Below are 55,917 nucleotides of genomic sequence, written 5' to 3'. Positions count from 1 at the left end.
AGCGGACGGGCATCATCCAGGTCGTCGGGGCGAAAATCGCTACCGTCACCCGCGAGAGCGAACTCAAGCAGTTGGGCGCGACTATCGGATTCGTCGGCCCCATCTCGGGGTTCATAAACAACACGGCGGCGGTGGCGATTCTCCTCCCGATGGTCACCGACCTCGCCCACGAAGGCAAGACGTCGCCGTCGAAACTCCTCCTCCCGCTCTCGTACGCGTCGATGTTCGGCGGGATGTTGACCGTCATCGGGACCTCGACCAACATCCTCGCCTCGGAGATATCCGGCCGACTCATCGGCCAGTCGTTCTCGATGTTCGAGTTCACCGCACTCGGGGCCATCGTCACGGTGGTCGGGTCGGCGTACCTCCTGACGGTCGGTCGGTGGCTGACGCCGCCGCGCATCAAACCCGAGTCGGACCTGACCGAAGAGTTCGAGATGGGCGAGTACCTGACGGAGGTTGCCGTCCGCGAGGATTCGTCCGTCGTCGGCCAGACCGTCCGGGAGACGCTCGCAACGACGGACTTCGACGTGGATATCGTCCAGTTGATTCGGGACGACGAGGTGTTCCTCGAACCGCTCGGCGCGAAGGCGATTCGGGCGGGCGATGTCCTCGCGCTTCGGACCGACCGGGACACCCTCGTCGAACTGAGTGACCTCGACGGGTTCGACCTCATGCCCGACGTGACCGTCGACGACGAGACGCTCGAAGCGGCCAACGAACGCCAGAATCTCGTGGAAATCGTCGTCGCACCTGGGGCGACTATCGCCGGCAAGACGCTCGATGGTCCGGACTTCCGACAGCGTTTCGACGCGTCCGTCCTCGCGTTCCGCCGGGGCGACGAGGTCATCCGCGAGCGCATGGACCGCCTGCGTCTACGGGTAGGTGACACGCTCCTCGTGCAGGCGACACCCGAGACCATCGACCGCCTCTATCAGGACCGCAACTTCATCGTCGCCGGGGAAGTCGACCGCCCCGACTTCCGGACCTCGAAGGTTCCCGTGGCACTCGGCATCGTCGTCGGTGTCGTCGGTCTCGCGGCAGTCGACGTGTTGCCCATCGTCACGTCCGCGCTCGCCGGCGCGCTGGCGATGGTCCTGACGGGGTGTCTCAAGCCGACGGAAGTGTACGAGTCCGTCCAGTGGGACGTCATCTTCCTGCTCGCGGGTGTCATTCCGCTCGGCATCGCCATGGAGCGAACCGGCGGGGCCGACCTCATCGCCGACGCCATCGTCTCCACCGCGACGACGCTCCCGCCCATCGCAGTCCTCGGGTTGATGTACGTCGTCACGGCCACCCTGACCAACGTCATCAGCAACAACGCCAGCGTGGTGTTGATGATACCAGTCGCCGTGACCACCGCACAGGACCTCGGCGCGAACGCATTCGCGTTCGTCCTCGCGGTGACCTTCGCCGCCTCGACTGCCTTCATGACGCCCGTCGGCTACCAGACCAACCTCTTCGTCTACGGGCCTGGTGGGTACCGCTTCACCGACTACATCCGCGTCGGTGGGCCGCTACAGGTCCTCTTCGCCGTCGTCACGACGCTCGGCATCGCGTTCTTCTGGGGACTGTAGACGAAACGCTTACTTCCCACCGTCTGAGAGATGTGAGTGCGGGACCGTGGGTTAGCCTGGTATACTTCGGGCCTTGGGTGCCCGTGACCCCGGTTCAAATCCGGGCGGTCCCATTCCTCTTATAGATAGTGCGAGGCGAAAACCCACGGCTTTAGCCGTGGGATGAAGCCGATAACAGGGAATCAAATCACGCGACAGTGGCAGGCTGACCCCCAGTATTTAAGAAATGTCTGACTTGCGTATAATATATCGAGGTGCGGCGCACCGTCCCCGTCGCACTCGACGTGGACAGTGACGACGCCGCACTCCTCGACGACACCGTCGATACGTTCCGCTGGTCGGCGCAGTACGTTGTTGACCACGCGTTCCAAGGCGAGTATGTCACCACCAGCAAAACACGGTTGGACGACGAAACGTACGACGACGTGCGCGAGAAAACAGACGGGTTCAACGGTGGACTCGTGCAAGCCGCCCGCAACAAGGCGGCCGAAGCCTGCAAGAGCGTCGTCGCCCGCTGGCAGAACGGGAAGAAAGCGTCCAAACCCACGTTCACCAGCCCGCACATCGTCTACGACAAACGTACCGCGACGTTCCACGAGGACTGCGTGAGCCTCGCCACCACAGACGGTCGGGTGGAAGCCGAGTACGTGTTGCCCGACGAGGACAGCAACACTCCCCACTCCGAGTACCTGTTTTCAGACGAGTACGAGACGACGGGTGCGGAACTACACTATCGTGACGGTGACTGGATGCTTCACATCCACTGCAAGACGGACGTGGAGTCTGACACGTCGGCACGGGCGACACCTGAGAACGGCACGGTTCTCGGGGTTGACCTCGGCGTGAACAACCTCGCCGTCACCTCGACTGGCACGTTTTGGACGGGCGACGAGTTCGAGCACTGGCAGCATGAATACGAGAACCGCCGTGGATCGCTCCAGCAGTGCGGGACGCGCTGGGCGCACCAGAACATCCAATCCGTTGGACGGAAAGAGGACGGACGGTTCAAGCTGATGCTTCACCGCATTAGCAACGAACTCGTCGCCGAAGCCCGTGAGAACGGGTGTTCAGTCATCGCGTTTGAGGAGTTGACCGACATTCGTGAGCGGACTGGTGCGTCGTGGGGGCACAAATGGGCGTTCGACCGCCTGTACGAGTACGTCGAGTACAAGGCTACAGAACACGGAATAGTGGTCGAGCAGGTTGACCCTGGGAATACCAGTCGGCGTTGCTCGCACTGTGGATTCACGCACCCAGACAACCGTACCGGTGAACGGTTTGAGTGTCTAAAGTGCGGGTACGGGAACCACGCGGACTACAACGCCGCGAAGAACATCGGTTTGCGGTATCTCCGTCGCAACCAAACTGGGGGCGATGGAGGCGTACCCTTGGGCGTGCGCTTGAACAGCGGGACGCTGAACGTGAACGGAGGCTATTCTCCTGCCTCGTCAGAGGCCAGAACGTGAGTCCACGCTGAATCCCACGACTTCAGTCGTGGGTAGCTCAACCGTTCAAGATCTGCACTACAGCGGTGCGTCCCAACTACACAAGGTTACGGTCCAGACTCGAAATTCCAACCACGGTACGGTCGCACCCCCTCGCCGTCTCGGGTCTTGGAGTACACACCAGCCTGTAGCACAGTACGTCTATGTGCCTACAGACGGTCCCGTTAGGAGACTTCGCTTCTCGGCCCGGGAGAGCCGCCTGGAGCGATTCCTCTCTTATCAGGGTATTTTTGCGGATCACGCCATTTACCGAGTTCGATCGCTACGCAGTCTGTTGATTTGCTAGCCTCATACGTCGTTTTCCCGTCGTGTCGTTGGCCGGAGACTCCCCCGACGGCTGGAAGGTCGAAGTCGCCGGGATTCGGCTCGTGAACCCCGAGGATGAACTCGAACAAAAGCGGGATGCGAATACCGAAAATGCGGTTTTCACCTATCGGGATGCGGCTTTTCTTGTTGTTGATATCGACCCGGACCGCAGGCGGTCTGTGGCTGGGAGGGGACTCAGCCGGCTGAGTGTTCGTCAGCCTGTCCCGTGCTGTCGACGGGTAAAGCGCGGACGATACGGCCGGTTAGTATTCGTGGAACACCCGACCACACTGAGTACACTTGACCCGCGCGGAGCGGAACCACGGGTTACGTTTGACTACCGGACCGTGACAGTCGGGACACACCCCAGTACCGTCGCCGTCCGCCACGCGCGCTGAGAGGTCCAGCAGCATATCCTCGAGTTCGTCGATCTGCTGAGCCTGTTCCTCGATCGTCCCACGCAGTTCTTCGATGCGTTGTTCACGCTCTTCGACTGATTCGATATCCAAGACGGCTTCTGATACCGTCTCGGTGGCACCATCCTCGGCCGTCATCTCGGCCTCGCTGGCTTCGGACGACTGCTCGCTCTCGGCCGCAGCCTCTTCTCCGTCCGCTGAGCCGTTGTCCGTCATATCCTGTTATGTGTGCTGTTCTCGAATCAATCTACTGGATAATTCAACGAGATTAGTGCCCGGCTACTGTCCGACGGTGAGAGAAGCCCAACCAGTCAGGCACTCCTATTTTTATGATAGAACCCAACATTTGGCTGTATGCTAGCACCACTACAAGCGGGCAGTTTGGGAGTTGAGGGCGAGGGCATTTGGCTGGCCCTCGGAACGGTACTGATGCTTCTCGGGATGGTGTACTTCATCGTGCGAGGATGGGGTGTCCAGGACCCCCGACAGAAGGAGTTCTACATCATCACCATCCTGATTCCCGGCATCGCAGCCGCATCGTATCTATCGATGTTCTTCGGGTTCGGCTTGACAGAGGTGCCGGTCGGCGAGGCGTACAACTCATTCGCGGCAGCGAACGGCGGTGTGCTCGAGGTCTACTGGGCCCGGTACGCAGATTGGCTGTTTACCACACCGCTGCTGTTGCTCGACATCGGGTTGCTTGCGGGAGCCAGCAACCGTGACATCGGCTCCCTCGTCGGCCTCGACGCGTTCATGATCGTCACCGGCCTCGGCGCGACGTTGATGCGTAACGGCGTCGCCCGGTACGCCTTCTGGACCATCAGCACCATCGCGATGGTGCTCCTGCTGTACTTCCTGTTCGCAGTGTTCACCGAGGCGGCGTCCGACCTCGACGAAGACGCTCGGGGAACGTTCAACATTCTCCGGAACCTGATACTGGTGACGTGGGCAATCTACCCCATCCTCTGGCTGATCGGGACGGAGGGTGCCGGTGTCGTGAACCTCTACGTCGAGACGCTAGGCTTCATGATCCTCGACGTGACCGCGAAGGTCGGGTTCGGTTTCATCCTGCTCCGCAGCCGCGGCATCATGGGCGACGAGTCAGCACCGACCCCGTCCGCTGAGGAAGCTGCCGCCGACTGACAGCGCGTCGACCGAATCGGCGACTGAAAACATTTTTTAACCGACGAACGACGGGATGAGATAGATGGACGAAGAAGACGAGGTGGAAGTCGAACAATTGAATACCCGTGCAGCCGCTGGACTCGTCGTTTCCGTCGTAGTCGGCATCGTCGGACTGTTTCTCCTCCCGTCGTTGCGGTCGCTCGGGGTGAGTTTCGGAGTCGCGTTTTGGTCGTTGCTCGCCTTGGAGTTCGCCGCATTCCTCGGTGTCTTCGCATCGGTTCGGCGACTTCACCAGCCGTTGGAGTGACCGCGTTAGCGTTCGAGCGACCCGTCGTAGGTCCGGTCCCCCGCCGAAAGTGATGGCTCGACTACTTCGAGCGCGCGCTCGAAATGTCGTCTCAGGAGGAGTGCTTCGCGGTCCCGGTCGGAACCGGACGAGTTCTCGACGTGTTCTTCGAGCGCGAGCAGTCCAGCCTCCCTGACGACAGCCGCGATGTCGCTTCCGGTGTACCCCTCCGTTCGGGCCGCAAGTGCCTCACAGTCCGGGTTCTCGACCGGCCGGTCGCGCGTGTGGACTCTGAATATCTCGGCCCGCTCGGTCTCATCAGGGACCGGAACCTCGACGAGACGGTCGAAACGGCCCGGTCGCAGGAGCGCGTCGTCGAGCTTGTCGGGTCGGTTCGTCGCGCCGATGACCGTCACGTCGTCGTTGCCCCGGATGCCGTCCATTTCCGTGAGAAGTTGTGAGACGACCCGCTCGGGTGCCGACCCGTCTCCATCTGTCGAGCGTGCCGACCCGAGACTGTCTACCTCGTCGAAAAACACCACCGTCGGAGCACTAGCCCGTGCCTGCTCGAAGACCAGCCGGACCGCTCGCTCGCTCTCCCCGACGTACTTGTTCATCAGTTCCGGACCACTCACCGAAATGAAGTTCGCTTCGGTCGTCGAAGCGACTGCCCGTGCGAGCGTCGTCTTTCCGGTTCCCGGAGGACCGTACAGCAGCACACCGCCGACCGGATCGATGCCAAGCCGTTCAAACGACGCCGAGAATCGGATTGGCCACTCGACCGCCCGCCTGAGCTCCCGCTTTGCCGTCTCAAGGCCGCCGATGTCGTCGAACGAGGTCGATGGCACCTGCTGACGAGTCCCGGCCATCTGCTGTGGTTCCGTTTCCTCCAGTGCCGTCCGGAAGTCCGTCTCACTGACCACCGGCTGTTGTTCGTCCGACCGGTCAATCGCAGTTTCGACCGCCCGGGACCGTAACGACAGCAGATCCGCAGCGACGTAGCCGAACGCGCTCCGACCGATGGCATCCACATCGACAGACGGATCGACTGGCGTGTTCCGCATCAGCACCGAGAGTATGTCGCCCCGGTCGTCGTCGGTTGGCCGGTCGACCCTAACTGTTCGGGCGAGGAGCTCCCCGCGTAGGAACGACGGTGGCAGGTCGTCGAACTCACGAGCCTCTCCGACGACAACCGTACTCGACTCTTTGGCGTACTGCCGAAGCCACTCACGGAAGCAGGTGGCTCCCGGGCTGTCGTCCGAATCCGCGAGGAAGTCGTCCAGCCCATCGACGTGGACGATTCCGGGACCGGGTCCGGAGACGGCTGCACCAGCCTCGCGGAGTCGGTCACGTACGGCGTCGGGGTCCTGCGGCGAGAACGTCCGCGCGTCCACGGAGTGGACCGTCGCGTTTGCCCGCCAGACTGCGTGCCCGAGCAGGTGTGTCTTGCCGACACCGCTGGGACCAACGAGCAAGACGCCAGCCCGGGCTGTGCCGTCGAGCGCGTCTGCCCGTTCCCGGTCGACAAGCGGGCCGACCACCGCCAGATTGAGTTCCCGGATCGTTTCATCGTATCCACCGACCAGCTCCCCTGCAACCGGCTGAACCCGCCGGCCCGACGCGGCCGGTGCCGGTCCGTCTGACAGGTCCAGCTGTGTGTTCTCGTCGACAACCACCAGTCCGGAGGGGCGCGTCTCAGTCACTCGGAGCGGAGCGGAGATCGACCCTTCGAAAAACGACACCTTGAGCTCATCGCCGGGCGATATCGGACGCTGGCCGATGGCTTGGCGGACTGCGGCCTCGCCCCCCGCGAGCGAGAGTGCCGGGACCGGTGCCAGTTCGACCGCCCTTGCAGCAACCGGAGTGGCAGACTCTATGAGCACTACGTTGCCGCTTCCGGCTTCCAGTTGGTCTGCGAGACCGACGCCCAAACGGGCCGTGCCCGGCTCGAGAGAGGGCTCTATCTCGGCCCGCCGTACCGTCGAACCGCCGGTGCCATCGAGCACGCGGACTGCGTCACCGGCACTGGCCCCGATCGACGACGAAACGTCGGGTGCGAGTCCGACCGGCCGCTCAGCATCTGCGACTGTCACCACTGCACGCGTTCGGTAGGACATACTGTTATGAATCCTGCAAGGCTTCCGGAAACGGGTTGCCATGAAGCACGTACCTAGTGCCACAGAAGGCGAGGATCGCGAACGGCACGAACAAGATACTCAGATACACCACCCACTCGTTCAGGTAGCTCACAGTGTTGCCAGCGACCAGCACGAGCGAGGCGGCAACCAGTGGTAGCCAGTCTTCGGACGGAATGCCTATCATGTGTTGTCGTTCAATCGTGCGTCGGTCAGTAGTATCGGTGCGATTATCGGCGGGCCGCGATCCGGGCGGCGGACCGACCGAGGATGAGTATCAGTACTCCGACACCGAGGACGGGAACCGCCCCCACCCCGGCACCCTCGAGCAGACCGACCGTGCCGAGACCGAACGCGCCGACTGCGGCGATGGCGTGCGCGAGAAACACCCACGGGTGGATGTCGTGGCGCTTGAACCAGCCCCGAACTCCGGAATTGTTCTCGATGCGTTCGTTTCCGGACACACCGATAGTGTAGGAACGCATCCTAAAGAAGATAGCGTCCAGCGGTTGCGAGGAGAACCGGTCAACCAGCTGGTTCGCTCGGCTACGGGCCTCCGTTGCAAGGGGCACGGTTGTCCGTGACCTGTCCCGGGCCGTGGAGAAGCGTTTCGCGGTCGCTATCGACCTGCGCCGAGCACGAACGGTCCAACAGCACCGCTGTCTACGTCTGCCGGAGGAGGGCAAGCATTCTGAACGTTGCTAGCGGCTCCGGCAGCACTCCAAGGGACGATCGAGGCCACCGACACGGTGTCGTCGGTCCCTACAGACGGCCGCTGGACGAGCGGGGTCGCGTCCGCGTTGCGGGCAGTCGCCGGTGGAGTCCGGTCGCCATCGCGACCCCACCGAGAACGGCGAGCGTACTGACGAGGACGCCAACGGCGAACTCGGCGGTCGGGGTGAGGAACGCGGTGAAGGCACCGAGCGCGCCGACGCCGACGAGACAGGCGGCCGCCACGACCGCCGTCGCGACGACTGGGAGCGGCCGCTCGCGAATCCGCGCACGACTCGCTCGAATCGCCTCGGGAATCGTGTGGCCAGTGCGTACGACGTCGACGAACACGAGCGGGAGGTACACCAGACAGACGACACCGGGGACGAGGAGGAGGAGTGACCCGAGGAGAACCGCGACGGTTCCGCCGAGCAACACGACACCGGCACGCAGGAGCCGACGAACCGTCCGACTATCCGCATCGGGCCGGTTCGGCTTCGATTCGTCGGTGCCACCGAGGAAGACGACGAACGCCGCGAGCGACCCGACTGCCAGCCCGAACGCGACGACCAGCAGCGTGACGGCCCCCAACGTGGTCAGCGGGAGCGAGACGGCGTACTCGAACCGAAACGACGCCGGGAGTGTGGCCCGGTGGAGTTCGGCCAGCCGATTCACGGCGACGTTTACGAGCCCTATCGCCACGCCGAACGCGGCGACGGCCAGCAACTGACTGTACGACTCTGAAAGGCCCGCGTGTGAACCAGCGGTGTCCATCTGGGAGGGCATCCTACCGGAACGACGGCCGCGGCGATATATATGAATTTTCAAAAATATCTTACAATTAACTCCCGGTATATCTGTGAAAGCATGAGAGAATCGCTCTGAACGCGCTTTGCGTCAGACGAGCGTCAGACAAAGACTGTACCTTTATTGGTACGAAGCTCACGGCGTGATACATGAAGCGACGCGCCCTCCTGGCAGCCCTGACCCCGCTCGTGGCGGGGTGTTTCAGTGGGACAGACCCGGAATCGGGACAGACCGAACGGCCGACGGCGGAGCCGACGAGTACCCCGACTACGGAACAACCGACCGAGACGCCGGAACCGACACCGACGACGACCGAAACGACGCAGACACCGACCGGTGACCAGACTGCCGCAGCAGAGAAGATACGGATTGCGCAGAACAACCTCAGAGAGGCCGTCTACACCTACACCGGTGGGACGACGGACGACCTGCTGAACGTCTCTGCGGAGACCGAGGAGTTCGACGCCCGCACCGTGTTGCTGAAACTGGACGCGGTCCAGACGGCGACCAACGACGCGGAGGACCTCGCTGCGACCGACGAACAGGAACAGCTCGTCGCCTCGCTGATGGAGATGGAACGGTTCCTGACGTACGCGGCCGACCTCCAAGCCCGACTGATTCTCGGCCACGACACGACCTCCGAGGCGCGCGCGGCACTCGAAGCCGACGACAGGGACGAGGACACCATCGAATCGACCCTCGACACCCTCAGCGATGTCGTCGACAACACGGAACAACCGCTTACCGAGGTGCGTGACAACGTCGACGCCGCGAGCACCGACGCGACGAGTACAATCAGTAGCGACGAGTACGACCGGAAAATCACGCAGTTCGAGCACGAACGGAGCGTGCTGGTCGACCTCAACGACGCGCTGCTGAGCATTTACGCTGCTGTCGAAGACATCGAGGAGGCGCGAGAAGAGGCCGACTACGGCAACGAGGACGACGCCGAAGAGATGGCGGATATGGCGGCCGAGACGCTCGACGACGTGGTGGATGACCTCGACAACCTCGAAGACGACCTGCCGTCACGCGCCGACGCCTTCGAGGATTCGGTTGCGGATACGCTCGACATGGCCGAAGAGTACCTCCGGGAGGCCGAGGACTTCGAGGTTTCGTACAACTGACCGCGGCGGCTGCACACTACGCCCGCAGGAGTACATTGGTAGCATTCAGGTCGCGGACGCGCTCGCTGGCATCCCGGAGGTGTTCCTGTCCCGCCTCGACGGCGTCGCGGGACGGGCGGACGCCGCGGGCACCGTCGGCGGCGGCGGTCCTGAATTCCTCGGCGGTGGCCGAGAGCGAGGCGGCGTCGGCGACGAGGTTCTCGACGGTGTCGGCGATAGCAGCCGGACTGTCGAGCGACCGGAGGGTATCCTCGCCGGTACCGAGGCTGTCGATGACTGTCCCGAACTCGTCGCGTGCAGTGGTGTAGCTGTCGTCGACGTACGCGTCGGCGGCGCGGGCGATGGCATCGAAGCCCGTTCGGAACTCCGACAGCGTGTCCGGGAGAGAACCGAATGCGGTGACTTCCCGACGGAGTTGCTCGACCTTCGCGGTGTAGGTGTCGCTGTCGAGGCGGTCGAAGGCGTCGGTGTCCTCGGGGTCACTCTCGGCTTCGAGGGTATCGAGGTGGTCGCGGGCGGTGCTGTGGAACGACCGCAAGTCGACGATGGCACTCGGGATGGCACCGGTCCGCTCGGCGTAGAGGCGGCCGGTGATGTAGTCGAGTTCGTCGTCGGCGTCTTTGAGTGCCGACTGACAGCGTGCCCCAGACGCGAGGAAGGCACCCACGGCGCGCAACTGCGTTGCGGTCGCTCGCTGGGCGTCGGTCGCCTCGCGTGGGAGGTCCGTGAGTTCCTGTCGTGCCGCGCTGACGGGGTTCGTGATGCGAGTGAAGGTGATGGCCGTCTCGGCAGTCACGTCGAGCAGCGTCGCGTCGTCGGCCTCCGCGGCCGCGGCGTACTGGTCGAGCGCGTCGCCGAGGTTCGACCGCGCGTCGTCGAGGTGCCGTGCTGTCCGTGGGTGCGGTGGTTCGGTTCGTGGCTGTGCCGTCTCGTCCGGTTCGTCCGTGCGTTCGGTCTCACGCTCGGTCGGTGTCTCACCCGGCGGAGCCGTCTCGGATGGAGGGGTGCCGTCGGTCGTTTCCGACGCTTCGGTCGTCCCGTCGTCCGTCTCCGTCTGCTGGGGTTCCGGGAGTATCTCCGAACATCCGGCCGAGAGGAAGACGCCGGCGGTTGCGAGGATAGTGCGGCGGCGCATCGTCCCAGACATGTATTAACAACCTGTTAACTCTGTCCGTTGGGTCCCCCTCTCGCTGGGGATGGCGAACCTTCTTGAGTGAGTGGGAACAACCACTGCAAGACCACATGGCTCGCGCGGAGGACACGGAGGTTATCGACCTGTTTGAGGAGTTCTACCGCAACTACTACCGCAACGAAATCGGTGACCTCGCACAGAAGTATCCCAACGAGAAGAAGTCACTCTACGTCGATTGGCAGAAACTCTACCGGTTCGACCCCGACCTCGCCGACGACTACCGCAACCACCCCGAGCAGTTCCAAGACTACGCCGAGGAGGCCCTCCGCCTGTACGACCTGCCGGTGGACGTGAAACTCGGGCAGGCCCACGTTCGCGTCCAGAACATCCCCGAGACGACCGAAATCCGGGAGATTCGCGCCGACCACCGCGGCATGCTCATCAGCGTGCAAGGCATCGTCCGCAAGGCCACCGACGTGCGTCCCAAAGTCACGACGGCGGCCTTCGAGTGCCAACGCTGTGGCACGCTCACCCGCATCCCGCAGGCCGCCGGCGACTTTCAGGAACCACACGAGTGTCAGGGCTGTGAGCGGCAGGGCCCGTTCCGCATCAACTACGACCAGTCGGAGTTCGTCGACGCCCAGAAACTCCGGGTGCAGGAGAGTCCCGAAGGCCTGCGCGGCGGTGAGACCCCCCAGAACATCGACGTGAACGTCGAGGACGACATCACGGGCGAGGTGACGGCGGGTGACCACGTCCGCGTCACGGGCGTCCTCAACCTCGACCAGCGCGAGACGCGCGGCGAGAAATCGCCCATGTTCGACGTGTACATGGACGGCGTCACCGTCGAAATCGAGGACGAACAGTTCGAGGACATGGACATCACCGACGAGGACAAGAAGGAAATCGTCGCCCTCTCCGAACAGGAGGACATCTACGAACAGATGGTCGACTCCATCGCACCCTCCATCTACGGCTACCGCCAGGCCAAACTGGCGATGATTCTCCAACTGTTCTCCGGCGTCACCAAGCACCTCCCCGACGAGTCCCGCATCCGCGGTGACCTGCACATGCTCCTCATCGGGGACCCGGGTACGGGGAAGTGCATCCGCGGCGACACTCCCGTGACGCTCGCCGACGGGACGGAACAGCCGATTCGGGAACTCGTCGAATCGAACTTGGACGACCCGAAACCGGTAGACGACGGCGTGTACGACCACGTCGATTTCGACGTTCCGTCGCTCCGGGACGACGGCACGCTCGGTTCGAGTCGAGCGACCAAAGTCTGGAAGCGGGAGGCACCGGAGCGGATGTGTCGCATCCGGACGGCGAGTGGAACCGAACTCGAAGTGACACCGTCACACCCGCTGTTCGTCCCGGACGCCGACGGGTTCCGGGCAGTGAAAGCCGCGAACCTGTCCGAAGGTGATTCCGTTGCGACACCGCGGGAAATCTCAACGAGCGGCGACGGCGGACTCCACTCTGATGTCGCCTCTGACGGTGGTATCACGAACGTGGCTGAGGGGGAGACATTCTACCGAACCGATCGAAAAGATTCGGGTGCGGGCGACATTCGTATACGCCAGGGCCCTACAAGTGACAACCTTCGCTGGGACCCCATCGAATCCATCGAGCGCGTCGAACCGGAGTACGACTGGGTCTACGACCTCGAAGTAGCGGAGACGCACAACTACCTCTCGAACGGTATCGTCTCGCACAATTCGGCCATGCTCCAGTACATCAGAAATATCGCGCCACGGTCAGTGTACACGTCGGGGAAGGGGTCGTCCTCGGCGGGCCTGACGGCGGCCGCCGTCCGCGACGACTTCGGCGACGGCCAACAGTGGACGTTGGAGGCTGGCGCGCTCGTGCTGGCGGACCAGGGTATCGCGGCAGTCGACGAGTTGGACAAAATGCGCTGTGTGACTGGCGACACGCTAGTTCACCTCGGGAACGGCCGAATTTGCCGTATCGGGGAAGTGGCGAACGAAGCGTCCGAAAGCGGGCAGATAGAACAACTCCCCCGCGGTCGGACCATCAGAGACCTCGACATCGAGGCGTGGACGATGACGGACGACGGGCAGTTGGTCCGCCGACCGGTGACGGCGATTCACGAGTACGACGCGCCCGAGGAACTGACGCGGGTGACGCTCCAGAGCGGCGAGCGACTGACCGCGACTGAGGACCATCCGTTCTTCGTCCTCGAAGGTGGAGAGCGACTCGAGAAACCAGCGGGAGAACTCGAACCCGACGACTGGGTCTACGTGCCACGTCAGCTGTCCGAACCAGCGGCTGACGGTGGCGTCGCGACGGCATCAGAGCCAGCCGTTCGGAACTCGAAAATTTCCACGTCACTGGCTGCCGTCCTCGGATACCTCTCCGGTGACGGGAACGTATACTACGACCGGAGCGAGGGAGTCTACGGGATTCGGTTTACGAACGCCGACGAAGAACTGCTGGCGGACTTCGAACGAGCGTGCCGCGATGCTTTCGACACGCAACCGGTTCGACCGGCAAGCGAGCAGCGTGAGGACGGGGTCGAGACAGTTCGTGTGCCCGGAAAGGAGTACGCCGACGCGGTACTCGATGCCGGTATGAACCTCGAAACGTACGACGGCAAGCGTCTCCCCGACGCCGTTTCCACGGCTGGGAGGGCCGCGAAGGCCGCCTTCGTACGTGCGCTCGCCGATAGCGAGGGAACAGTCGACCGCAGGAACGTGAAGCTGCACTCGGCCAGTTACGAACTCCTTCTGGGGACGAAACACCTTCTCTTAGAGTTCGGCATCTCCAGCCAGATACAGACGCGTGAGCGGGACGACCGCCGAAACCTCTACGTGTTGGTGATTACTGACGCCGAGTCGTTGGCTGCGTTCGATCGGTACGTCGGCTTCACGCTCGACAGGAAACAACGGGCACTCGACGACGTAATCGAGGCTGCTTCCGGTGACCGGACGGTTCTCGATGTGGTTCCGGATATCGGAACGACGCTCCGAGAGAAACGAGAATCGCTTCGTCTCTACCAGTCGGAATGCGGGCTTGCCGATGCGACCTACTGCAACTTCGAGAACGGGGATGCCAACATTTCCTTCCGTGCAGCCCGGACGGTACTGGAGGCATTCAGAGAACGCAAGCGGCAGGCACAGACCGACAGGGCGGACATCGAAAACGCCGACTGGGCACAGCTATCGGAGCTACGAGAACGATACCACGTCTCACAGAGACAGCTCGCGGACAGTACTGCGTACAGCCAGCAACAGGTATCGCGTCTGTGGGGGACCGACGAGCCACTCCGAGAACGCGTCCGCGAGCGTCTCTCGGCGTTCGTCACTGCCGTCGCGGAGACCGATTTGAGTGGACTGCAATCCTTGGTTTACCGCGACGTGAAGTGGCGAAAAGTTCAATCGATCGAGACAGTGTCGTCCACGAAAGCTAACGAGGACCAGATCGCCCTTCAGAAACAGCGGCTCGCAGATCTGCTGGGCTGTGACACCGGCACTGCTGAACCGCGTGCTCGTCAGCTACTGTCCGCCGAGCCGGCTACTGACACGTGGGACGACATAGATTCGACACTCGATACGTACGGCATTTCGTATCAGGATATCGCACACGATGTCGGTGTCGCTGGCTCGACCGTCTCCCGCTGGTTCAATGGGCTCGTCGAAACGGATCGGTTCGACGACGTACGCACGGTCACGGAAGAACGAGTTGCCGACATTCGCGATGACGCGGCCGAACTACTCGACACCATCGAGGCGAACCGCGAGGCGAAGGTGTACGACCTGACAGTCGAAGGGACACACAACTTCGTCGCTAATGGGATGGTCGTCCACAACTCGGAAGACCGGTCGGCCATGCACGAAGCACTCGAACAGCAGTCATACCACCCGAATTCGGAGGTTTTGCTCGCCGATGGCCGGCGAGTGAATATCGGTGAATTCGTCGACGAGCGGATGGCCGATCGATCGGACGAGGTCGTCGACGGTGTGGACTGTGAAATTCTGCCAGTCGACGACGTGGGCGTTCACTCGGTCGACCTCGACGCGAACGAGGTCGAGAAGACGGCAGTCGACCGGGTGAGCAGGCACGAGGCCCCCGACGAGTTCGTCCGGGTGACGTTCTCGAACGGTCGGGACGTGCTGGTGACGCCGGAGCATCCGATGTTCGTGGACGACGGCGGCGAGGTGGGGACGGTCGAAGCCAGCAGTATCGAAGAAGGTACGTTCGTTCCCGCACCCCGGAAGCTCCCGAACTCGGCGGAACCCGTCGAACTCGACCCCGAGAGTCAGCAGGGCAAAGAGAAAGACGTCGACCTCCCCGACGACCTGTCCCCGGATCTGGCGGAGTTCCTCGGTCTGATGACCGCCGAGGGACACTCCGACGCCGGTTCGGCCCACGAGATCGGGTTCTCGAACCAGGACGAACCCCTGCTCGCCCGGGCGGCTGACCTGATGCACGACGTGTTCGGGATGGCGAGTACCGACGCGACAAACGCCGCGGGCACCGTCACGAAGCGGTGGGTCTCGACCAAGCTCTTCCGCTGGTTCGAGGAGAATTTCCCCGAGGTAATGCATACCGCACGGGACAAGCGAATTCCGGCGGCGGTGCTCGGAGCCTCGGAAGAGGAGATCCGGCGATTCCTCGTGGGTGCGTTCGCTGGCGATGGGGGCGTCGAGAGCGAGGCGATGTCGTTCTCGACGGCTTCTGCGGGGCTGGCAAGAGACTACGCAGATGCACTCTCCAAGATCGGCGTGGCTTCGCGCATCCACCACGACTCCGCAGAGGACTCGTGGAAGGTCTACGTGATGGGTGACTCGACCGAGCAGTTCGTCGATCGGGTCGTCGAGTCCACGGACGACCGGTACGACGATGCTCGGGCGTTCGTCGAGCGGAGCGAAGAGACGCCACGCCATCACGACGTACTCCCGACCAGTGCAGCACGGGAGATACGGGAGCTACGCTCGCTGCTCGGACTTCGACTGACCGGCAAGGTCCGTCCCAATCTCGACGAGGGCTTCGGTGTCCAAAGCGGGACCGTCGAGGACGAACTCGACACGCTCCGGGAGCGGGCGGACGAAGTGCGGGACAGTCTGACTGACGCCGAGACGCTGGCCGACGTTCGTGGGGCCGTCGGCTGGTCGGGGCGCGAACTCGGAGAGCGAATCGGCGAGATGACCAGCACGATCCATTACGCCGAAGACGGCGGCTACGACGCCGAGAGACGTAGCGAACTTACCGACGCCGCACGTACCGCTGTCGAAGACACACTCACCGAGTTCGAGCGACGAGCGGACGCCCTCGAACGACGATGTGACCTCCGATACTATCGCGTGACCGACGTAGAGACGGTCCCAAACGAGGGCGAGTACGCCTGTGACTGGGTGTACGACGTGACCGTCGAACCGACGAACACGTTCGTCAGCGAGGGCGTCGTCCTCCACAACTCCATCAGCGTCTCGAAAGCTGGTATCAACGCCACCCTCAAATCGCGCTGTTCGCTGCTCGGTGCGGCCAACCCCAAGTACGGCCGGTTCGACCAGTACGAGTCCATCGCCGAGCAGATAGACCTCGAACCCGCCCTCATCTCGCGGTTCGACCTCATCTTTACGGTGACGGACAAGCCCGACGAGGAGGAGGACCGGAACCTCGCCGAGCACATTCTGACGACCAACTACGCCGGCGAGTTGAACACCCACCGGACGGAGACGAGTGCTTCGGACTACACCGAGGAGGAAGTCGAACGCGTCACCGAGGACGTGGCACCGACCATCGAGCCGGAACTCCTGCGCAAGTACGTGGCCTACGCCAAACGGAACGTCTACCCGACGATGACCGAGGAGGCAAAGAGCGCGATACGGGAGTTCTACGTCGACCTGCGCTCGCGTGGGACCGGCGAGGACGCCCCGGTGCCGGTGACGGCCCGGAAACTGGAGGCGTTGGTGCGGTTGGCGGAGGCGAGTGCCCGCATCAGGCTGTCGGATACGGTCGAGCGGGAGGACGCCGAACGCGTCATCGAAATCGTGCGGTCGTGTCTGGAGGCCATCGGGTTGGACCCCGAGACGGGCGAACTCGACGCGGACGTCATCGAGACGGGTACCTCGAAGACACAGCGGGACCGCATCAAGAACCTGAAGACGCTCATCGCCGAAATCGAGGACGAGTACGACGAGGGGGCACCGGTCGACCGCGTCCTCGAACGGGCGGAGGAGGCCGGGATGGAGCGGTCGAAGGCCGAACACGAGATAGACAAACTGAAACAGAAAGGCGAGGTGTACGAGCCACAACACGACCACCTCCGGACGACATAGATGGACCGGATATCGGCACTGCGGAACGTCGAGGAGGCCCTCGCGGAGTTCGAGGCGGGCGAGACGGATTTCTCGGGACTCGAACGCCGCGTCCGGGGGGTGTTGCGGACGTACGCGACGGAGTTCGAGGGGGAGCTGGCGGCCTACCGTGTGACGAGCGACGGCCAGGCCGCGGGGATGGTCGTGATGGCGGCGGGTGAGCAGGCGGCCCGCGAGCGCGTGCGGTCGCTGGTCGACGCCCACGACGTGGCGGTCGAACGGGTCACGACCACTGAGGACGGCTAGCTACTGGTCGGACACCCGAAGGTTTTAGCGGGAACCACCGAATAGGCTGACAGAGTGCCGGTGAGGACGGACATGACAGATATCACGGAGCAACTGGGTGGTGCGACGACGATTATGCTGGGGGCGTCCTCGATGAACAACGAGGCAGACGACGTGTGTGTCGACCTCCTCTCGCAGGGCGACCCGGAGACGACGAGCGTGCTGTGGGTCACGTTCACGAGACAGGCCGCGCAGTGTCTCGAATCGTGGCGGGACGAACACGAGGCCGACCCGGGGGAGTTCGGCGTCGTCGTCGTCGGAGAGACACCCGGAATCGGTGCGGGTGAGGAGTTAGACTCCGCGGTCGTCGAGACGATATCGACGCCCTCGGACCTCACCGGTATCGGCATCACGATTACGGAGTTCGTCTCGGGACGGAGCGGCGAGATAGTGGTCTGTTTCGACTCGCTGACCGCGCTCCTGCAGTACGTCGACCTCGAAACCGCCTACGAGTTCCTCCACGCCCTGACCGGCCAACTGTACAGTGCCGGGGCGGTGTCCCACTTCCACGTCGACCCGAGCGCGCACGACGAGCAGACGCTCGACACCCTCCGCTCGCTGTTCGACGCGGAAGTGAACCTCTCCGGGAGCGACGTGTCGATACGGACCCGGTACCCCCTCGACGACGACTGAGCGGACACGCCCGTTCCGTTCTCGGCAGTTTGGATAGTCTTTTGACACGTCGGGGGCCGGTTGGTAGTGTGCTGTTGGTCGTAACTTACTCCCGCGCGGCACGGCGGTCGTTGCGGAACGCGTGCCGAACTCACGAGGACTGTGTCGTCCGGCGGTTCGGGCGTGCGGTCCTGCTCGAAGCGTCCGTGTTCGGTGCCTTCCTCGCGCTCCGACTGCGGGCGGACCACGGCGGCGACGTGCAGGTGGAACGGACGCGGCCGCTCAACGAGTTCGAGGACATCCCCGAGGAGGTGCGCGAGGCGGCGACGGCCTACGCCGACCGAGACCACCCGAGTACGCCCTACGCCAAGTTCGCGGCGGGAACCGACCACCCGGACCCGGACGCGATGAAAGCCCGCGAGCTATGATGCTCGAAGCCGGGGGCATCGTCAGAACTGGCCGGGCGATAGACGCCCGGAACGTCCCGGTCGACGGCGCGACAGTCGCGGCGGCCGTCAGGGGCGAGCAGACCCCCATCACCGTCGAGAATCCGGCTCCCCGTCCCGTCCACGAGCGGGTCGGGTACGTTCGACCGGAGATGGGGGTGTCGGTGCGGACGGCACTCGCGGCGGCGGCCCGCTCCCGGGGACTGTCGGCACCGCAGGACGACGACATCGCGGCGGTCCGCGAGCAACTCGCCGACATCGAGGTGCCCGAGATAGCGACCAATACCGTCCGCCGCGAGTTCGCGGCGGCCGACACGGAGACGGAACGCCTCGAAGAGCGGGTCGCGGAACTCCGCGGGCGGGTACAGGTCCTCCGCGAACAGGGGACCGACGAGGCCGTTGCCGAGGCCGAGGCGGCACTGACGAGTGCCGTCCGCGACCTCTCGGAGGTGGCGACCGACCGAACCGCCGCGAGCCAACGACTCGACAGAGACCGGCTCAGGGACGCACGGGACGCTCGCGAGCGACGCCTCCGCCTCGAAGACGAGGTGGCGAACCTCGAACGGGCGGCGCGCGCGTCCCTCGTGGCCGAACTGCGCGGGGCGTACGCGGCGGCGGTTGCCGACGCACCCGGCCCGTCGCCCGCGGACCCGTTCGAAGCCGACCCCGTGACCGCCGCCCTCGCAGTCGGCCGCGTCGCCGACCTCCGGGCACCGGTGGTGCTGGCGTGTGACCGGTTCCGGGTACCCGCGGCGGCCGCCTCGTGGCTCGACGCACCCGTCGTCAGGGTTTAAATCGGAAGCCGTGGCCAGACGGCGTATGGTCTCGCTCACCTGCACGGCGTCGCGCACGGACGGCGTGACGCTCGTCACTGGCCGCCTGTCCTCCGACCACCCGTGTCGCGTCCGCGTCGAGAACTGTCTCGACGGCCCGGTCTGGCCGCCACGTGACGGCGGCGTCCCGGCCGAGGGATGGGACGAGGCGGGCTTCGAGACGACGCTCGCCGCCGCCGAGACGCGGCCCGTGGGGTACGCGACGCCGGCGGCTCCCGCGGACGAACCGATGCGTATCGTGGAGACGACAGCCGTGGACCCGGACCGGACGGACGCGTTCGGGTCACGGGGGGACGTGCCGTCCGTCGCGGCCGAACCGGACGCCGTCGTCCGGGAACTCGGGGACCCGCGTCCGCCACGGGATGCCGTGCCGCTCCCCGACGTGCCCGCCGAGACCGACTGTGCGGCCGAGACAGCGAACGAACACGCCGACGGGAGTACGGGCGGGGGCGAAACGCGAACGGGCACGGCCACCGACGAGGCGACTGCACACGGTCGCTCCGAGACCCAGCAGGCGGCGACACTCGCGGACCTGTTCGACGGCGTCGAGGAGCGGATCGACATCGCGGAGCGTCTCTCCGGGGAGACGACGCTCGCCGCGGCGGCCGCGACGGTGACCGAGGCCGAGGCGTTCGACGGCCTCGGCGACGTGGCCGACCAGTTGGCGGCCGACGCCGACCGCCTCCGGCGAATCGAGCGGCGCGCCGCGGCCCTCGCCGAACGCGCCGAGACGGCCGACGTTCCGACCGAGACGGTCGCACGCCTGCGATGATAGTCGCCGTCACCGGCGGTAAGGGCGGCGTCGGAAAGACGACTGTGGCGTACAACCTCGCCGCCGCGCTGGACGCGGTGGTCGTCGACGCGGATTTGGGGATGACGGACCTCCCGGGCGGTCACGGCCCGGACCTGCACGACGTACTCGCCGGGCGAGCGGCCCCGGTCGAAGCCGTCCGGGAGGACGGGCCGGTCGCGATGCTCCCCTGCGGTCGGTCGCTCGCGGGGGCACGAGCGGCGGACCCGACGGCACTCGCCGACGCTATCGAGGCCGTCGCCGGAGCCTACGGCTGGGTCGTCGTCGACTGTCCGGCGGGGCTGTCGAGCGACGTGGGGCTCTCGCTCTGTGTCGCCGACGGGAGTCTCCTCGTCACGACGCCCGACGAACCGGCCGTCGCGGACGCCGTTCGCGCCCGGGCACTGGCACGGGAACTCGACGCCGGACTCGCCCGGGTCGTGGTGAACCGCGTCGAGGCGACGGTACCGACGGCCGCCCTCGCCCGGGAACTCGGCGCGCCCGTGACCGTCGTTCCCGAGTCGGAGCCGCTGGCCCGGGCACAGCGCGCCGGGGTCCCGGTGAGGGAGACGGCCCCGGACAGCGACGTGGCCGAGCGGTTCGTCGCGCTCGCGGACGCGGTTCACTCCTCGTTGAGTTCCTGATACGTCCCGCGGAGCGTGACGGGCGTGACGCCCGCAACCGCCGCGGCGGCCGCCTGCGTGAGGTCACGGTCGGCCTCACGGGCCGCGGTGTAGAGACAGCCAGCGGCGACGCCGGCGGGGTCGCGCCCGGTGACGACCCCCCTGTCGTGGGCGACCTGCACGAGTTCGGCGGCGCGACGCTCGACGGCCTGTGAGAGGTCGAGTTCGCTGGCGAACCGCGGGACGTACTCGGCGGGGTCGATAGGGCCGGTCGGGAGTCCTAAGTCGCGGTTCAGCGCGTCGTAGGCACACTTCAGTTCGTCGCGGTCGGCACGGGCCGGGCCGACGACTTCCGTGAGCGTCCGCGAGAGGTCGGCCGTCCGGCAGACGGCGTAGACGGCGGCGGCCGCGAACCCTTCGAGTGACCGCCCGCGAAGCAGGTCTGCCGACTGTGCGGACTCGAAGAGGACACACGCCCGCTCGCGGATGTCGTCGGGCAAGTCCAGCGCGCTGACCAGTCGCCGTATCTCCCCGAAGCCGTACACCTGGTTGCGCTCGCGCTTCGAGGAAATCTGCGCGCGGTTGTGCTGGCGGCGCATCCGAGCCACCTGTCTGCGTTTGCGTCCCTTCAGGCGACTCGAATGGCCGATGTCGGTCGAGAGGCCCCTGTCGTGTCTGGAGCGGGTCAGCGGCGCGCCGGTGCGTTCGCGTGTCGACTGCTCGCCCTCGAACGACCGCCACTCCGGGCCGTGGTCGATGTGGTCCGCCGTGACCACGAGCCCACAGTCGGCACACACTGTCTCGCTGTCCTCCGTCCGTACCTGTCCCGCACACTCGGGACACTGCTGTGTCGAGGCTGCCATCGTACACTCGAAGCTTCGGCCGGAAGCAGTATTTAAAGACGGGTGACGACCCCGGGATTTCGTCGTCCCGCGTCGCTCGAACGCACCGGTGACCGGTACGTTCGAATTCGGCGGACGGGAGCGGGCTGACGCCGTCGAACCACGAACGTTTAACACCGAGATGGCGGTACCGGCGTCCATGGTGTTGTCGGACATCGCGGCGGGGGTGGAGGTCACGGCCGAGCAGCGTGACCGGGGGGTCGCCACCGTCGACGAGACGGACGCCTCGCTCGCCGAGCGGTTGGCCGAGTACGGCGAGGCGTTGCCCTGTGACCCGGCCGCGGCGGCGACGGTGGTGGAGGTGTACGCCGAGGGCCGACCCGTCGGCGCGGCTGCCCGCGTCGCCGGTATCGCGCCGGTGACGGCCGCCAAGACCCTCCACCTGCTCGGCGAGGAGGTGTCGCCGCTCGGGCCGACCGGCCGCGAACTGGTCCGGGACTGGTTGACAGGGCACCTCTCGCGGACGGAGACGCTAGAACTCGCGGGTGCGAGCGAGCAGGAACTGGCACTGGCGGCGTACGTCGAGACCCACGACCCGCTGGCGGGGGCCTGTGAGGCTGTGGCGGCGGACCTCTCGCCCGAACGGACGGACGCGCTGGCGGAGACGCGGAGCGACGTCTCGGACCTCCGGGAGTGCTGACTCGACGCCGCCGTTAAGATGGCCCGTCCCCTTTTCGGGAGTATGCACGTTCTCGTCACCGGTGCGACGGGCTTCGTCGGGAGCCATCTCGTCCCGGAACTGGTCGATGCGGGCCACCGCGTGCGGGTGCTGGTCCGCGACCAGACGCAGTACGAGGGGTTGGACGGCGTCGCCGTCTTCGAGGGTGACCTGCTGGACCCCGGCAGCTTCGAGGCGGCCCTCGACGGGGTCGACGCGGCGTACTATCTCGTCCACTCGATGCACGCGGGACCGGACTACGCCGACCGGGACCGCCGGGCGGCCCGCAACTTCGTCGACGCGGCCGACGACGCGGGTGTCGAACGCGCCGTCTACCTCGGCGGGTTGGGCGAGGAGCGCGAGCGGTTGTCCGAACACCTCAAGTCCCGCCGGGAGGTGGAACGCGTCCTCTCGGAGGGGACCTTCGAGTTGACGTCGTTGCGGGCGGCCATCATCATCGGCGACGGGAGTTCGAGTTTCGAGATGGTGCGCCAGTTGGCGGTACGTTTGCCCGTGATGGTGACGCCGAAGTGGGTGGACACGGAGTGTCAACCGATAGCCATCGGCGACGTGGTGGCCTATCTGGCGGGTGTCCTCGACCAGCCAGAGACGGCGGGTGAAACCTACGAAATCGGCGGGCCGGACGTACTGACGTACCGGGAGGTGATGGCCCGGACGGCCGAAACCGTCACCGGGCGGCGGCCGCTCATCGTCCCCGTTCCAGTGTTGACGCCGCGAATCTCGATGTACTGGGTCGGACTCGTGACGAGCGTCCCGAAGTCCGTCGCCTATCCGCTCATCCTCGGCCTGAAGAACTCGGTCGTGGTCCACGACGACAGCATCCGCGACCACCTTCCCATCGAGTTGACGCCGTTCGACGAGGCGGTGGCACGGGCCGTCCACAACCCCGCCAAGCCGCCGGAATCGGCGGCCGACCAGTCGACCGAGGGATACTCACCGGTGGCGGGAGAGCGGTGAGGGGGCCAGAGTACGGGGAGACGTGGGCCTACGAGAGCATCGTCGGCGCGCTCCCGGGCATCGACCTCTCGACGCGGGCGGCGGTGGCACTCCAGTTTCTCGTCTTCGAGACGGCTATCCTCGCGCTCGCGGCGGTGTACGGCCTCTGGACGGCGGCCATCGCGGGCACTGTCGCGGTGGTCGTCGCCACCGCCGGGAGCGTCGAGATGCTCCGAATCGGCCGGTTCGTCCGCCGCGAGGCGGTCCCCGAATCGTACCGACGCCTCCTGTTCGGGTCGAGCATCGAAGTGGTCCTCGCCGTCCTCGCCTACGTCGCACTGGTGACCCACCTGTTCGTCTTCGACCCGCGGTACGCCGAGGTCCCGCTCGTGGAGCGACTTCTCGGCCCGGAGCCGCCGATTCTCGTCGTCTACCTCGTCCTCCTCGTGTTGTGGGACGTGTGCTATCGCATCGGGACGGGGTGGTGGGCGAGCGTCGCGGCCCTGTGGCGGTCCTACCGGTATCGGTTCGACTCCGAGACGGCGTGGGCACTCCAGCGGGCGGACCTAGAGACGATGGGGTTCGGCCTGCTGCAACTCGCGCTGGTCCCGTTCCTGCTCCCGTACCCCGTCCTCCTGACGGCAGTCGTCGGGCACGTCGGCGCGGTGACGGTGGTCACGGGACTCTCCGTGCTCCTCCTCAGGCGTGGCGTCAGAAGGGACGGCGTCACTCCGACTTGATTTGCTCGAACTGGTCTAAGAGTTCCTCGGCGGACTCGCCGCTGTCGTACTCGACGGACCCGTGGTAACTCGTCCGCTCGTCGTCGAACGCCGCATCGACTTCGCTGTTCTTGCGTTCACGACGTTCGTGTTCGTCCTCGTCGTAGGCTCCCATAGACATTGGTACTCACACTCACGGTAAACGACAGTCGAGTATGAATGTAACGGTCGCACCAGTTCTGGTATATATATCCATCGACCAAACCCGGCACAGTGGGGCTGATACCAGCGGTTTCGGGCACCGGTTCCGGCGGCGAGTGCCCGTCGTGGCCGGCCCTGCCCGCCGACACGCGCCGGTCAGTCGTCGAGGTCGAGGGTCGCGGTCCGCTCCCACGTCCGTTCGTCGACGACCACGACTTCCCGGTGGCCGAACACGTAGAGGGAATCGTCGACGTAGCGTGCCCGGAGCGCGCTCCCCGCGGTGTCGACGGTCGCTTCGAGCGAGAGGTCGTCGTCGGTGTAGTCCACGACGCGCCCGCCCTGCCCCGTCGGCAGGAAGAACACGCCGTGTTCGCGGTCGAGCAGGAACGCGTGGTGCGACTCGGAGACGGCCGAGAACCGCGCGTCGAGGACGTAGTCGTCCGCGACGGTCGGGTCCGAGGGGTCCGACACGTCGAACAGGACGGCCTTGACGCGGCCGTCCTCCTCGCCGATGCCGAGTACCCTGTCGTCGTCGATGGGATGGAGGTACGTCGAGAACCCCGGCAGTTCCAGTTCGCCGACCTCCGCTGGGTCGTCGGGGTCCGAGAGGTCGACGACGTGGAGCGGGTCGACCCGACGGAAGGTGATTACGTAGGCCGTGTCGCCGACGTACCGTGTGGCGTAGACGCGCTGGCCCGCCCCCATGTCGGTCACCGCTCCGCGGCGGTCGAGCGTGTCGGCGTCGAGGGTGTACAGGTCGTTGCCCGACTCGGCGCTCCCGGCACTCGGGACCGTCGTCGTGATTCGGAGCGTCCCGTCGTGTTCGCTCAGGGAGAACTGGTCGAGCGGGCGACCCGGAACCGTTCCGACGCTCTCGACGGAGAGGTCGTCGGTCGATACCCGGACGATGCCTGTCCGCACGAGGTCACGCTGGTGGGCGGCCAGATACGAGCGGAAGTCGTTCTCGATGTTGCTCCGCACGCGCTGTCGCTCGTCGTCGCCGAGCGTCCGGGTCCAGTCCCGGAGTATCCGCCGCGTCTCGACCGCTTTCGCCTCCGCGGAGATGTTGTACCCGCGGAGCGTCCGCAGTCGGTCGAGCGTCCGGTCGGGGAGGCGGTCGGACTGTTCGGTCAGCAGGAAATCGAGGCGGAGTTCGGCGCGTCGGGTCCCCTCGGAGTAGGTGACGTACAGCGACCTGTTCGACATGTACACCGCCGTCGTGTCGCTCGTGCCGACGAACGTCGCCGTCTCGCGCACGTCGCCGCTGGTCGGGTCGAGCGCGAGTGCCGTGTACGTCGCGTCGACCGGCACCTGCCCGGACGGGCGGTAGATGTCGGTGCAGGCGACGGACGCCGCGCCGCCGAGCGGTTCGACGGGACACGGGTCCGAGAGCGAGACGGCAGAGCGCGTGACCAGATACATCGTCCCGTCGGTCAGTCGTGCGGTGACCACCTCGTCGGCTAGCTCCTGTGTCCAGACTTCCTCGGGGTCGGCCGGGTCGCTCACGTCGTGGCCGACGAGTTTGTCTTCTTCCATCACGACGAGGGTGTCGCCCGACCGGAGCAGTTGTCCCGCGGCGTCGATGTCGGCTACCCGCGTCGGTTCCGGTGGCGTCTCGATGGAGAGGACGCTCGTCTCACCGTCACCCCTGCCGTCGCCCTCCCGCGGCGCGCGCGGCCGCGGGCGGTCCCGTGGCGAGGCGTAGTAGAGGTGCGCGCCGTCGGTCTTCACGAGGTCCGGTTCGTCGATACCCGCCACTTGGACGTTCGTCCCGCTGACGCGCTCGGGGGCGCTCGCGCCGCCACCGCCGTCACCGCCGGCCATCTCCGGGGCCTCGGTGGCGACCGGCGTGTCCCGCACGATATCCGGTTCTTCGGCCACCCTCCGCCGGTCGACTGGGCGGCGTCTGCTCTGGAAGCCGTGGTCCTCGGCCAACCGCTGGCCGCGCCTGACGTAGTCGGCGAACGCCGAGTCACTCTCGAACTGCGTGAGGCTCGCGTCCGTGGCGGCGAACGGGTCGGTCGTGTTGTCCGGAGTCTCCGGCGTCGCTCGCGGCGCGGCCGTGCCGCCGTCGGCGAGCGCGACGGCACCGGCCCCGACGGCGACACCGACCGCGAGCAACAGGACTCCGAGTACAACTGTCTGGTCGCGTCCCATGTCCCACACTGTGACACCCCACTCAAAGGCCGTTGTGGAGGCTCAAACGTTCGCTTTACATACGGTCAGCGGGGCCGCCCCGCTTCAGAAGGAGACTTGGTCGTGGCCGCCTTCGCCGGGCGTCGACGGGTCGCGGTCGCTGTAGCCCTTGCGCCCGATTGCGTTCGAACTCACCGCACTGTAGGCCGACAGCCGCAGGTCCTCGGCGGACTCGAACGTCTCCGAATCGAGACGGCCGAGTACGTCCCCCAACTGTTCGTCCCCGTTCGGCAGTTCGAGTTCGAGGTCCCCGTACTCCTCGATGATTTCCTCGGTGGTCGCCGGATACTCGTGGGCACCGATTGCCTCGTCGAGGCCGCTGAGCAATCGCATACGTAACAGTGACGCTCAAACCTTCATAAACTTTCCTCACTAATTCTACCGAAGTAATCTAGTGGCATTAAGGACCACGACCGGAACCGCCTTTGGCGGGCCGTCCCGACCGCCCGTATGGTCGTTGCGGACCTCCACGTCCACACGCAGGCCTCCGACGGGTCGCTCACGCTCGACGCCGTGCCCGCCGCCGCGAAGCGCGCGGGCGTCGAGGTGGTCGCCATCACGGACCACGACCGGCTGAGTCCCGTGCTGGAAGAGCCGGTGACGGTCCGCGACGGCGTCACACTCGTCCACGGCATCGAACTCCGGGTCGACACCGGCGACCAGCGTGTCGACCTGCTGGGGTACGGTGTCCGCCCGCACCCGGCACTCGCGGATGTCGTCTCTCACCTCCAACGGGACCGTATCGAGCGGGCACGCCGAATTATCGGCTGCGTCGAGGACCGTCTCGGCGTGACCCTCGACATCGACCCCACGGAGGGTGTCGGCCGCCCGCACATCGCCCGCGCCATCGCTGACAGCCCCGCAGACTACGACTATCAGGGTGCGTTCGACTCGCTCATCGGGAGCGACTGCCCGTGCTACGTCGCCCGGGACATCCCCGACTTCGAGACGGGCCTCGCGGTCCTCCGTGCGTCCTGTGGCGTGGTCGGATTGGCCCACCCGCTCCGGTACGGTGACCCCGAGCGCGCGCTCGAACTGACCGCCGACCTCGACGCGGTGGAACTGTACTATCCCTACGACGACGACCCGGACCCGGGGCCGGTCGTCGAGGCCGCAGAGGCACACGACTTGCTCGTCACCGGCGGGAGCGACGCCCACGACGAGACGCTCGGGCGCGCGGGCTTGGACCGGGTCGACCTCGCCCGGTTCCGTGCGGCACTGGCGTAGTCTGCCGGGCGTCGGACACGGTCGCAGGGTTCTTACTCGCGTGGCTCTTACCAGTAGGTATGCGGTGTCACTACTGCGACCGCGACGCGGACGTGGCGGTCGAGAAAGACGGCGTGAAGGTCGGCGTCTGTGAGGAACACTTCCAAGAACAGATGGAGGAACTCTCCGACAGCGACGCACTGGAGAACCTCCGAGAGGAACTCGACATCGACGGCGCGGAGTGAGTGACCCGCACACGCTTTTCACGTCGCCACCCGACAGCGACTGCTGTGCACGTCGACGGCGACGACATCGACTGGACCGAGTCCGACCACGGCGAGACGGCGTTCCGCCGGAAGCAACTGGCCGCCGCGGCGGACGGCGAGGACATCGGCTGTAGCCTCTACGAACTCCCGCCGGGCAAGCGTTCGTGGCCGTATCACTACCACGAGGGCAACGAGGAGGCGATATACGTCCTCGCCGGGACGGGCACCGTCCGCCTCGACGACGGCGAGCACGCGCTGTCTGCGGGTGATTACGTCGCCCTTCCGGCGGGCGAGGCGGGCGGCCACCGCGTCGTCAACGACGGCGACGACCCGCTCCGGTACCTCGCCATCTCGACGATGCGTGACCCGGACGTGGTGGTCTATCCCGACATGGACAAGGTCGGCGTCTACACCGGGACGCCCCCGGGCCGACACGAGGGGCGGAAACTGACCAAATACTACCCCGAGGACGCCGACGTGGACTACTGGCCCGACGAGGCGGCCGAGTAGATTTTTACCTGTCCCGCCCGTCGCCCGTCTATGGACCACACCAACGTCGACGACGTGGACGACCGGATGGGACCGGCCGACACCAAGCGCAAGGTAGGCGACGCGCTCGGTGCCACGGACATGGTACTGAACTACTACGAACTCGAACCGAGCGAGAGCTTTGGCTTCGGTTATCACCGCCACAGTGACCAAGAGGAGGTGTTTTACGTCGCCACCGGGACTGTCACCTTCGAGACGGAGGACGGGACGGTCACCGTCGCGGAACGCGAGGCTGTCCGCTTCGAACCGGGTGAGTGGCAACTCGGAACCAACGAGGGCGAGGAGCGCGTCGTCGCCTTGGCGATGGGCGCGCCCGCCGAGATGGGCGAGACGGAGATGCTGCGGGAGTGTGCGGACTGTGACGGTCGGACCGAGCAGCAACTGGAACTGACCGACGACCGGGACGCCATCCTGACGCTGTGTGCCGAGTGCGGGGCCGAAACTGGACGGTTCGACTGACCCGTCCGGGGACGCTTGTCGTGTCCATTTATTGTCGTTCGACCACCCGGCCACAGTATGGCCCCCCGAACGCGCCGCGCCCTCCTCGGCAGTACCGCCGCCGCTCTCGGCTGTCTTGCCGGGTGTGGCAGCCTCGGTGACGCTATCGACGGTGCGGAGCCGACCGTCGACGGAGCCGTTCTGAACGAAGTCGCGTCGGGGGAAACTCCGACGGTCCGAGACGTGGTGCCGGTCGGTATCGAACCAGACTACGTCGCCGACCAGGTGGCCCGTGCCGAGTCGGTACTGGCCAGCGTCCCGGAGCCGCTCGATGTCGACGACGTTTCCGACGATACCGTCCGCGAACACACCATCGACGAGCGTGCCCACGCACGACGACACCTCGACGAGGTGGCGGCCGCCCCGCCGACGGCCAGTACGCTCGAAACCGTGGCTCACGCCCGCGGCTGGGCACGGGCGGCGGCGACGACGTGGGCCGCCGTCGAGGGGCGCGTCACGGACGACGCCCTCTTCGAGGAGCGACTGGCGGTCCGGGAGGACCTGCGAGCGTTCCGTGACCGCTGGGCGTACGTCGGCGACGACCCCGCGGCGGCGGTCGTCCTCCACGCGGTAATCGAGGACCGCCTCGACGAGGGCAGTTCGCTCTTCGCGCCCGACGCTCCGGTCGACACGCTCTGGTTCGGGGAGTACGGGGGCGACATCGAGCGCGCCCGGGCGGCCGTCGACCACGCGACGTACCTCTACGACGAGTTCGTGGCCGCCCTCGACCGGCGTCGCTCGCTCCGTGACGCCTTCGTCGGCGCGGCCGACGCCCTCGCCCGGACGGCCCGTGACCGCCAGCAGTCGCTCCCGGCGGCGCCGGACGACCCGTCGTCGTATCTCGACGGGGCCGCCGTGGACGCGCCCGCCGGTGCCGCACTCGAAGGCCTCGGCCAGCACGCCGGGTACGTTCCCGACGGAGACCCGGACCGTCACGCCGGGTACGTCACCTCGCTCCACTGGTCGCTGACACGGGTCTCGGCGTTCCACTCGCTCCGTCAACGTGTCGCGGCTGGCGAGTACACGACCGTCTCCGACGGCGACGACGTGCGGCGACTCAGACAGGACGCGGTGTCGGCGGTCGAGTCCGCCGCGGCGGCATCGGGGTATCACCTCACTCGGCGGGTGCTGCGGTATTCGGTGGAAGAACTCGCCCACGCTGACGAAGAGTTGAGCGAGTGGGACGCCGACGACGCCGTCGAGGTGGACGTACTCGAGCGACCGCTGGGCGGGTACGTACGTATCCGGGAACTCGCCCGCGCGGCGGCGGGCGCGAGCGCGACTGTCGCCGACGCGCTCCGGTCGGCCTGAGTTACTCGTAGGCGGGGATGCCGGTGAGGTCCTCGCCCAGAATGAGCGTGTGGATGTCGTGGGTGCCCTCGTAGGTGTAGACGGTTTCGAGATTCGCCATGTGACGCATCGGCGAGTAGTCGGCAGTGATGCCGTTCCCGCCCAAAATCTCCCGGGCGATGCGTGATTGGTCCCGCGCCATCCGCACGTTGTTGCGCTTTGCCAGCGAGACGTGCTGGGGCCGCATCTCCCCGCGTTCTTTCAGGTCCGCCAGCCGGTGGGCGAGCAACTGCGCCAGCGTAATCTCGCTCGCCATCTCCGCGAGCTTGTCCTGTTGCATCTGGAACCGCGCGATGGGGCCGCCGAACTGGTCGCGGTCTTTCGCGTAGTCCAGCGCCGTCTGGAAACTGTCCCGTGCCGCCCCGATAGCACCCCACGCGATGCCGTAGCGCGCTTGCGTGAGACACGACAGCGGCCCGTTCATCCCCTGCACGTCCGGCAAGACGTTCTCCTCGGGGACGAAGACGTTCTGCAGGCTGATTTCGCCCGTGATGGACGCACGGAGCGAGAGTTTCTCGTCGATTTTGTTGGTGGTGACGCCGTCGCGGTCGGTTTCGACGAGGAACCCACGCACGGGCGTGTCCGGGTCGGAGGTGTCACGCGCCCAGACGACGGCCACGTCCGAAATCGGGGAGTTGGTAATCCACGTCTTCGCGCCGTTGAGCACGTAGCCGCCGTCGGCGGCTTCCGCCCGGGTCTCCATGGCCGTGGGGTTCGAGCCGTGCTGGGGTTCGGTCAGGCCGAAACAGCCCACCGCCTCGCCCGTCCCGAGTTTGGGGAGCCACTCGTCTTTCTGCGCCTCGCTCCCGAAGGCGTGAATCGGGTACATGACCAGCGCGCCCTGCACCGAGGCCATCGAACGCAGCCCCGAGTCACACGCCTCCAACTCCTGCATCAACAGGCCATAGGCCTTCTCGCTGACGTTCGGGAGGCCGTAGCCCTCCAGATTCGGGGCGTAAAAGCCCATCTCGCCCATCTCGGGGATGAGGTCGGTCGGGAACGTGCCCTCGATCCAGTGGTCACCGATGTCCGGTGTGACGTTCTCCTCGACGAACTCCCGGGCGGTCTCCTGTATCATCCGCTCTTCGTCCGAGAGGTCCGACTCCAAGTTCACGTAGTCGAGCATGGCCTACACTTGGTTTCCAACGATAAAAACACTCCCCAACCTGTCGAGAGTTGTAAGCGGGGTAACCGGTTGCCCACAGACGCCCGCTGCTCACCGTCACGAGACGCTGTATGGGGGTACTGTTCCCGCAATCCCCGGCTGTCGCGCGGCCGGTCGGTAGCGACTACCCCGCTCGTCAGTCGTCGGCGGCGTGCCGTCCCGTCGTGCCGTCCGCCGTCACGCGCTCGACGAACTGGAGGTAGTTGTCGAACAGCGTCTTGGCTTCGCAGGCGGCCGCGTAGTGGTCCTCGTGGATGCCGTCGAGTACCTCCTCGATACGCTCGTCGGGGAGGTGGTCGTCTTTCCCCTGCGTGACGGACGCGGCCGTCTCGGTGTCGTACTCTGGGTGGAACTGCACGGCGAACACCCGGTCCGCGCGGAACGCGTGGATGCCGTAGTCGTTCTCGGCGAACACCTCGGCTCCCGGTGGGGCTTCGGCCACCCGGTCCGAGTGGCTCGTGAACACGGTGAATGCGTCGCTCACGCCATCCAAGAGTGTGTTCTCGCCGTCGTGTTCGACGGTCCGGTAGCCGAGTTCGTACTCGCCCATGTCCTCGACGTGGCCGCCGAGTACGTCCGCGAGCAGTTGGTGACCCCAACAGACGCCGAGGAAGGGCAGGCCGGCGTCGACGGCCTCGCCGACCCACGACTTCACGTCGGCAATCCACGGTTCGTCCCAGTAGACGGAGGCCCGGGAGCCGGTGACCACACAGCCGTCGAACGCGACTGTCTCGGGCACGTCGCCCGAGGGACAGTGGAACTCGACCAAGTCCGCGTCGAGTTCGCGGCGGAAGTTCCGCCGGGTGTTCGCACCCTCGTGAGCCGCGTTCAACAGCGCGATGCGTGGCCGTGACATTACCGTGTGAAAGTCTGTTCGCGGCAAAGGGCGTTTCGTTTCGGCAGGACTCGCCGCGGTCCGTGACGCGCTCAGACGCCGTCGACGCCCTCGCTCGCGAGGAACCCGGTCAGTGCGTCCTCGACGGCACCCGGGTCCGCCGCCGCCGCGAGGTGGCCCGTCTCGACGGGCTGGAACGAACCGCGTGGCAACCCGTCCGCGAGGGCACGCCCGGCGTCGAACGGTACCACTCCGTCGGCCCGGCCGTGGACTACCAGCGTCGGGCGCGTCATCTCGTAGAGACGGTCGCTCGCGTCGTAGTTCGTCATCGCCGCCGTCTGTGCGTCCCACCCCGCCGCGTCGGCGTCGTCCTCGGCCCGCCACTCGACGATTCGGTCCACTGCGTCCGGGTGGTCGGCTACGACGCCCGCCGAGAACGCACCCCGGAGCGACTCGCGGAGCGCGTCGGCGTCGTCACGCGGCGCGGCCAGCGCGTCGAGGGCGTCCGCGTTCACGCGTGCCCCGTCGGCCGTCGTCCCGACGAGGGTCAGCGTCTCGGCCCGTGCCCCGCGGAACGCGTGCTCCAGCGCGACCATCCCGCCGAGTCCCGCGCCGACGAGGTGGACCCCGTCGACCCCGTGGTCGGCCAGCACGGCGTCGAGATCGGCCGCGAGCGTCCCCACGTCGTACGGTCCGGGTGGGCCATCCGACCGGCCCGTCCCCCGGTAGTCCCACACGAGCGTCTCGACGGGTCCGGCGAGTGCGTCGACGAGCCACGACCAGCACCACGCGCCGTAGCCCGCGGGGTTGACGAACACGACGGTCTGCCCGCTCCCGACCGCCTCGTAGTAGAGAGTGACACCCTCGCGTTCGGTCCGTGACATCAGGCGTCTCTGACCTGCTTGAGTACGTCCGGGGCGTCCGCCAGCGCGTCGTCCACAGCCTCGGCGTCGGGGCCACCGCCCTGTGCGAAGTCCGGCGGGCCGCCGCCGCCGCCGCCGACGCGGGACGCGAGTTCGCCGACGACTTCACCGGCGTCCACGTCGACGCCGTCGGGCACGGCGACGACGAACTGCCCGCCGTCGGCACCGCTGCCCACGACGGCGATGTTCCCTTCTTCGACGATGGCGTTGGCCGTCGCCCGGAGTTCGTCCATCCCGGCGTCGAGACGCTGGACGATAGCCGTCGCGTCACCGACGGTCACCTCGTCCCCGTCGCTCGCGCCCGCCGCCCGGACTTCCGCGAGTTCCTCCTGCAGGTCCTCTATCGTCTTGCCCCGTTCTTTCCACTCCTCGAAGAAGCGTTCGGCCGTCTCGGGAACCTCTTGGGGCGTCACGTCCAGCACGTCGGCGGCGTCGGAGAGCGCGTCCTCGGCGCGCTGGGTGGCCTCGATGGCCGCCTCGCCCGCGGCGAAGGTCACCCGCTCGACGCCGTCCTGGATGCGCTCGGTGCCGAGAATCTTGATGGCCCCGATGTCGCCGGTCCGGGAGACGTGCGTGCCGCCACAGGCCTGTACGTCCTCGTCGACGTGGATGAGGCGTATCTGCTCGCCCGCCGGGATGCCGCCTTGGTACAGGTCGAAGCCGTACTCCGACTCGGCCTCGTGGCGGTCCGGCCACTCCTGTGTCACCGCCGTGTTCTCGGTGACGAGTGCGTTCGCGCGTCGCTCTATCTCCTTGACCTGCTCGCGGGTGATGGGTTCGTAGTGTCGCACGTCGAGGCGGGCACTGTCGGTGTGTTTCTGTGCCCCGGCCTGCCGGATGTGGTCGCCCAGTACCTCGCGGGTGGCGTGCCCGACGATGTGCGTCGCGGTGTGGTGACGCATCAACCGCCGCCGCCGGCTCGCGTCGACCTGTCCGCGGACGAACTCGCCCTTGCCGGGGTCGTCGTCCGCCCGGTGGACGATGACGCCGTCGAACCGCTGTACGTCGGTCACCTCGGCCGTCACCTCGTCCGTCGAGAGGACGCCGTGGTCCGCTGGCTGACCACCGCCCTCCGGGTAGAACATCGTCCCGTCGAGTACCACGTCGTAGTTGCCGTCCTCGCGCTCGAACACGTCCAGTACCATCGCCTCGAACTCGGTTCGCTCTTGGTTCTCGTAGTACAGCTGGTCCGTCTCGGGCAGGTCAGTGAACCGCGCTGTCTCGGCCGTGGGTTCTGCCGCTTCGTCGTCCTCGTCGCCGCCGTGGCGTTGGGCGACGACCGAGTAGAAGTCGTCGGGCACGTCCACGTCGACGCCGCGCTCGGCGGCTATCTCCTCGACCATGTCCGGTTGGATGCCGTGTGAGTCGTACAGTTCGACGAGTTCCGTCGTGGGAATCGGCTCGCCGGTGTTCTCGTACTCCTCGGCCAACTGACGGACGCGGCGGCCGCCCCGGTCCAGCGTCTCGCGGTACTTCTCGACTTCCGTGCGCACGATATCGCGCACGGTGTCGCGGTTCGTGTAGCCGAGCCGCTCGGCCTGCATGTCCACGAGTTCGTCCAGCGGCGCGTCGACGCCCACGTTGTCACACAGCCGCTTGGTCCGGCGGAGGACCATCCGGGCGAGATAGCCCGTCCCGACGTTCGAGGGGACGATACCGTCCCCGAGCATGTACGCGAGTGCCCGGCAGTGGTCGGAGATGGCGTAGATGTCTTCCAGCGGTGCCATCAACGCGCGTAGTTCGTCGGCGGAGACGCCCACCTGCTCGGCGATGGTGTCCCGGGCGGCCTCCACGTCGTCGGCCTCGTCGATGTCCATCCGCCCCGAAAGTTTCGCGGCGTGGTGGACGACCGACTCCTCCTCGTCGCTGAGGTCGACCCCGGCGTTGTCCTTGAGGAAGGCAATCATCTCGGGATAGACGGCCTCGTAGACGGTCGGCGTCCCCTGACTCACCCACGTCCACCGCTCCAGTCCGTAGCCGGTGTCGACGACGTAGGTGTCCATCGGGCTGTAGCGGTTACCGTCCTTGAGTTCGTACTCGCCCTCCGGGTCCTGCTCCATGGACATGAACACGAGCGTCGCCAGTTCCGCCCCTTGGTAGATGACTTCGAGGGCGGGTCCCGCGTTGCCGCCGCCGACCCACGGGTCCTCGATGAAGGTGAGTTCGTCCGTGTCGGCACCGAGGGACTCGAAGAACTCGAAACAGTACGCCACGGTCTCTTCTTTCCAGTAGACTTCGCCCTCGTAGGCGTACTCGTCTTCGACGTCCTCGCGGGCGTTGAACGCGTGGTGGGCCATCATCTCGAAGGCCATCGTGTGCCGGCCCGTCTTGCCCACGTTGTCGATGTCCTGCATCCGGATGCAGGGCTGGCTGATGCAGAGGGGGTTTGCCGGCGGCGGCGTCTCGCCGGACGTGACCAGCGGCTGGAAGTCGTAGATGGAGGCTTGGGTCAGCAACACGTCGTCGCGCCAGCGGTTCGCGGCGACCGGGTAGGGGTCGACGCGTTCGTGGTCGTGGTCCTCGAAGAACGAGAGGAACGCCTCGCGCATCTCGGCGAGGCTGTACTCCTCGGCGAAACCGGGGTCGTCGATGAAATCGTACTCCGCGCAGGGCGGTTCCCCACAGGTGTCCCGGCCCCCGTCGACCGTCCAGAAGTGGTCGCCACAGTCGACACACTCCAGCCGATGGAACCCGTTGTCCTCGAAGTACTGGAGTCGGTACTCCGATTCGAGTTGACTCATTGCCCTACTGTGGCCGAGCGCGGCCTAAAACAGTTCCGAACAGGCGGCGAGATTCGCCGCCGCCAGTCCGTCCTCTACGTGCGTCGTGGGGCCGCTATCGTGTGATTCCGTCCCCGATACGTGCCGCTCGCTACAGTCGGGACTGTCCGCTACCGACCGCTACATACCGCTGTACAAACTGCCGGTTCGGTCGGAATTTCGCCCGTTCCGTGGCTACTCGTCCAGTGCCAGCGACGCCAACAGAGCCTCCAGTTGGATGCGCTCGTTGGCTCCCTCGGTGATGCGGTAGTCTGCCTCGCCGATACGGTCCAGAAGCGTGACGGCGGCCTCGTCGTCCAAGTCGAACTCCCAGACCGACCGGTGCAACTGGTCGATGACGTCGTTGCCGGCGATACCCTCGTCGGTGAGCAAGTCGTCGAGTTTCGACCGGGCCGCGAGGAAGTCCCCGTCGAGCGCGCGGGTCACCATCTCCCGTATCTCCTCGGGCCGAGCGGTCGACGTGATGGCGTAGACGCCCTCCTCGTCCACCACGTCGCCGGTGACCGCGGCGGCCTGTAGGCCGTTGATAGCCTTGCGCATGTCGCCTCCGGCGGCGTAGACTAGCGCGTCGACACCGTCGTCGGTCAGTTCGATTCCCTCCTCGTCGGCGATGATGCGGACCTGCTCCTCGACGGCCTCGTCGGACAACGGCGCGAACCGGAAGACCGCACACCGGGACTGGATGGGGTCGATAATCTGGCTGGAGTAGTTACACGAGAGGATGAAGCGGACGTTGTTCGAGAACTGCTCCATCGTCCGGCGGAGCGCTGACTGGGCGTCGTCGGTGTTGTGGGTCAAGATCCCGTTGGCGAGCATGAAGTTCGGTGTGTCCTCCATGCTGATGTTGTAGGCCTTTCCGCGGTGGCTGTAATCGATGCGACTGATTCTGACGGTTTCGACCGCTTGTAGTCCACCGTCGGAGACGAGTGCTGGCTCGAACTCGTCTCTCTCGTAGTGTTCGTGGTGAGGAAGTTCACCGTCTCCGACGACGACGAACGTGTAGTCATCACCGTACGACTCCAAGAACTCCTCGACTTTCTCGGTTTGTCCCCACAGTTCGGCGACACCCTTGACCTCGACGACCGTATCTCCAATCAAGAAGTCGGGGTGGAACATCGAATCCGACAGCTCGAACTCCGGTTCGTACTCGTATTCGACTTCGGCATCCTGCAGGGCCTTTGCGACTTCGTACTCCCAATCGGAGCGGACGAGATGGCCGAGTTCGTCACTGTGTCTGATGTTTCCTCCGGTCGGTTCGTGTCCCTGCAGAGCTTCCGAAACTTTCTGTGCAACTTCGGGGTCACGCATCGGGTTGTTGTCCCCAGTAATGTCACAAACGGGGTAGTCACAGGCTTCCGTGCTCCGTTCGACGATTTCTGCCTTCGCGTCGTCGTCCAGACTGTCCCACCACTCTGCCGCAGCGTTCCCGATTCTTTCTTTGACCGCCTCCGGGTCGGCGTCGACGACCCACTCGTCCCACGTGGTCCCGGACCGGATCTGACTGAGATTATCGCGGAACCGTTCGACGGCTTCCTCGTCCATCTCCCATATCTGGACGCCGTGGAACTCGCCGTCGTAGTTCGGATTGTTCTCACCTTCGAATCGGCCGTCAGAGAGTTTCTCGACGATTTTCTCGCGTCTCTCGTCGGACCACTCGGTCCCGTACATCGGGTTCCCCTGCCCCTGCATCTCACGACTGTGCCCGTCGTTCTTGCAGTCGACGGAACAGAATCTCCCTGCGGTCCAATCGCCACAGGTGTCGCACTGTGCCACTCCGATCTCGTCTTTGAAATCGGCAATCTCGTCGCCGGGGGACAGCTCCCGTAGCTCCTTCTCGACGAGTCGGCCATCTCCGCCGACTACGAAAAACGGGTGCGTGGGGCTCGCAATGGTCGTCCGTCCGTCCTCCAGTTCGAGTTCGAAGAAGTCGGCCACGCCGGAATCGACGAGGCGGCCCTTGTCGGACTGTATCTCGTTCGTCTCGAAGTCGACGGACGGAACCGGCTCACCGTCCTCTGCGACCTCCTCTATCGGTTTCACCTCTGGCTTCGACGGGTACCCGGTGACGACTTCGGTACCCGGTGGCACGCACAGAGAGTCCGCCTCGTCGAGAAAGATGATGCGGTAGTCGTGGCCGCCGAACGAGGAGCGCGCGAAACTCTTGATGCGCTCGCGCACCACGTCGATGCCGCGCTGGTCGGAGGCGTTGAGTTCGAGGAAGTGTTCCTGCCAGTCCTCGCCGTAGAGATCCCGGGCGACAGCCTGTGAGCTGGTCGTTTTCCCCACGCCTGCTTCCCCCGAGAACATGAGGTGGGGGAGGTCGTCCCGGGCGACGTAACTCTGGAGGCGCTCGACGATTTGCTCCTGCCCGACGATGTCTTCGAGCGTCTGCGGGCGGTACTTCTCTATCCATATCTCGTCGCGCCCGCTTCGCGACTCGGCGTCGGCCTCGCTCATGTCCCGACCCTGGAGTGGGGCAGTCTTAAACTGCCCGGGACTGCAGCGCGGAGTTCCCGCACGTCTCCGCCCCGAGCGACTCCGAAACGCCTTCACCCGCTAGGCCGAACGGGTGGGTATGGTTACGGTCGATGTCGTCGGCGGGGAGACGCGCGAACTCGACCCCGCCGACCTCGGGGCGGACCCGACGTACGCGGACCTCCTCGCCGCCGTCGGGTTCAGCCCGCACGAAGTGTCCGTGCTGGTCGACGACGCACCGGTCCCGGAGGACCGGCCACTCGACGCCGACCACGTGCGCATCCTCCGACTCGTCAAGGGGGGCTGACGGTGCGAGTCCACGAAGCACGCTCGGATGCCCTCCCGGCAGCGATGACCGTCTTCGACAGCGCGATGCTCCAAACCGACGCGGGAGCGGTCGAGGCCGCCATCGACGGTGCGGACCTGCTCGTCGCCACCAGCGAGGGGCGCGTCCTCGGGGCGTGTCTCCTCGACGGGCACGAAATCGAGGCTATCGCGGTTCGACCCGGCCGCCGCGGACAGGGCATCGGGACGGCACTGGTCGCCGCCGCCGCCGACCGACGGGGTCGCCTCGTCGCCGAGTTCGACCCACGTGTCCGCCCGTTCTGGGACGCACTCGGGTTCGAAATCGAGGTGGTGGCGGACGGCCGACTTCGTGGCGTGCGGTCGGTCGAGTGAGTCAGACGAGCGGTTCGACCAGTTCGCGCCCGGCGGCGAGCAACTCCTCGACCCGGTCGGCACTGGTGGCTTCGGCGTACACCCGGAGTTTCGGCTCCGTCCCGCTCGGCCGCACGAGGAGCCACGTCCCGTCGGCGAGGAATATCTTGAACCCGTCCACGTCGTTGACGCGCTCGACTGCCTCGCCGGCCAGTTCGTCGGGGAGCGCGCCGTCGAGGTCGGCGACGACGCCCGCCTTCCGGTCGTCGGGGCAGTCGACGCTCACGCGGTCCTGATGGACCTCGCCGTGTGTTCCTTCGAGGGTATCGACGCGCTCGTCGAACGGTCGGTCGGCGGCTGCGGCGGCCGCCAAGAGTGCGGTCACGACGCCGTCCTTGTTCGGGAGGTGGCCGCGGATGCCGAAGCCGCCGCTCTCCTCGCCGCCCACCAGCGCGTCGCGTTCCTGCATCTTGGCGGCGACGTACTTGAACCCGACCGGCGTCTCGTAGACGAGTTCGCCGTGGGCGTCGGCCACACGGTCCACGATGCTGCTGGTCGAGACGGTACGGACGGCCGCCCCGTCGTGTGCCCCCAAGAGGAACTCGTACACGGTCGCGAAGAACAGGCTCGCGTCGAGGACCCCCCGCCCGGGCGTCACGACGCCGATGCGGTCGGCGTCGCCGTCGTTGGCGATGCCGACGTCTGCCTCGCCGGACCGGACACGCTCGCGGAGTCGGCCGAGTCGCTCCGCGCTGGGTTCCGGCGACTCGCCGCCGAACGTGGGGTCCCGGTCACAGCGGAGTCGCTCCACGTCGGCTCCGGCGGCGTCGAGGACGCGGTCGGTGACGCCGCGCCCGCTCCCGTGCATCGCGTCGTAGACGACCTGCAACCCGCCGAGGTCGGCGTCCACGAACGAGCGTGCGTGGTCGACGTACGGGGTGAGCAGGTCCGTCTCGGTCACGGTCCCGTACTCGGCCTCGGGGAGCGGGTCGGGTGGTGCCAGTCGGGACTCGATGGCGTCGGTCACGTCGGCACTCGCGGGCGCGCCGCCCGCCGGGACGAACTTCACGCCGTTGTACTCGGGCGGGTTGTGCGAGGCCGTGACCATCAGCCCGCCGGCCAGTTCGCGGTCACGGACGGTCCACGCGAGGACCGGCGTGGGCACGTCGCGCTGGGGGACGAGCGCGTCGAAGCCGTTGGCACAGAGGACGCGGGCGAGTTCCTCGGCGAACCCCCGGGAGTGTTCGCGGGCGTCGTAGCCGACGGCGACGGTGCCGCCCGCTCCCTCTTCGCGGAGGTAGGTGGCGACGGCCTGTCCGACGGCCCGGACGCGGCGGTCGGTGAACGTCTCTAGCGTTGCCCGCCAGCCGTCGGTGCCGAACGAAATCTCCTCCATACGTGCCGTCCTGACGCCCCGGAGAAAAAACCCTCGCTAACCACCCACGAGCCGCTCTTTCTCGGCCTTCGAGTACTGCTTGAGTTCGTACTCGCGTGACATCGCGGCCGACTTCGAGTCGAACCGCTCGACGTGGACGAGGTCGACGGGCGTTCGCCCGCGGGTGTACTTCGCGCCGTCGCCTCGCTCGTGTTCGCGGACGCGCCGCTCGATGTCGGTCGTGTAGCCCGTATAGAGGGTGTCGTCGGCACAGCGCAGGACGTACACGTAGTGGTCGCTCACAGACCAGCGTCGGGACCGTAGGAAGTCAGTGTTGTGCCCGGGTCGTCCCCGGACGAGGCGTGAATGGGCTTCGCGTGGTACTTACACCACGGTTCGGGTGGCCACAGTGGCCGTCATGCCTCGTGAGCGCGCTCGCGGGCTACTTCGGCGATGCCAGCGTTCGCCGAACAGCTCGGGCAGGCGTGAACTTGGCCGAACTCATCCGCGAAGACCCGAGCGAACTGCTCGGAGACGTGCGCGCTACAGTGATTACACTTTGGCATTTGCTACTGCCGGCAACGGGTTGCTGCCGACAGCATATGTACGGGCTGGGACCACTAATAACCCATTCCAAAATTCCACCAAATTTCGGGCCGAGACTGCGTCTTCCGGCGGTATTCTCCGCTACCCGCGCGTGTTCGCCTGCTCGCGCGCGCAGTCGAGCGCGCGCGAGACGAGTCCGGCCTGCGCCCCGGCGGTAAAGCCCGCGTCTACGTTGACGGTGGTCAGCGCGGTACAGGACTGGAGCATTCCGACGAGTGCCGCCTCGCCCTCGCCGGCGTGGCCGTAGCCCGTCGACACCGGCAGACCGATGACGGGCGTGTCGACCAGTCCTGCGACGACCGTCGGGAGCGCGCCCTCCCGGCCCGCGGCGACGACGAGGACGTCCAGTTCGCGCAACTCGTCCAACCGGTCGAACAGACGAGCGATACCGGCGACGCCCACGTCGTTCACTCGCTCGACGGTGGCACCCATCTCGCTCGCGATGACGCTCGCCTCGCCGGCGGGCACCGCGTCGGACGTGCCGGCCGTCACGACACCGACAGTCGCGTCGAGCGTCGGCAGTTCGAAGCCGGGTGCGTGGGCGACGAACACGCCTGCCCGCTCGTGATAGGTCCGCTCGCTCTCGGGGTGGGTCTCGCCCAGTCGCTGGCGGACCACTGCGGCACCGTCCTCTGAGAGCCGCGTCACGATGGCCCGGCCCGTCGTCTCGACGGCCGTCACGGACAGGTCCGCGATTTCCACCGGTGTCTTTCCGTCGGCGAGGACGGCTTCCGGGACGCCCGACCGGGATTCACGGGCGGCGTCGTACCGTCCCGCGTCGCCGGTGGCGTAGCCAGCGAGCTGTGCCTCCGCCTCGGCGGGGCTGACCTCGCCAGCGGCGACCGCTTCGAGCAACTCGCGCATACCCTCCCTCGACGCTGGACCCACTCCTACCTATCGTCTCGTCACGACCGGCCCGCGTGGCAACCCCTCGCAACCGCGGGCGACCGACTGCCGCCCCGTGGATTCCCGGATTCCGCACCTGTCAGCATCGGTGACCGTTCTCTCGGGTGCGTGATTGCGGGGATGAGACCGCTCAGACCCCCGCGAGTCCCGGCGAGAAGCGGTACAATCAGGAAAGTATATAAAGGCCCCTCTGGATTAACCGCCTGTATGGCAGACCTGATCGTCAAAGCCGCCGTGAAGGAAGCGCTCGATGATATGAACGTCTCCTCGGACTTCTACGCCGCCCTCGACGACGAAGTCGAAGAACTGCTCGACGACGCCGCGCGACGCGCCGAGGAGAACGACCGGAAGACGGTCCAGCCCCGCGACCTGTAAGGGTTTCACCCTTCTCGTTTTTTCAGCCGGATAGTGACGACTACGCGTCGGGACGACGGACTGTCACGTCCTCGTCCGTCCCGACGTGTATCTCGTCCGCGAGGCCGACGAACACCCCGTGTTCGAGGACGCCCGGGAGTGCCGACAGACTGGCCGCCAGTTCCGCCGGGTCGCCGATAGTGCCGAAGTCACAGTCCAACACGAGGTTGCCGTTGTCGGTCACGACGGGTCCGTCCTTGCGCTCTGCCGCCCGGAGGGTCGGGTCGCCGCCCAGTTCGCGCACGGCGTCGGCCACCGGTCGCCGGGCGTCGGGGACGACCTCGACCGGGACGGGTACCGAGAGTGACTCGGCCAGTTTCGACTCGTCGGCGACCACGAGCAACCGGTCGGCCGCGCTGTCGACTAGCTTCTCCCGTGCGTGGGCCGCACCGCCGCCTTTCAGCAGGTCTCCGTCGGCCACTTGGTCCGCACCGTCGATGGCCACGTCGGGGCTGTCGTCGTCCAGCGTCGTCAGCGGGATGCCCACCTCGCGGGCGAGGTGCCGGGACTGGTAGGATGTCGGAATCCCCGCGATGTCGTGCCCCGACCCGACTGCCCGCCCGAGTGCCCGAATCGCGTGGGCCGCCGTACTCCCGGTGCCGAGGCCGACCACCGCCCCGTCCTCGACGGCCTCGGCCGCGGACTCGCCCGCCCGTCGCTTCGCCTCGTCGCTCCCGCCGCGTTTCATGCCCGGGGGAACCGTCCGGTAGGACAAAAGCCTTCCTCGCCGGCCCCGTACTGGATGTGTGACGGACGCTTGCACCTACTGCGGACAGGACGTGACGGCCCACGACCCCGTGTTCGTCGCCGAACCCGCCGACGGCGAACCTGAACGGACGGGTCAGTTCTGCAACTACGCCTGTCTGTCGGCCCACATCGAGGCGGACGACCTGACGACCGGCGCGTGCTGTCAGTTCGACCCGGCAGCGTAGACGGGGGATACTTTTTACCGCGTCACCCGTCGGCCCCGGTATGTTCGGGACGAGCGGCATCCGCGGGCCAGTCGGCGAGAAGGTGACGGCCGCCCTCGCGCTCTCGGTGGGGCGAGCGGTCGGGATGGACACAGAGCGCGTCGTGGTCGGACGGGACCCCCGCGAGAGCGGCGAGTTGCTGACCGACGCGCTGGCCGCCGGACTCCGGGAGTCCGGCACCGACGTGTGTGACGTGGGACTCGCGGCGACGCCGACGGTCGCCCGGGCCGTCGGCTGGGAGGACGCCGACGCGGGCGTCTCGGTGACGGCCTCGCACAACCCGCCACAGGACAACGGCATCAAACTCTGGCAGCCGACCGGACAGGCGTTCGACGCACCGCTCCGCGAGGAAATCAGCGAGCGCGTCCGGACAGAGGCCGCCGACCTGCGGGCGTGGGACGGGTTGGGCGACCGGACCCGAGTCGACGCCCGCGAACGCCACGCCGACGCGCTCGTCGACGCCGTGGACGTGTCAGACCCGCCCGCCGTCGTCGTCGACGTGGGCAACGGTGCGGGCGGCGTTACCGTCGACGCGCTCGAACGCCTCGGCTGTGCGGTGGAGACGCTCAACGCCCAACCCGACGGGGCGTTCCCGGGGCGGCCGAGCGAACCGACCGCCGAGCACTGCCGGTCGCTGGCCCGGTTGGTCGCCGAGGGGGACGCCGACCTCGGCATCGCCCACGACGGCGACGCCGACCGGACCCGCGTCGTCGCCGGCGACGGGACGTACCTCTCGGGGGACGTGACGCTGGCACTGCTAGCCCGTGCGGCCGCCAGCGACGGCCAACAGGTGGCCGCACCCGTCGACACCAGCCTCGCCGTCGACGACCACCTCGCCGAGGCTGGCGTCACGGTCACGCGGACGCGGGTCGGTGACGTGTACGTCGCCGACCGGGTAGCCGAGGACGGGGTGGCCTTCGGCGGCGAACCCAGCGGCGCGTGGATATGGCCCGACGCGACGCTGTGCCCGGACGGGCCGCTCGCGGCCTGCAAACTCGTCGAACTGGCGAGCGAGCGACCCCTGACCGACCGCGCCGCCGAGGTGGACACCTACCCTATCCGGCGCGACAGCGTCGAGACGGACGCGAAGACTGCGGTCATGGAGAGGGTCCGCGCTCGGGTCACCGACGAGTACGCCGACGTGTCGACGCTCGACGGCGTGCGTGTGGACCTCGGTGACGGGTGGTTCCTGCTCCGGGCCAGCGGCACCCAACCCCTCGTCCGTATCACCGCCGAGGCTCGGGACCCGGCTCGGGCGGACGCCGTGTTCGCGGAGGCGCGTTCGGTGCTGTCGGCGGCACGGGAGTGAGCGGCGCGAAACGGCGTGCAGACGACTCGCCGCGGAGCACGTTCACAGTGCCCAGCGGCCGGTCAGCCGGTCGGGGTCGTACCCGCGTTCGTCGAGGAGGGCGTCGATTTCCGGGACCTTCCACTCGCCGCGCTGGAACTCCTCGCTGAACTCGTCCCGTAACGCCGCGAGCAGTCGCCGGCCGATGCTGTCGCGGTGGTCGTCGATTGCCCTGTCGTACCACGCTTCGAGGTCGCTGATGGTGACGATGTCCTGAACCCGGTCGAAGCCGAGTTGGTTCGAGACGCTCTCGATGACGTCGCGTTCGGCGTCCCGACACACGACGACGACGCGGTCGACGTGTGAGTTCTCGTCTATCTTCTCGGCTTGGGCCGTGTCGAGGGAGACGTGTTTGACCTGCACCATCGTCCCGAAGTTCGTCCCGATGTCGACGCCCTTGTCCGCCGCGTACGTCCCTTGCCCCGCGCGGTGGATGTCGACCGGCGTTCGGAACGACGTCTCGTCGGGCGCGAGGCCCAAGAACACGCCGACGAAGTCCGAGAAGTCCGTCGTGACGGCACGGTCCGGGTTCCCGAGTTCGAGTACCGCCTCGGCGTCCAACTCCTCGGTCAGGGCCGTAAACAGCGCGTAGACCGCGATTTCGAGCATCGAGTCCTCCTGCAGCCCGCTCTCGTCGGTGAGGGCCATGTACTCCGCGAAGGTGAACGTGTCCACGTCCGCGGACTCGACGTACTCCTGTGCGGCTATCAGGCCGCCCCACTTGTCGTGTCGCAGTTTGCTGTAGATGTAACACTCCACGAGGCCGTCGTTCTCTCTGTTCACCCGGTCTAACACCCCCAAATCCTCCGGGGAGAGTAAATCGCTGAAGTCCTTCTGGTAGGACCGCGACGACGTGGACCCCTTCCCGGTGAGTCGCTCCGAAATCTCGTCGCGCCACCGCGCACTCGCGACGCGGTAGCTCTCCGGGTCGGCGATGTCGATTTCGGCGTCGGTCCGTGACCGAAAGAGGATTTCGGCGACTCGGAGCGGTCGATAGCAGCGGAATCGAGAGTTGCCGATTAGCGTGTCTATCTCCGCCTTCGCGTCTTCGACACTCATCTCGGCCGTGGTTCGCCCTCGTCACCCTTCGCTCTTCGGACTGGCCGACAGCACGGTCACTCTATCGGCAGTTCTGTCTGCTCCGTCACGGGCGTCGTCTCGTCGCGCTCGATTGCGTCCATCATCGCCTCGGCCACCGCCGCTATCATGGGAACCGGGACGGAGTTCCCGACCTGCTCCCTGATTCTGGTGTAGGCACCCTCAACCTCGAAGTCCTCCGGGAACCCCTGCAGGCGGAGCATCTCTCTGGGAGTCAGGTGTCGCTCCCCGTTCACGAGTAGGTAGTTGTGCGACGCGTTTGCGCGGAGTGCGCACGAGTACGGCAGGATGGAGATGTTGCCGGCCCTGTTCTCGTGCCACACCGAGGGGGTGAACACGTTCTCCTCGTTCACCGCATCCTGTCGTTTCTCCTTGATGTACTCCGTGGCTTGGTACTCCTCGTCGACCGCACTCTCGGGCTGTAGCACGTCGGATAAGTCCTTCTGCTCCCTGTTTCGCTCGGGAATGGTGAACTTGTAGTTCTTCTCGAACCCGACTATCATCGTCCGCTCTCGCTTCTGCGGGAGGCCGTAATCCCGGGCGTCGAGGACCTTCGACTGGACGTGATAGCCCGCCGCTTCGAGTCTGTCCTCGATGAACTCGTACACCTCGCCGCCGTCGATACCCTTGAGATGTTTGACGTTTTCGAGCAGGAACGCGTGGGGCTGTTTCGCTTCGAGGATACGCTCGATTTCGAAGAAGAGTGCCCCTCTGTCGTCGTCGATGCCCTCCTTGTCACCCATGATGCTGAACGAGGGGCAGGGCCACCCGCCGACCAAGACGTCGTGGTCGGGGATGTCGTCGGCGGGAATCTCGGTGATGTCGCCGCTCGGCGTCTCGCCGAAGTTCCGCTCGTACGTCGCTCGCGCCTTGTCGTCTATCTCCGAGGAGAAGACACAGTGCCCCCCGGCGCGCTCGAGCGCGATGCGGATACCGCCGATACCGGCGAACAGGTCGATAAAGGTGAAATCGTCCGGGTCCATGATGAAACTAGCGCGACTCCTCTACGTCGACCGGTCGAGACGGACGAACATAAAAACTGCTTCCACGGGCCACACCGACGACGGCCCGGCTTTCGGCTCCTCCGAGCCGCTGCTGTCGACTGTGTGACGCGTCCGGGGCGACTTCGTCCGCAGTCGCACCCTTTCCTTTGCGAGCGTGACGGGGATCTCCGGGTTGGAACCGACGGCGAGGAGCGAACGAACAGTTAGCTTCGGCGCGTCGAGCGTGCTTGCCGCACGTCCGCACCGTCGCGAATCTTGTCCTCGCACTGCGGGCAGACCCGTGGTTTCTGGATGCCGTTCGGTGTAAAAACACGTGCATACGCGGCAGTGACGAACGCGCCGCAGTTCTGACATTCCGGCATACACCTCCCTCAAAGGATGGGGGTGTCTTAACTTTGGGTGATGTGAGATACACTCTCTCATGCCGTCTTCTGACCGTCACACGGCGACTACGGGTTTTTGTCCACGGGGCCGCTATTCGACCGCATGTCACGCACGGCAGTCGTCGCCGGGGTCGGCCCCGGCCTCGGTGCGTCGCTCGCTCGCACGTTCGCCCGCGAGGGCTGTCGGGTCGCACTCCTCGCCCGGACGGAGTCGTACATCGTGGACCTCGCCGCCGAGTTGGACGACACGGCAGGTGCGGGCCTCGCAGTTCCGACCGACCTCGCCGACTCCGACGATATCGCGGCGGCCTTCGACCGTATCCGCGAGGCGTTCGGTCCCGTCGACGTGTTGGTCAACCACGCCAGTGCCGCCCCGTGGAAGGGCGTCGAGGCGGTTTCGGCCGCGGAGTTCGACCGCGCGCTCGCCGTCGGCCCGCGGGCCGCCCTCCACTGCTCGCAGGCCGCCGTGGACGACATGCAGGCCGGCGACGGCGGGACGATTATCTTCACCGGCGCGACCACGTCGGTCCGTGGCCGTGAGGACGCAATCGGGTTCTCCGCCGCCAAGTTCGCCTGCCGCGGGATGGCCGAGTCGATGGCGCGCGAGTTGGGTCCCGACGGGATTCACGTCGCTCACGTCGTCCTCGACGGACAGATTCTCCCACCCGACCGCGAGGTGGCTGCCCCCGAGGACTACCTCGACCCGGACGCTATCGCCGAGAGCTACTGGCACCTCGTCGAACAGGACCGCGCGGCGTGGACGCTGGAGTTGGACCTGCGCCCGCACGTCGAAGCGTTCTGACCGGCTTATCCGTCACCGAGGCGGTCCAGCACCGCCTCGGCGTCGTAGTTCAGGGCGAGTTCCCGCGACCGGCCCCGCCCCTCCACGTCGGTGTAGGTGGCGTCGATGATGTCGAGGCGGTCGAGTTTGTTGATGATTTCGGAGTAGCGGGTGTAGCCCAAGTCGGTCCGGTCGTTGAACGCCTCGTAGACCGCCCCGGCTTGCTCGCCGGAGTGTTCGGCGATGACCGCCGCGAGGGCCGCCTCGCTGTCCGAGAGCCCCCGGAGTGCCCGGGAGAGGTGGACGTACTTGGACTTGTCGTAGGCGTCCTCCACGTCCTCGGTGCTGACCTCGGTGGCGGCGCGCATCTCGGCGTTCAGGCCCGCCCGGCGCAGGAGGTCGATGCCGACCCGGAGGTCACCGTTGGCCTCGGCGGTGAGCGCGGCCACGCGGTCCAGCACCGGCGCGGAGACGACGCCCTCGTGGAAGCCGCGCTCGACGCGCTCCCCGAGGATGTCGGCGATTTCGGCCTCGCTGTAGGTCGGGAAGTAGACCTCCTCGGGACGGAACACCGACTGCACGCGGCCGTCGAGTTCCTCGATGACGTCCAAATCGAGGTCCGAGGAGATGCAGATGACGCCGATTTTCGCCCCGGCGTGTTCCTCGTGGGCGCGCAACAGCGAGTACAGGGTATCGGAGGCCTCGTTCTCGTAGAACAGATAGTTCACGTCGTCGAGTGCCACGACGAGTACCTCCTCGTCCTCGACCAGTCGGTCGGTCACCTGCTCGAACAACCGCTTGAACGAGATGCCCGAGGAGGGCGGTTCGTAGTCGAAGACGCCCTCGAACAACTGGGAGAACACGGAGTAGCGGGTCGAGTTGACCTGACAGTTGATGCGGACTGCCTGCACGTCCGGTGCCTCGGCCCGCAGCTCGCTGAACAGTTTCTGGACGCCGGTCGTCTTCCCGGTTCCCGGTGGCCCGCGCGCGATGACGTTCAGCGGCCGCGACCCGCGGGCCGCCGGACGGAGCGCGTACTTCAGGCTCTCCATCTGGGTCTCTCGGTGGTGAAAGGTCTCCGGCAGGTAATCTATCTCGAAGACGTGTTCGTTGCGGAACACGGACTCGTCCCACCCGAGCATCCCGTCCCCGGGGTCGTCTGCCATCACTTTCACCACGCTCCCCACAGCACTTAGTTGTTCGGAGCGGCCCGTTCGTGGGCCGCTCACTCTTGCTCTTCGCCGTCGAACTTCCCGAGCAGGCGTGCGTAGAACTCGCGTTCGTCTTCGGGACTGGCCTCGTCGTCGGCGAGTTTCTCCACGATGAGTTCCGGCGTCGAGCGGGCGAGTTGTCCCTTCACCGGCGAGCGGTTCACGCGGAGTTCACCGTCTTCGAGGCCGACGGCCTGAATCCCGTCCACCTGCACCGCCGACTCGGCGGCGGCCTGTATCTCGCCTGCGAGGTGGGAGACGAACACGGCCGTCGCGCCCCGCCCGTCGAGTGCTTCGAGGATACCCGCCATGATTTTGGCACTCGCGCCGGGTTCGGTGATGGATTCGAGTTCGTCCACGAGGACGAGTCTGTGGGCGTCCGCTGGGCCGTCGCCGTCCGTGTCCCCCACGCCGGTCACCAGTCCGCCGAACTCCCGGAGCGTGGATTCGAACGCACCCGCGTCGAGCGTCCCCTGCGTCTTGGCGTGGTAGTGGAGTTCGGTCACCCGTTCGATGCGGGCGCGGTCGGCCGGGACGGGCAGACCTATGTGCGCGAGGACGACGACGAGCGCGACCAAATCGAGCGTCGACGTCTTCCCGCCGCTGTTGACCCCCGAGAGGAGTGTGACGCCCTCGACGCCGTAGTCCACCGGTTCGACGTCCTCGAATGGCACGTCCAACAGCGGGGAGCGACCCTCCTCGATTTCGAACCCGTTACCCTCGAAGGCTGGAATCGCACAGTCGAAGTCGTCGGCGAACCGCGCAACCGCCAGTTCAACGTCGAGTTCGAGGGCGGCGTCGACCAGCCCCTCGGCGTCCGGCCGGGCGTCCGCGAGGTCGGCGGCCACCTCCCGCTTGAGCCGCGTCGCCCGGCGGTCCCGTGCGGCGGTCAACTCCTCACGGAGTCGGCTCACGACGCCCTCGTCGTGGTTCACCGGGAATGTCGGGTCGTCGGGGAACGCTCGGCGGGCGATGCTCTCGGTGTCTGCCAACCGGAGCGCGTCGACGAGGTGGTCACGGGCGGCGGCGACTGCCGCGTCGTACTCGTCGGCGAGTTCGCGCTGGAGGAGCGAGTCCACGCCCGCCCCGCGCTCGACCAGCGAGAGGAGGTCGGACCCTTCGATGGTCACGTCTCGCTCCTCGATGGCCTCCCGGAGGTGGTCGTTGGCGACGCTCTCGGCGGTGGAGACGGCGGCGTCGATGTCGTTCACCGCCGTCGTCAGGCGGTCGAGTTCGTCGTCGCCGCGGACGCCACCTTCGCCGTCGAGTCTGTCGAGGGCGGCGGCGAGCGAATCGAGGTCACACGGGGCGTCGAGTCCCGCCGCGCGGTGGACGGCGACGGCCGCCCGAAGGCTGTCGCGGTTCCGGGCGAAGAACGCCAGCACGCGCTCGGGGACGACCCGCTCGGGTTCGTCGAGGGCGTCGGGTTCGACCCGTACGTCGCCCTCGATGTCGACGCCGGCGAACGCCTCGTCCAAGGCGACGACCGTGGCGTAGCCCCGGGCCAGTTCCGACAACTGGCGGGCGTCCTCGACCAGTTCGACGCTCACCTCGGGGACGGCTTCTTGTGCCTTCGCGTACGTCTCGGCGTCGCCGGTGGCGAGACAGCGGTCCCGGACCCGCAGGTCCGCTGGCGGTTCGAGCGGTTCGACACCCGCGAGGGCGTCCAGTACGTCGTCGCTCGGGTCGCGGTCCATCGCCTCGGCGGCGAACGCTCGGACTTCCTCGATACGTGACTCGCTCGCACTCGGGTACAGCGTCTCCAGTCGCCGTGCGGCGTAGTCGGTGACGGTGCGTTCTTGAACCAGCGAGAGCGCGTCGCGGTAGAGCTCGCGGGCGCGGTCGGTGCCGAGGAACGTGCCGGGGTCGCCGTGCCGTTCGCGGATTGCCGCGCGGGCGATGCGGGCGGCCCGTCCCTCGCTGATACCGGGGGCGCGAGCGATGGCCGCCACGTCGCCCGCGTCGAGTGCCGCCTCGGGGTCGTCGAGTTCGGCCAACCGGTCGGCCGTCTTCTCGCCGACGCCCGGAATCGCTTCGAGGTCCATCGGACGAGGTGACCTATCCCCCGGACCACAAAAGAGTGCTCGGGTCGATTCGGCGGCCAGTCGGCGGGCGGGACCACCAGATAGATGCCACTCGACACTCACGTCCGGCCGTATGCCCGATTGGTCCCGACGCACCTTCCTCGCGGCGACGGGTGCCGCCAGCGCGTCCCTGCTCGCTGGCTGTAACTCGGTCATCTCGTCGTCGCCCCCGCCCCGAGTCGAACTGACCGCAGAACAACAGTCCGCCGACGAGTTCGCGTTCCTCTGGAATCCGGAGACACCACGCACCGCCGAGGTCCGCGAGGCAATCGACGCGACTGCCGCCGGTGACCGGTACGTCACCGTCGGCTATCCGCCACTTCCCGAGGGGCGATACGTCGAACACGACGGGACGTACTACCGAACCGACGCCGTTCACGTCGGCCGGGAGACGCGCGAGCGGTACGTCCTCCGACTCGAACGCGTCGGCGACAGCGACGACTCGGACACGCCCGAGGCGACGAGCATCGACGCCCTGCCCGACCCCGACCGGAGCGCGGCCCGACTGGCGTACCTCGCGGCACGGGCCGCACCCGACGAACCGGGCGGCGAGTGGGGCGGCGCGCCGTGGGATGCCGTCGACCACGGTGGTGCGGTCTACCGGCGGACAGACCCGGCGGACAGCGAACTGATTCCGGAGCCGGAACACGAGTTCATCGAGGTTGAAGGCCGGCTGGTCCTCCGGGTACACGTCTCCCGCGAGCGACTCAGCGAGCCACGGATGCGTGCCGTCCTGACGCCCGTCGCCGAGTCCGAGGCAGAGTTCACAGAGGCCGTCCTCGCCGCGGAGGTGACGACGACGTTCTACCCCGACCAGTTGTCGAGCGAGACGGCGGCGGTCCTCGACGAACTCACCGGCCGGACCGAGTACGCGGAATCCGCCCCCGTCTCGGCGGGGTACGCACACGTCCTCCAGCGACTCGACCTCGGAGACGCGACGACCCTGCCGACCGAGGGCGACGAGGACCTGCCACCCCACCGGCGACGCGCCTTCGAGTACGACGGGTCGTACTACAAGGTCGATTTCGCCGCCACCCCGGGCGACGAGGGATGAGCGACGCCGAGACGGAGACGCCCGTCGCTCCGACAGTCCCGAGACAACGGGCTTTTGCCCACTAACCGAGTAGACCGCCATATGCCAGTCGAGGGGACACCCGAGTCGGAACTCGACGGAGCACTCGCGGAGAAAGTCGCCGCCGCGCGTACCTCACTCGCCGACCGGGACGGCGTCCTCGTGGCCTTCTCCGGCGGTGTGGATTCGAGCGTCGTCGCCGCACTCGCGGCGGACGCGCTGGGCGAGGACGCGGTGGCCTGTACCGCAAAGAGCGAGACGCTCCCGGCCGCCGAGTTGGACGACGCCACGCGCGTCGCCGAGGAAATCGGCGTCCGCCACGACATCGTGGAGTTCTCGGAACTCGACAGCGCGGCGTTCGTGGAGAACGGCGAGGACCGCTGTTACCACTGCCGGACGATGCGCCTCTCGGCGATGTTCGACCACGCCCGCGAGTTGGGCATCGACGTGGTCTGTGACGGCACGAACGCCTCGGACCCCGGCGAGGGCCACCGCCCCGGCCTGCAGGCCGTCGAGGAACTGGACGCTTACTCCCCCCTCTTGGAACACGACATCACGAAATCGGAGGTCCGGGAAATCGCCGACGCCTACGACCTCTCGGTGGCCGACAAACCGTCGATGGCGTGTCTCTCCTCGCGCATTCCGACGGGACTGGAGGTCACCGAGGACCGCCTCTCCCGCATCGAGAAGGCAGAGCGCGTCCTGCGGACGTGGGGCTTCGAGCAGTTCCGGGTCCGTGACCACGACGGTATCGCCCGTATCGAGGTGGGCGAGGCCGAACTGGAGACGGCCCTCGACCCCGATTTCGTCCGGGCCGCCCGCGACCACATCGGCGACCTGGGCTTCGACCACGTGACGCTGGACCTCCACGGCTACCAGACGGGCAGCGTCAGCCCCGCCGAGGAGGACGACACTGCCGACGACGAACCCCTCGTCGAGGACGTGTTCGACACCGACTACCCCGACGGGTCCTGACGCCGCGACCAGCGCGTCTCAGCGACCCCGAGGCTGTACTGGTCGAAGGTCTTCGTTCGTGCTGAAGTCCGAATGGACAGCCTGCGCGCCAGATACGGGACATGGAGACGGTGCTCACTCAACTTCCGACGAACCCGTCAGAGGCGTCTATTCTGCTCCTGGAACCGCCACGCGAGCAGGACGCCCTCGTAGAGGGCGACGATGACGCCGGCGAGCAGTAGCGCGTCGGTGGTCGCCAGATACGTCGTCCCGAGAATGCGGAGGACGGCGGGGTTCGGACTCCCGAGGTAGCCGACGACGACGGCGGTGAGCCAGACGGGCAGGCGAAGCCGGACGACCTGATACCGGACCCGGACGCCCACGCCGGCGCGCCGGAGGAGGATACGGAACACCTCGTAGGCACCGATGATGGCGGCGGCGACGATGACCGGCGTGGCACCGACGAGTCCGACGGCTTCGAGGGCGTCGACGACCACCGGCGGCAGGGCACCGAAGTAGCCGTCCGGCACCGGTGCGTCGCTGGCGACGTACGCGGCGACGGCGGCCAGTCCCCACGCGTAGGGCCGGACGGAGGCGATGCCGGCGGCGGTGGGTACCAGCGAGTCCTCGCCGGTCCACGCGACGAGACGGAGCGTCCCCTCGAAGAGGAGTATCATCGTGATGGCGACGAAGATGGGGGCCATCCCGGTCGGGTCGGGCGCGAACAGGAAGGCGATGGTGGCGAACCCACCCCAGAAGTAGAGGCGGCGTTGGGCCATCCACCGCCGGGAGGTGACACCCATCATGATGGCGAGCATCACGAACAGCGGAATCTGGAAGATGAGGGCGAACATCCCCAGCATCGTCACCATCAAGTTGAACGTCTCCGTCAACCCGAAGGCGATGTCGGCGGCACTCTCGGAGTAGTAGAGGAAGTACGTGAAGATGACCGGGAGGACCAGCAGGAACGAGAAGGCCACCCCGATGCCGGCGAGGACGAGGCTCGTCGGCACCGCCGCGAGGTAGTACCGACGCTCGCGGGGGAACAGGCCGGGGCGCATGAACAGGTACGTCTGGTAGACGAACACGGGGAGACCGACGACGAAACCGGTCAGCGCGGACACCTTCAGGCGGGCGAGCATCAGCGCGAGCGGGTGGTAGACGCGCGGACAGGCCGCCTCGGCGGCGTCGGCCGACGCGGCACCGGCGGCGGTCGGTGGCGGACACACGTCGGCGATGCCGGGCAGAATCGAGAACCAGAGGAAGTTGATGAGGCGGTCGGCGAACGGGAACGCGACGGCACCGACGACGGCCATCGCGAGGGCGACGACGGCGAGACGGCGAACCATCTCCTCGATGTGTTCGGTGAGGGGCATCTCCTCGTCGCCGGGTGCCCCCGGCGTCGGTTGCGGCGGGCCGGTGTCCATGTCCGTGTTTACCTCGGAGAAGGCCCCCGGTTCGCCGTCGCTCATGTACCCCGAGTTGCCGGGCAGGTATTGTAAGCCTTCTTTTCCCGACTACCGTCGTCCGGTTCCACGCCCGCTCCGTCCCGCGCGTTTCAAAAAGGTTGATAACGGCGACTCGGTAAGCCACAAGCGAATGTCCAGCGCGCTCGACGAGGACACCCGTCGGTCCATCGACAGCGGCCGCGAGACGCTGGGTGCCATGCTGTCGGCCGCACAGGCCGACCTCCAGCGCGTGTTCGTCTTCGCCCTCTTGGGCGTCGTGCTGACGATTTACACCCTCCAGCGGTTCGTCTGGCAACGGCTCAAGACGGACCTGTTCGCGCAGATGCCCCCCGACGTGCGGGAGGCGACGAAAGTCGTGGTTCTCACGCCGTTCGACGTCATCTTGCTACAGGTAAAAATCGGCCTCGTCGTGGGCGTCATCGTCGGCGTCCTCGTGTTCCTCTGGTACTCCCGGGACGCCCTCCGCGAGCGTGACCGCTGGCCGAGCGAACGGGTGCCACGCTGGCAACTCGCGCTCATCGCCGCGCTCGCAGTCGGGTTGCTCGTCGTCGGCGTCTCCTACGCCTACTTCCTCTTTTTCCCGCTGATGTTCAACTTCCTCGCCACGAACGCCGTCCAAGTCGGGTTCGAACCGACGTACGGCATCGTCCAGTGGGCCGAGTTCGTCTTCCTGCTGACAATCTCGTTCGGCCTCGCGGCGCAGTTGCCCCTCGTGATGAGCGCGCTGGCCTACGCCAACATCGTCCGCTACGAAACCTTCCGTGACAACTGGCGGTACGCCGTCCTCGCCATCTTCGGCTTCGGCGCGTTGTTCTCCCCGCCAGACCCGTTCACGCAGGTCATG

The 55,917-nt window shown here is 66.6% G+C and carries 54 protein-coding genes, 1 tRNA gene and 3 pseudogenes (2 of these 58 cut by a window edge); 30 read left to right on the top strand and 28 right to left on the bottom strand.

Annotated elements, in window-relative coordinates; genetic code table 11:
* The 3 genes from MUG95_RS06750 to MUG95_RS06740 form a co-directional block, all read left to right on the top strand.
* Positions 1 to 1,577, top strand: partial view of an SLC13 family permease gene (locus tag MUG95_RS06750; protein WP_247010462.1) — the 3' portion only. Its footprint begins 268 nt before the window's first position; 1,577 of the gene's 1,845 nt are visible here — the last part of the coding sequence; its start codon lies beyond the left edge, outside the window; the stop codon is at positions 1,575 to 1,577.
* Between the two features lie 40 nt (positions 1,578 to 1,617).
* Positions 1,618 to 1,690: transfer RNA gene (locus tag MUG95_RS06745), tRNA-Pro, on the top strand.
* A 135-nt stretch (positions 1,691 to 1,825) separates the two neighbouring features.
* A complete protein-coding gene (locus MUG95_RS06740) occupies positions 1,826 to 3,043 on the top strand; it encodes an RNA-guided endonuclease InsQ/TnpB family protein (protein WP_247010461.1) in 1,218 nt (405 codons plus the stop codon).
* 608 nt (positions 3,044 to 3,651) lie between these two features.
* On the opposite strand, the gene MUG95_RS06735 is transcribed toward MUG95_RS06740, so the two are convergent.
* Positions 3,652 to 4,020: a Med9 domain-containing protein gene (locus MUG95_RS06735; protein ID WP_247010301.1), complete on the bottom strand. Its 369-nt coding sequence runs from the start codon at positions 4,018 to 4,020 to the stop codon at positions 3,652 to 3,654.
* Between the two features lie 138 nt (positions 4,021 to 4,158).
* Between MUG95_RS06735 and MUG95_RS06730 the strand changes: the two genes are divergently transcribed.
* Both MUG95_RS06730 and MUG95_RS06725 read left to right on the top strand, forming a co-directional pair.
* On the top strand, positions 4,159 to 4,947 hold the full coding sequence (locus MUG95_RS06730) for a bacteriorhodopsin (protein ID WP_247010300.1): 789 nt from the start codon (positions 4,159 to 4,161) through the stop codon (positions 4,945 to 4,947).
* Between the two features lie 64 nt (positions 4,948 to 5,011).
* Complete coding sequence (locus tag MUG95_RS06725; RefSeq protein WP_247010299.1) at positions 5,012 to 5,236, top strand: hypothetical protein; 225 nt, start codon at positions 5,012 to 5,014, stop codon at positions 5,234 to 5,236.
* Between the two features lie 5 nt (positions 5,237 to 5,241).
* Here the strand turns inward: MUG95_RS06725 and MUG95_RS06720 are convergent, their stop codons facing one another.
* From MUG95_RS06720 to MUG95_RS06705, 4 genes are all read right to left on the bottom strand, one after another.
* Positions 5,242 to 7,332 carry an AAA family ATPase gene (locus MUG95_RS06720; RefSeq protein WP_247010298.1) on the bottom strand — a complete coding sequence of 697 codons (2,091 nt, stop codon included), beginning with the start codon at positions 7,330 to 7,332 and terminating at the stop codon, positions 5,242 to 5,244.
* 4 nt (positions 7,333 to 7,336) lie between these two features.
* Positions 7,337 to 7,537, bottom strand: coding sequence for a hypothetical protein (locus MUG95_RS06715; RefSeq protein WP_247010297.1), 201 nt, complete (start codon positions 7,535 to 7,537; stop codon positions 7,337 to 7,339).
* A 43-nt stretch (positions 7,538 to 7,580) separates the two neighbouring features.
* Positions 7,581 to 7,814 (bottom strand): hypothetical protein, encoded by a 234-nt coding sequence (locus tag MUG95_RS06710; RefSeq protein WP_247010296.1) that lies wholly within the window; start codon positions 7,812 to 7,814, stop codon positions 7,581 to 7,583.
* A 298-nt stretch (positions 7,815 to 8,112) separates the two neighbouring features.
* The gene (locus MUG95_RS06705) at positions 8,113 to 8,847 is read right to left on the bottom strand and encodes a hypothetical protein (protein WP_247010295.1); all 735 of its coding nucleotides are present in this window, start codon (positions 8,845 to 8,847) and stop codon (positions 8,113 to 8,115) included.
* 170 nt (positions 8,848 to 9,017) lie between these two features.
* Here MUG95_RS06705 and MUG95_RS06700 point away from each other — a divergent pair, with 170 nt between their 5' ends.
* Positions 9,018 to 9,995 (top strand): hypothetical protein, encoded by a 978-nt coding sequence (locus MUG95_RS06700; RefSeq protein WP_247010294.1) that lies wholly within the window; start codon positions 9,018 to 9,020, stop codon positions 9,993 to 9,995.
* Between the two features lie 16 nt (positions 9,996 to 10,011).
* On the opposite strand, the gene MUG95_RS06695 is transcribed toward MUG95_RS06700, so the two are convergent.
* Positions 10,012 to 11,130, bottom strand: a complete 1,119-nt coding sequence (locus MUG95_RS06695) for a hypothetical protein (protein ID WP_247010293.1) — start codon at positions 11,128 to 11,130, stop codon at positions 10,012 to 10,014.
* A 107-nt stretch (positions 11,131 to 11,237) separates the two neighbouring features.
* Here MUG95_RS06695 and MUG95_RS06690 point away from each other — a divergent pair, with 107 nt between their 5' ends.
* The 7 genes from MUG95_RS06690 (at position 11,238) to MUG95_RS06660 (ending at position 21,081) form a co-directional block, all read left to right on the top strand.
* Entirely contained in the window at positions 11,238 to 17,432 is a 6,195-nt protein-coding gene (locus tag MUG95_RS06690) for an LAGLIDADG family homing endonuclease (protein ID WP_247010292.1), read from the top strand.
* Positions 17,433 to 17,717: a DUF7854 family protein gene (locus tag MUG95_RS06685; RefSeq protein ID WP_247010291.1), complete on the top strand. Its 285-nt coding sequence runs from the start codon at positions 17,433 to 17,435 to the stop codon at positions 17,715 to 17,717.
* Between the two features lie 72 nt (positions 17,718 to 17,789).
* Positions 17,790 to 18,389, top strand: coding sequence for a DUF7504 family protein (locus MUG95_RS06680; protein WP_247010290.1), 600 nt, complete (start codon positions 17,790 to 17,792; stop codon positions 18,387 to 18,389).
* A gap of 68 nt (positions 18,390 to 18,457) precedes the next feature.
* Positions 18,458 to 18,796 carry a DUF7855 family protein gene (locus MUG95_RS06675; RefSeq protein WP_247010289.1) on the top strand — a complete coding sequence of 113 codons (339 nt, stop codon included), beginning with the start codon at positions 18,458 to 18,460 and terminating at the stop codon, positions 18,794 to 18,796.
* On the top strand, positions 18,793 to 19,608 hold the full coding sequence (locus MUG95_RS06670) for a DUF7856 family protein (RefSeq protein ID WP_247010288.1): 816 nt from the start codon (positions 18,793 to 18,795) through the stop codon (positions 19,606 to 19,608). The genes MUG95_RS06675 and MUG95_RS06670 overlap by 4 nt, the downstream gene beginning before the upstream one ends.
* 25 nt (positions 19,609 to 19,633) lie before the next feature.
* Positions 19,634 to 20,419, top strand: coding sequence for a DUF7857 domain-containing protein (locus MUG95_RS06665; protein WP_247010287.1), 786 nt, complete (start codon positions 19,634 to 19,636; stop codon positions 20,417 to 20,419).
* Entirely contained in the window at positions 20,416 to 21,081 is a 666-nt protein-coding gene (locus MUG95_RS06660; protein ID WP_247010286.1) for a MinD/ParA family ATP-binding protein, read from the top strand. Before MUG95_RS06665 ends, MUG95_RS06660 begins: the two co-directional genes overlap by 4 nt.
* Here the strand turns inward: MUG95_RS06660 and MUG95_RS06655 are convergent.
* Positions 21,060 to 21,923: a transcription initiation factor IIB gene (locus MUG95_RS06655; RefSeq protein ID WP_247010285.1), complete on the bottom strand. Its 864-nt coding sequence runs from the start codon at positions 21,921 to 21,923 to the stop codon at positions 21,060 to 21,062. The two genes, MUG95_RS06660 and MUG95_RS06655, sit on opposite strands and share 22 nt — an antisense overlap.
* 178 nt (positions 21,924 to 22,101) lie before the next feature.
* Here MUG95_RS06655 and MUG95_RS06650 point away from each other — a divergent pair, with 178 nt between their 5' ends.
* Genes MUG95_RS06650 through MUG95_RS06640 form a run of 3 tightly spaced genes read left to right on the top strand, consistent with a single transcriptional unit; the run spans position 22,102 to position 24,317 of the window.
* Positions 22,102 to 22,602: a DUF7858 family protein gene (locus MUG95_RS06650; RefSeq protein WP_247010284.1), complete on the top strand. Its 501-nt coding sequence runs from the start codon at positions 22,102 to 22,104 to the stop codon at positions 22,600 to 22,602.
* Positions 22,603 to 22,644: 42 nt separating this feature from the next.
* Complete coding sequence (locus MUG95_RS06645; protein WP_247010283.1) at positions 22,645 to 23,598, top strand: NAD(P)H-binding protein; 954 nt, start codon at positions 22,645 to 22,647, stop codon at positions 23,596 to 23,598.
* Positions 23,595 to 24,317, top strand: a complete 723-nt coding sequence (locus tag MUG95_RS06640; protein WP_247010282.1) for a DUF7530 family protein — start codon at positions 23,595 to 23,597, stop codon at positions 24,315 to 24,317. Before MUG95_RS06645 ends, MUG95_RS06640 begins: the two co-directional genes overlap by 4 nt.
* Here the strand turns inward: MUG95_RS06640 and MUG95_RS06635 are convergent.
* The 3 genes from MUG95_RS06635 to MUG95_RS06625 form a co-directional block, all read right to left on the bottom strand.
* Positions 24,304 to 24,477 (bottom strand): DUF5786 family protein, encoded by a 174-nt coding sequence (locus MUG95_RS06635; RefSeq protein ID WP_247010281.1) that lies wholly within the window; start codon positions 24,475 to 24,477, stop codon positions 24,304 to 24,306. The two genes, MUG95_RS06640 and MUG95_RS06635, sit on opposite strands and share 14 nt — an antisense overlap.
* A gap of 176 nt (positions 24,478 to 24,653) precedes the next feature.
* Positions 24,654 to 26,654 carry a beta-propeller domain-containing protein gene (locus MUG95_RS06630; RefSeq protein WP_247010280.1) on the bottom strand — a complete coding sequence of 667 codons (2,001 nt, stop codon included), beginning with the start codon at positions 26,652 to 26,654 and terminating at the stop codon, positions 24,654 to 24,656.
* A gap of 84 nt (positions 26,655 to 26,738) precedes the next feature.
* Positions 26,739 to 27,026, bottom strand: coding sequence for a DUF5789 family protein (locus tag MUG95_RS06625; protein ID WP_247010279.1), 288 nt, complete (start codon positions 27,024 to 27,026; stop codon positions 26,739 to 26,741).
* Positions 27,027 to 27,143: 117 nt separating this feature from the next.
* Between MUG95_RS06625 and MUG95_RS06620 the strand changes: the two genes are divergently transcribed.
* The 5 genes from MUG95_RS06620 to MUG95_RS06600 are packed head-to-tail and all read left to right on the top strand — an operon-like array spanning position 27,144 to position 30,523.
* The gene (locus MUG95_RS06620) at positions 27,144 to 27,920 is read left to right on the top strand and encodes a PHP domain-containing protein (RefSeq protein ID WP_247010278.1); all 777 of its coding nucleotides are present in this window, start codon (positions 27,144 to 27,146) and stop codon (positions 27,918 to 27,920) included.
* Between the two features lie 59 nt (positions 27,921 to 27,979).
* On the top strand, positions 27,980 to 28,144 hold the full coding sequence (locus MUG95_RS06615) for a DUF6757 family protein (RefSeq protein WP_247010277.1): 165 nt from the start codon (positions 27,980 to 27,982) through the stop codon (positions 28,142 to 28,144).
* A gap of 45 nt (positions 28,145 to 28,189) precedes the next feature.
* A complete protein-coding gene (locus MUG95_RS06610; protein WP_247010276.1) occupies positions 28,190 to 28,675 on the top strand; it encodes a cupin domain-containing protein in 486 nt (161 codons plus the stop codon).
* Positions 28,676 to 28,705: 30 nt separating this feature from the next.
* Positions 28,706 to 29,173, top strand: coding sequence for a cupin domain-containing protein (locus MUG95_RS06605; RefSeq protein ID WP_247010275.1), 468 nt, complete (start codon positions 28,706 to 28,708; stop codon positions 29,171 to 29,173).
* A gap of 57 nt (positions 29,174 to 29,230) precedes the next feature.
* Positions 29,231 to 30,523 carry a hypothetical protein gene (locus MUG95_RS06600; protein WP_247010274.1) on the top strand — a complete coding sequence of 431 codons (1,293 nt, stop codon included), beginning with the start codon at positions 29,231 to 29,233 and terminating at the stop codon, positions 30,521 to 30,523.
* Position 30,524: 1 nt separating this feature from the next.
* On the opposite strand, the gene MUG95_RS06595 is transcribed toward MUG95_RS06600, so the two are convergent.
* From MUG95_RS06595 to MUG95_RS06565, 7 genes and pseudogenes are all read right to left on the bottom strand, one after another.
* Positions 30,525 to 31,688, bottom strand: a complete 1,164-nt coding sequence (locus MUG95_RS06595; protein WP_247010273.1) for an acyl-CoA dehydrogenase family protein — start codon at positions 31,686 to 31,688, stop codon at positions 30,525 to 30,527.
* A 175-nt stretch (positions 31,689 to 31,863) separates the two neighbouring features.
* A complete protein-coding gene (locus MUG95_RS06590) occupies positions 31,864 to 32,583 on the bottom strand; it encodes a type 1 glutamine amidotransferase (protein ID WP_247010272.1) in 720 nt (239 codons plus the stop codon).
* Positions 32,584 to 32,654: 71 nt separating this feature from the next.
* On the bottom strand, positions 32,655 to 33,446 hold the full coding sequence (locus MUG95_RS06585; RefSeq protein WP_247010271.1) for an alpha/beta fold hydrolase: 792 nt from the start codon (positions 33,444 to 33,446) through the stop codon (positions 32,655 to 32,657).
* Entirely contained in the window at positions 33,446 to 36,226 is a 2,781-nt protein-coding gene (gene alaS, locus MUG95_RS06580) for an alanine--tRNA ligase (protein ID WP_247010270.1), read from the bottom strand. Before alaS ends, MUG95_RS06585 begins: the two co-directional genes overlap by 1 nt.
* 213 nt (positions 36,227 to 36,439) lie before the next feature.
* Positions 36,440 to 37,051 (bottom strand): annotated as a pseudogene (locus MUG95_RS06575) (replication factor C small subunit); the annotation flags it as partial.
* A gap of 3 nt (positions 37,052 to 37,054) precedes the next feature.
* Positions 37,055 to 38,305: pseudogene (locus MUG95_RS06570) on the bottom strand (replication factor C small subunit); the annotation flags it as partial.
* A gap of 51 nt (positions 38,306 to 38,356) precedes the next feature.
* A pseudogene (locus MUG95_RS06565) lies at positions 38,357 to 38,722 on the bottom strand (AAA family ATPase); the annotation flags it as partial.
* Positions 38,723 to 38,840: 118 nt separating this feature from the next.
* On the opposite strand from MUG95_RS06565, the gene samp2 reads away from it, so the two are divergent.
* Entirely contained in the window at positions 38,841 to 39,047 is a 207-nt protein-coding gene (gene samp2 / locus MUG95_RS06560; protein WP_247010269.1) for a ubiquitin-like small modifier protein SAMP2, read from the top strand.
* 2 nt (positions 39,048 to 39,049) lie between these two features.
* Positions 39,050 to 39,418, top strand: a complete 369-nt coding sequence (locus MUG95_RS06555; RefSeq protein ID WP_247010268.1) for a GNAT family N-acetyltransferase — start codon at positions 39,050 to 39,052, stop codon at positions 39,416 to 39,418.
* Between the two features lies 1 nt (position 39,419).
* On the opposite strand, the gene MUG95_RS06550 is transcribed toward MUG95_RS06555, so the two are convergent.
* The 4 genes from MUG95_RS06550 to larB form a co-directional block, all read right to left on the bottom strand.
* Positions 39,420 to 40,793, bottom strand: coding sequence for a phosphoglucomutase/phosphomannomutase family protein (locus tag MUG95_RS06550; protein WP_247010267.1), 1,374 nt, complete (start codon positions 40,791 to 40,793; stop codon positions 39,420 to 39,422).
* A 36-nt stretch (positions 40,794 to 40,829) separates the two neighbouring features.
* On the bottom strand, positions 40,830 to 41,075 hold the full coding sequence (locus MUG95_RS06545) for a GIY-YIG nuclease family protein (RefSeq protein WP_372608187.1): 246 nt from the start codon (positions 41,073 to 41,075) through the stop codon (positions 40,830 to 40,832).
* Between the two features lie 113 nt (positions 41,076 to 41,188).
* Positions 41,189 to 41,338, bottom strand: a complete 150-nt coding sequence (locus tag MUG95_RS17095) for a DUF7563 family protein (protein ID WP_443984539.1) — start codon at positions 41,336 to 41,338, stop codon at positions 41,189 to 41,191.
* Between the two features lie 121 nt (positions 41,339 to 41,459).
* Positions 41,460 to 42,242, bottom strand: coding sequence for a nickel pincer cofactor biosynthesis protein LarB (larB, locus tag MUG95_RS06540; RefSeq protein ID WP_247010266.1), 783 nt, complete (start codon positions 42,240 to 42,242; stop codon positions 41,460 to 41,462).
* A 249-nt stretch (positions 42,243 to 42,491) separates the two neighbouring features.
* Between larB and MUG95_RS06535 the strand changes: the two genes are divergently transcribed.
* Positions 42,492 to 42,659, top strand: a complete 168-nt coding sequence (locus MUG95_RS06535) for a DUF1931 domain-containing protein (protein ID WP_247010265.1) — start codon at positions 42,492 to 42,494, stop codon at positions 42,657 to 42,659.
* A gap of 40 nt (positions 42,660 to 42,699) precedes the next feature.
* Here the strand turns inward: MUG95_RS06535 and rpiA are convergent, their stop codons facing one another.
* A complete protein-coding gene (rpiA, locus tag MUG95_RS06530; protein ID WP_247010264.1) occupies positions 42,700 to 43,386 on the bottom strand; it encodes a ribose-5-phosphate isomerase RpiA in 687 nt (228 codons plus the stop codon).
* A 58-nt stretch (positions 43,387 to 43,444) separates the two neighbouring features.
* Here rpiA and MUG95_RS06525 point away from each other — a divergent pair, with 58 nt between their 5' ends.
* Positions 43,445 to 43,630 carry a hypothetical protein gene (locus MUG95_RS06525; protein ID WP_247010263.1) on the top strand — a complete coding sequence of 62 codons (186 nt, stop codon included), beginning with the start codon at positions 43,445 to 43,447 and terminating at the stop codon, positions 43,628 to 43,630.
* A gap of 40 nt (positions 43,631 to 43,670) precedes the next feature.
* Positions 43,671 to 44,978: a phosphoglucosamine mutase gene (gene glmM, locus MUG95_RS06520; protein WP_247010262.1), complete on the top strand. Its 1,308-nt coding sequence runs from the start codon at positions 43,671 to 43,673 to the stop codon at positions 44,976 to 44,978.
* Between the two features lie 42 nt (positions 44,979 to 45,020).
* On the opposite strand, the gene MUG95_RS06515 is transcribed toward glmM, so the two are convergent.
* The 3 genes from MUG95_RS06515 to MUG95_RS17090 form a co-directional block, all read right to left on the bottom strand.
* Positions 45,021 to 46,076: a HaeII family restriction endonuclease gene (locus MUG95_RS06515; RefSeq protein ID WP_247010261.1), complete on the bottom strand. Its 1,056-nt coding sequence runs from the start codon at positions 46,074 to 46,076 to the stop codon at positions 45,021 to 45,023.
* Positions 46,077 to 46,132: 56 nt separating this feature from the next.
* Positions 46,133 to 47,098, bottom strand: coding sequence for a DNA cytosine methyltransferase (locus tag MUG95_RS06510; protein WP_247010260.1), 966 nt, complete (start codon positions 47,096 to 47,098; stop codon positions 46,133 to 46,135).
* Between the two features lie 224 nt (positions 47,099 to 47,322).
* On the bottom strand, positions 47,323 to 47,481 hold the full coding sequence (locus MUG95_RS17090; RefSeq protein WP_443984538.1) for a DUF7563 family protein: 159 nt from the start codon (positions 47,479 to 47,481) through the stop codon (positions 47,323 to 47,325).
* A 124-nt stretch (positions 47,482 to 47,605) separates the two neighbouring features.
* Here MUG95_RS17090 and MUG95_RS06505 point away from each other — a divergent pair, with 124 nt between their 5' ends.
* Complete coding sequence (locus tag MUG95_RS06505; RefSeq protein ID WP_247010259.1) at positions 47,606 to 48,304, top strand: SDR family NAD(P)-dependent oxidoreductase; 699 nt, start codon at positions 47,606 to 47,608, stop codon at positions 48,302 to 48,304.
* Between the two features lie 5 nt (positions 48,305 to 48,309).
* Here MUG95_RS06505 and MUG95_RS06500 read toward each other — a convergent pair whose 3' ends face one another.
* Positions 48,310 to 49,449 carry an ORC1-type DNA replication protein gene (locus MUG95_RS06500; RefSeq protein WP_247010258.1) on the bottom strand — a complete coding sequence of 380 codons (1,140 nt, stop codon included), beginning with the start codon at positions 49,447 to 49,449 and terminating at the stop codon, positions 48,310 to 48,312.
* 59 nt (positions 49,450 to 49,508) lie between these two features.
* Positions 49,509 to 51,539, bottom strand: coding sequence for a helix-hairpin-helix domain-containing protein (locus tag MUG95_RS06495; protein ID WP_247010257.1), 2,031 nt, complete (start codon positions 51,537 to 51,539; stop codon positions 49,509 to 49,511).
* Between the two features lie 112 nt (positions 51,540 to 51,651).
* Here MUG95_RS06495 and MUG95_RS06490 point away from each other — a divergent pair, with 112 nt between their 5' ends.
* Together MUG95_RS06490 and larE are read left to right on the top strand one after the other, a co-directional pair.
* Positions 51,652 to 52,632, top strand: coding sequence for a hypothetical protein (locus MUG95_RS06490; RefSeq protein WP_247010256.1), 981 nt, complete (start codon positions 51,652 to 51,654; stop codon positions 52,630 to 52,632).
* Positions 52,633 to 52,713: 81 nt separating this feature from the next.
* Entirely contained in the window at positions 52,714 to 53,625 is a 912-nt protein-coding gene (gene larE / locus MUG95_RS06485) for an ATP-dependent sacrificial sulfur transferase LarE (RefSeq protein WP_247010255.1), read from the top strand.
* Positions 53,626 to 53,762: 137 nt separating this feature from the next.
* On the opposite strand, the gene tatC is transcribed toward larE, so the two are convergent.
* The gene (gene tatC / locus MUG95_RS16945; protein ID WP_308219596.1) at positions 53,763 to 55,076 is read right to left on the bottom strand and encodes a twin-arginine translocase subunit TatC; all 1,314 of its coding nucleotides are present in this window, start codon (positions 55,074 to 55,076) and stop codon (positions 53,763 to 53,765) included.
* Between the two features lie 127 nt (positions 55,077 to 55,203).
* Between tatC and MUG95_RS06475 the strand changes: the two genes are divergently transcribed.
* Positions 55,204 to 55,917: the 5' end (the start) of a twin-arginine translocase subunit TatC gene (locus MUG95_RS06475; protein ID WP_247010254.1), read on the top strand. 1,497 nt of this gene lie beyond the right edge of the window; only the first 714 of its 2,211 coding nucleotides appear in the window; its start codon is at positions 55,204 to 55,206; its stop codon lies beyond the right edge, outside the window.

Origin of the sequence: Halorientalis litorea (assembly GCF_023028225.1) — an archaeon.
In the GTDB taxonomy this organism is placed as follows: Archaea; Halobacteriota; Halobacteria; order Halobacteriales; family Haloarculaceae; genus Halorientalis; species Halorientalis litorea.
The sequence above is the reverse complement of the archived record's forward strand: the minus strand, read 5'-3'. Positions and strand labels throughout refer to the sequence as shown.

Coding starts and splice junctions, on each gene's coding strand:
- MUG95_RS06735 (WP_247010301.1), bottom strand. CDS start 4,020: ATGACGGACAACGGCTCAGCGGACGGAGAAGAGGCTGCGGCCGAGAGC.
- MUG95_RS06730 (WP_247010300.1), top strand. CDS start 4,159: ATGCTAGCACCACTACAAGCGGGCAGTTTGGGAGTTGAGGGCGAGGGC.
- MUG95_RS06725 (WP_247010299.1), top strand. CDS start 5,012: ATGGACGAAGAAGACGAGGTGGAAGTCGAACAATTGAATACCCGTGCA.
- MUG95_RS06720 (WP_247010298.1), bottom strand. CDS start 7,332: ATGTCCTACCGAACGCGTGCAGTGGTGACAGTCGCAGATGCTGAGCGG.
- MUG95_RS06715 (WP_247010297.1), bottom strand. CDS start 7,537: ATGATAGGCATTCCGTCCGAAGACTGGCTACCACTGGTTGCCGCCTCG.
- MUG95_RS06705 (WP_247010295.1), bottom strand. CDS start 8,847: ATGCCCTCCCAGATGGACACCGCTGGTTCACACGCGGGCCTTTCAGAG.
- MUG95_RS06700 (WP_247010294.1), top strand. CDS start 9,018: ATGAAGCGACGCGCCCTCCTGGCAGCCCTGACCCCGCTCGTGGCGGGG.
- MUG95_RS06695 (WP_247010293.1), bottom strand. CDS start 11,130: ATGCGCCGCCGCACTATCCTCGCAACCGCCGGCGTCTTCCTCTCGGCC.
- MUG95_RS06690 (WP_247010292.1), top strand. CDS start 11,238: ATGGCTCGCGCGGAGGACACGGAGGTTATCGACCTGTTTGAGGAGTTC.
- MUG95_RS06685 (WP_247010291.1), top strand. CDS start 17,433: ATGGACCGGATATCGGCACTGCGGAACGTCGAGGAGGCCCTCGCGGAG.
- MUG95_RS06680 (WP_247010290.1), top strand. CDS start 17,790: ATGACAGATATCACGGAGCAACTGGGTGGTGCGACGACGATTATGCTG.
- MUG95_RS06670 (WP_247010288.1), top strand. CDS start 18,793: ATGATGCTCGAAGCCGGGGGCATCGTCAGAACTGGCCGGGCGATAGAC.
- MUG95_RS06665 (WP_247010287.1), top strand. CDS start 19,634: ATGGTCTCGCTCACCTGCACGGCGTCGCGCACGGACGGCGTGACGCTC.
- MUG95_RS06660 (WP_247010286.1), top strand. CDS start 20,416: ATGATAGTCGCCGTCACCGGCGGTAAGGGCGGCGTCGGAAAGACGACT.
- MUG95_RS06655 (WP_247010285.1), bottom strand. CDS start 21,923: ATGGCAGCCTCGACACAGCAGTGTCCCGAGTGTGCGGGACAGGTACGG.
- MUG95_RS06650 (WP_247010284.1), top strand. CDS start 22,102: ATGGTGTTGTCGGACATCGCGGCGGGGGTGGAGGTCACGGCCGAGCAG.
- MUG95_RS06645 (WP_247010283.1), top strand. CDS start 22,645: ATGCACGTTCTCGTCACCGGTGCGACGGGCTTCGTCGGGAGCCATCTC.
- MUG95_RS06635 (WP_247010281.1), bottom strand. CDS start 24,477: ATGTCTATGGGAGCCTACGACGAGGACGAACACGAACGTCGTGAACGC.
- MUG95_RS06630 (WP_247010280.1), bottom strand. CDS start 26,654: ATGGGACGCGACCAGACAGTTGTACTCGGAGTCCTGTTGCTCGCGGTC.
- MUG95_RS06625 (WP_247010279.1), bottom strand. CDS start 27,026: ATGCGATTGCTCAGCGGCCTCGACGAGGCAATCGGTGCCCACGAGTAT.
- MUG95_RS06620 (WP_247010278.1), top strand. CDS start 27,144: ATGGTCGTTGCGGACCTCCACGTCCACACGCAGGCCTCCGACGGGTCG.
- MUG95_RS06615 (WP_247010277.1), top strand. CDS start 27,980: ATGCGGTGTCACTACTGCGACCGCGACGCGGACGTGGCGGTCGAGAAA.
- MUG95_RS06605 (WP_247010275.1), top strand. CDS start 28,706: ATGGACCACACCAACGTCGACGACGTGGACGACCGGATGGGACCGGCC.
- MUG95_RS06600 (WP_247010274.1), top strand. CDS start 29,231: ATGGCCCCCCGAACGCGCCGCGCCCTCCTCGGCAGTACCGCCGCCGCT.
- MUG95_RS06595 (WP_247010273.1), bottom strand. CDS start 31,688: ATGCTCGACTACGTGAACTTGGAGTCGGACCTCTCGGACGAAGAGCGG.
- MUG95_RS06590 (WP_247010272.1), bottom strand. CDS start 32,583: ATGTCACGGCCACGCATCGCGCTGTTGAACGCGGCTCACGAGGGTGCG.
- MUG95_RS06585 (WP_247010271.1), bottom strand. CDS start 33,446: ATGTCACGGACCGAACGCGAGGGTGTCACTCTCTACTACGAGGCGGTC.
- alaS (WP_247010270.1), bottom strand. CDS start 36,226: ATGAGTCAACTCGAATCGGAGTACCGACTCCAGTACTTCGAGGACAAC.
- samp2 (WP_247010269.1), top strand. CDS start 38,841: ATGGTTACGGTCGATGTCGTCGGCGGGGAGACGCGCGAACTCGACCCC.
- MUG95_RS06550 (WP_247010267.1), bottom strand. CDS start 40,793: ATGGAGGAGATTTCGTTCGGCACCGACGGCTGGCGGGCAACGCTAGAG.
- MUG95_RS17095 (WP_443984539.1), bottom strand. CDS start 41,338: ATGCCAAAGTGTAATCACTGTAGCGCGCACGTCTCCGAGCAGTTCGCT.
- larB (WP_247010266.1), bottom strand. CDS start 42,242: ATGCGCGAGTTGCTCGAAGCGGTCGCCGCTGGCGAGGTCAGCCCCGCC.
- MUG95_RS06535 (WP_247010265.1), top strand. CDS start 42,492: ATGGCAGACCTGATCGTCAAAGCCGCCGTGAAGGAAGCGCTCGATGAT.
- rpiA (WP_247010264.1), bottom strand. CDS start 43,386: ATGAAACGCGGCGGGAGCGACGAGGCGAAGCGACGGGCGGGCGAGTCC.
- glmM (WP_247010262.1), top strand. CDS start 43,671: ATGTTCGGGACGAGCGGCATCCGCGGGCCAGTCGGCGAGAAGGTGACG.
- MUG95_RS06515 (WP_247010261.1), bottom strand. CDS start 46,076: ATGAGTGTCGAAGACGCGAAGGCGGAGATAGACACGCTAATCGGCAAC.
- MUG95_RS06510 (WP_247010260.1), bottom strand. CDS start 47,098: ATGGACCCGGACGATTTCACCTTTATCGACCTGTTCGCCGGTATCGGC.
- MUG95_RS17090 (WP_443984538.1), bottom strand. CDS start 47,481: ATGCCGGAATGTCAGAACTGCGGCGCGTTCGTCACTGCCGCGTATGCA.
- MUG95_RS06505 (WP_247010259.1), top strand. CDS start 47,606: ATGTCACGCACGGCAGTCGTCGCCGGGGTCGGCCCCGGCCTCGGTGCG.
- MUG95_RS06500 (WP_247010258.1), bottom strand. CDS start 49,449: ATGGCAGACGACCCCGGGGACGGGATGCTCGGGTGGGACGAGTCCGTG.
- MUG95_RS06495 (WP_247010257.1), bottom strand. CDS start 51,539: ATGGACCTCGAAGCGATTCCGGGCGTCGGCGAGAAGACGGCCGACCGG.
- MUG95_RS06490 (WP_247010256.1), top strand. CDS start 51,652: ATGCCCGATTGGTCCCGACGCACCTTCCTCGCGGCGACGGGTGCCGCC.
- larE (WP_247010255.1), top strand. CDS start 52,714: ATGCCAGTCGAGGGGACACCCGAGTCGGAACTCGACGGAGCACTCGCG.
- tatC (WP_308219596.1), bottom strand. CDS start 55,076: ATGAGCGACGGCGAACCGGGGGCCTTCTCCGAGGTAAACACGGACATG.